Consider the following 55,483-nt stretch of genomic DNA (forward strand, 5'->3'; position numbering starts at 1 on the left):
GCCTGCCGAATGGCAGGCGCAGGACGTCGGAGCAACGCGACGACGGGCCCGAAGGGCCGAGCGCCGAGAGGCGCGAGCAAAGTAGGTCATCGTCATGACCTGCTCCCCTCTGGCTTAACCGCTCCACGCTTAGTAATGTTCATTACAGAAGAGGACGATGAACATGAAAAAGCGATTCTCGGAAGAGCAGATTATCGGGATTCTCAAAGAAGCTGAAGCCGGGCTGACGGTCAAAGAACTGTGCCGCAAGCACAACATCTCTGATGCGACCTTCTATACCTGGCGTAAGAAGTACGGCGGACTGGAGGTGTCCGAGGCACGTCGGCTGAAGGCCATGGAGGACGAGAATGCCCGTTTGAAGAAATTGTTGGCCGAGTCAGCGCTGGATAACGAAGCCCTCAAGGCCGCGCTCAATCGAAAGTACTGACCGTCGAGAACAAGCGCGAGGCCGTGCGCGCGATGCAGCAGCGAACGTCGATTTCGCAACGCAGGGCCTGTTTCCTCGTCGGGTTATCCCGCGCCTCGTTTCACTATCGCTCCACGGTATCGCAGAGCGACGTGACGCTCTGCGAGCGTATCAGCGCACTGGCTTACGAACGGCGTCGATTCGGTTACCGCCGGGTCCATCAACTGCTTCGCCGGGAGGGCATTCACGTGAACCACAAAAAGGTTTATCGGCTGTACCGCGATGCAGGCCTGGCTGTACCCAAACGCAAGCGCCGCAAAGGCGTTGCGGTGGAGCGACAGCCTTTGGTTCTTCCCGAAGCGGCCAATCAAACCTGGTCGATGGATTTTGTCATGGATGCGCTGGCGAGTGGCCGGCGTATCAAATGCCTGACCATCGTTGATGACTTCACCAAGGAATGTCTCGACATTCCAGTGGCCAGCGGTATTTGCGGCGACCAGGTCGTTCGTACTCTGGAGGCCATTGCCGCGTTCAGGGGTTACCCTCAAGCGGTCAGAACCGATCAGGGACCGGAGTTTACAGGCAAGGCTCTGGATCGGTGGGCTTACGACAACGATGTTGAACTGAAGCTGATTCAGCCCGGTAAGCCCACTCAGAATGGCTACGTCGAAAGCTTTAACGGGAAATTCCGGGATGAGTGCCTGAACGAACACTGGTTCCGGGATCTGGCTCATGCCCGTCAGATCATTAGCCAGTGGCGGCGTGACTACAATGAACAGCGACCTCACTCGGCCTTGAACTACCAGACACCACTGGAGTTCGCTGCTGACTATCGCTGTGGGACGGATGGAACAACGCTAACCGACATTACTAAGCGGTGACTGGTTAAACAATTGGGGGCAGGTCAGCGGCGCCGTTGGGGGTTTTTTATTGGCTGCACGAAAGGGATGATCTACGGGGGTGTGAGCCCCGATGCCCGCCAGGGCAGCCAAAGCACCGCGTTGGCAGGGGCGAACGCCCGGGGCCTCTGCGCCCCGGGCCGGGTCATCGTCGTCGTGCGCAGCACGACCGGCCTGAACCGCCCGTCAGCCTCTGAATAACTGACCTAAGGCGACACATCGTTGCCGTGCAAGACACTGCCCCGATAACGGCCCATTAGTGGCCGCCAACGCGAACCTCCCCCTTCGGCCTCCACCGCCCCGATCCTGTATACTTTCATCAAATCCCAGAAAACGGCATGCGATGATCCGGACGGAAGCACAACGTCAGTTCTATTTAACGGCCATGGGTGTTCGCCCTTGGTATGTCCGGTCGTCTTTGCCTGGGGCAGCGACTTCCCGCGCGCTGGATTTCACCGAACCTGAAGCGGTTACCCCGGCCTCAGCGCCACCCAGTGGCACGGCCCCGTCGGCTCCTTCAACCAGCGACCGGCGTCGAGTCAATCGATTACGGGATATCCGTCAGACCATGAGTGCAGAGGCTGAGACGGTGGAAGAGCCTCGCGCGTCGGAGGCGACGGTCGAGCCGCCGGCGTCACCAGAGCCTGCGACCCGGTCGGATCATCCACAGCTGGAGGACATCACCTGCCGCCTTGGGTTCTGGTGGACGCCGACTTGGTGTCTGGTGAGCCTCCTGTCGGACGAAATCTCGGATGACCTGCAGTCCGGCCTTGCAAGGCGTATTCTCGCTGCTGTTGAGGACGATGCCCCGGAGGAACGGCTTCTGAGCTGGCCGCCATTCTCCAAACGCTCTGTGGTGCGCAGTGAGGGCGCCGAATTCCGGGCGTTGTTGGTATCCCTGTCCGATGCGGCCTGCCAAGGGCGCCGCCTGTTAGTGCTTGGGCTGGAGGAAGAACAAACCGCTCACGCCAACGCGATACGGGAGGTGTTAGTCCCAGAAGAAGCCGTGTCCGTGTCAGGGCCTGCGTTGTCAGAAATGGCCGCCAACCCGGAAGGAAAGCGGGCCCTCTGGCGGCGTTTGCGTGAGGTCTGCAGGGTGTCGGCATGAGTTCGGGAACGTCGGTCTATCAGGCAGTCGCGTCTGCCGGTGACCAGGTCCGGTCGCTATCGGATCAGGATTTGCCTGCCATGGTCGCGATCGAACGGGCCAGTTACCGCCGTCCCTGGGCCGAGTCCATTTTCCGGGATTGTTTTCGCCCGGACTACCAGTTGTGGGGTGTCGAGAGCGACGGGAGGCTGCGTGGATACGCTGTTGTGGCGTGTCTGTTCGACGAAGCCCATCTGCTCAACCTGTGTCTGCATCCGGACGACCGGCGCCGGGGAATCGGTCGCTGCCTGCTTCGCCATGCTATTAAGGCGGCATTTGATGCCGGTATGGCCCGGATGATTCTGGAAGTCCGTCGGTCGAATATTGGTGCCCAGCATCTCTACGAGTCGGAGGGGTTTCTCCGGATCGGTGAGCGCCCCGGGTACTACCCGGACGTTCCTGAGCGTGAAGACGCTGTGGTGCTCTCACTGGAGGCGCCCGGGAGTCGCGACCGGCGTTAGTGGGCGTCCGGTCCGGTGCGGATTGTTACCGGCGGGTCAATCGGTGAAAATGGGCGCCTTTTCGCATTCAACCGGCCGCCGGAGTCCGGTCGGCCGACGCCGAGACGGGAGTGTCATGTCCAACGAGCAGAATCGCGCGGAAGTGGATAAGCGCCGTACCTTTGCCATTATCTCGCACCCGGATGCGGGTAAGACGACGATTACCGAGAAAGTCCTGCTATATGGCGAGGCGATCCAGAAAGCCGGCACGATCAAGGGTAAGAAGTCCGGCCAGCATGCCAAGTCGGACTGGATGGAGATGGAAAAGCAACGCGGTATCTCCGTGACGACGTCGGTGATGCAGTTCCCGTATGGTGACAGCCTGGTGAATCTGCTGGATACGCCTGGTCACGCGGACTTCTCCGAAGACACCTACCGGACTCTGACGGCGGTGGACTCGTGCCTGATGGTGATCGACGCGGCGAAAGGCGTGGAGGAGCGAACCATCAAGCTGATGGATGTGACGCGACTGCGGGACACCCCGATCCTCACGTTCATGAACAAGCTGGATCGCGATGTCCGCGACCCGGTGGAGTTGATGGACGAGGTTGAAGAGGTGCTCAAAATCGCCTGTGCCCCGATCACCTGGCCCATCGGTATGGGGAAACAGTTCCAGGGGGTCTACCACCTCCTGCGTGACGAGGTCATTCTGTACCAGAGCGGGCAGGGGCATACGATTCAAGACACCCGCACCATTAAGGGACTGGATAATCCGGAGCTGGATGAGGCCATCGGCCACTACGCGCAGGACTTGCGTGAGGAGATTGAACTGGTTCAGGGGGCCTCCCACGAATTCGACCTCGACGCCTTCCTGAAAGGGGAGCTGACCCCCGTCTACTTTGGCACGGCGCTGGGCAACTTCGGTGTCGACCACATGCTGGATGGCCTGGTGGAGTGGGCGCCGACGCCGCAGCCGCGGGAAACCGACAAACGCCTTGTGGAGCCCACGGATGAGGGCTTCTCCGGATTTGTCTTCAAGATCCAGGCGAACATGGACCCCCAGCACCGCGACCGGGTGGCGTTTCTGCGTATCGTCTCCGGACGCTACCGTCAGGGCATGAAGGCTCGCCATGTGCGGATCGGCAAAGACGTTCGGTTCTCCGACGCCCTGACCTTTATGGCCGGGGACCGGGATCACGCCGAGGATGCCTGGCCGGGTGACATCATCGGCCTGCACAACCACGGCACCATTCAGCTTGGCGACACGTTTACCGCCGGCGAAGACATGAAGTTCACCGGCATTCCCAACTTCGCACCGGAGCTGTTCCGGCGTATTCAGCTCAAGGACCCGCTCAAGGCCAAGCAGCTGCATAAGGGCCTGATTCAGCTCTCCGAAGAGGGCGCGGTGCAGGTCTTCCGGCCTCTCAATAACAACGACTTGATCGTCGGCGCCGTCGGGGTTCTGCAGTTCGATGTGGTCGTCAGCCGTCTGAAAACCGAATACAAGGTGGATGCCGCTTACGAGCCAATCAATGTCGCGACGGCCCGCTGGATCCACTGCGACGATCCCAAGACGCTGGAGCAGTTCCAGAACAAGGCACAGGAGAACCTCGCCTGGGATGGCAGTGACCACCTGACCTACATTGCGCCGACCATGGTGAATCTTCAACTGGCCCAGGAGCGCCACCCGGACGTGACGTTCCGAAAAACACGGGAACACTAGGAGTCTGGGCACACCGTTACCGCGGAGGGGCCATGCTCACTGATGCCCATTGTCATTTCGACATGCCGGCTTTCGACGGTCGGCGCGAAGAGATTCTGGCCGAGTGCGAACGAGTGGGGGTTGGCCATCTGGTGATCCCCGGCGTGCGTGCCCCGGACTGGGGGCGGATCCGCCATCTGACGGTGACGGATGGGCGTCTTTCGCCGTGCTATGGCATTCACCCCTGGTTTGTCCGCGAGCATGGTCATGACGATCTGGATCGTCTCCGGGAGTGGCTGATCCGTGAGCGTCCGCTGGCTTTGGGGGAGTGTGGGCTGGATCGTCTCCACGGGGATCTCGACGAGCAGATGCCCTGGTTCGAGTCTCAGGTCTGCCTGGCTCAGGAATTGGACCTGCCGCTGGTCATACACTCGGTGCGGACTCATGATGAGGTTGGCGTCGTGCTTCGACGTCATCGTCCGGACATTCCCGTACTCGTTCATGGGTTTTCCGGCAGTCCCGAGCAGGCGCAATCCCTTGTGCAGTCCGGCGTCTGGCTGGGTATTGGCGGTGTCGTGACCTATGAGCGTGCCCGGAAAACCCGGCGGGCGGTGGCGACGGCCCCGCTTGAGGCGCTGGTGCTGGAGACGGATGCGCCCGACATGCCGCCCGCTGGCGTGGCGAAGGGCGGTAACCGACCAGACTATCTGCCTCGGGTGCTTGCGGCGTTGACAGAGTTGCGACCGGAGCCGGCGGATGTCATCTGCGAGCAGCTGGTCCATAACGTCGCTCGTCTCTATGGCTGGGAGTAACCGACGAGGGGCAGGACGGGGTTGGCATTGCAGGCCGCTTTCAGTATACTTCGCGCCCTGGCTTTTCAAGGCATCCCGCTGTCTCAGCCCCGAACAGCGTGAGGCCACCAAATCGGGAAAAGATCATCGCCACCGGTTAAACGGTATGGCGGCGGTCTTTAACGTTCGTTTATAGCGTTACAGGGCGGAATCCATGAAAACTCTGAGTGCGAAACCAGAAACCGTCACGCGTGACTGGTATGTTGTCGACGCAGCCGGCAAGACGCTGGGCCGTCTGTCAACTGAAATCGCCCGTCGTCTGCGGGGCAAGCACAAGCCGGAATTCACGCCGCATGTGGACACCGGTGATTACATCGTCGTTATCAATGCCGGTCAGGTTCGGGTTACGGGCAACAAGTCGACGGACAAGAACTACTACCACCACACCGGTTTTCCCGGCGGTATCCGCTCGATCAACTTTGAGGAGCTGATCGAGAAGGCTCCGGAGCGGGTAATTGAACATTCGGTGAAGGGCATGCTGCCGAAAGGCCGTCTGGGCCGTGCCATGCTCAAGAAGCTGAAAGTATACGGTGGCGCTGAGCATCCTCACGCGGCGCAGCAGCCCAAAGAACTGGACATCTGACGGAAGGCGATTATGTCTGTAGCACAAAATTACGGTACGGGCCGCCGCAAGAACTCCACGGCTCGGGTATTCATCAAGCCGGGTAGCGGCGAGATCACGATCAATGATCGGCCCATCGAAGATTTCTTCGGTCGCGACACGCTGCGGATGATTGTCCGTCAGCCGCTCGAGGTCACGGACTCGATGGACCGGTTTGATATTCGCATCACCGTCGAGGGTGGTGGCAGCAGCGGCCAGGCCGGCGCGATTCGTCACGGTCTGAGTCGCGCACTGATCGACTATGATGAAACGCTGCGTCCGCCGCTGCGTCAGGCAGGGTACGTCACGCGTGACGCTCGTGCCGTCGAGCGGAAAAAGATCGGTCTGCGCAAGGCGCGGAAGCGTCCGCAGTACTCCAAGCGTTAATCCGGATCTCAGGAACGCTGAAAGCCCGGCTACGGCCGGGTTTTTTTGTGTCTGTTGAAACGCCCGCGGGGCGCGCCCGATCGCGTCGGAGGTGCTCAGTGACGCCGGTTGCCGACTTGTAAGGTGCAGGCAATTTCATTACCATTTTCGCGTCTTTCTGTGGGTTGTGAAGTCCTTATTGATGTGTGGCGGCCCGCGTGCGTTGCCCCGCATTGCCTGATGGGAGAAAACCATAATGAATAATGGCGACGTGAACCGGAGCCGACGCCGTTTCCTGATCGGAGCGACCTCCGTGGTGGGCGGTGTGGGCGTTGTTGGCGCCGCTGTGCCGTTTGTGGCGTCCTGGAACCCCAGCGCCAAAGCGGAAGCAGCGGGGGCGCCGGTGTCGGTCAATATCAGTAAGCTTGAGCCGGGCCAGCAGATCACCGTCAGTTGGCGGGGGAAACCGGTCTGGGTCGTCAAGCGCACGGATGAAATGCTGGGCCACATCAAGGAGCTCAGCGATACCGTCAAGGACCCGGAATCGGTTGAGGGCGGAATGCAACCCGCCTATATTGAAGGACCGTTCCGTGCCGTGCGTCCGGAGATCGCCGTTCTGGTCGGCATTTGCACGCACCTTGGCTGTGTACCAAGCTATCGTCCGGAGATTGCCCCGGATGATCTGGGCGAGGACTGGATTGGCGGTTTCTTCTGCCCCTGTCACGGCTCACGCTATGATTTGGCGGGGCGGGTCTATCCCAGTCAGCCGGCGCCTTTGAATCTGGAGGTGCCTCCCCATCGTTTTGATGATGATGTGACTCTCACAGTCGGTCTGGATCCGGAGGCGGCATAATGCAAAAACTGATTCAGTGGATTGACGACCGACTGCCGATCGTCGAGGCGTACAACAAACACCTTGGCCAGTACTACGCGCCGAAGAACTTCAACATCTGGTATTTCTTCGGATCGTTGGCGATGCTGGTGCTTGTGAACCAGCTGGTGACCGGCATCTGGCTCACGATGAGCTACACGCCAACCGATGCGGGCGCCTTTGCGTCGGTCGAGTACATCATGCGTGATGTGGAGTGGGGCTGGCTGCTTCGCTACCTGCACTCCACCGGCGCGTCCGCCTTCTTCGTGGTGGTTTACCTCCACATGTTCCGTGGCCTGATGTATGGCTCCTACCAGAAGCCACGCGAGCTGATCTGGCTCTTCGGTATGCTGATCTACCTGATCCTCATGGCGGAAGCCTTTATGGGTTACCTGTTGCCGTGGGGGCAGATGTCCTACTGGGGGGCCCAGGTGATCGTCAACCTGTTCGGTGCGATCCCGGTCATCGGTGAAGAGCTCTCGCTGTGGATTCGTGGTGATTACCTCATCTCCGGTATCACGCTGAACCGCTTCTTTGCGCTTCATGTGATTGCGCTCCCGCTGGTGCTGATCGGTCTGGTGGTGCTGCATATCCTGGCGCTGCACGAAGTGGGTTCCAATAACCCCGACGGGATCGACATCAAGAAGAACAAGGATGAAAACGGTGTTCCGAAAGACGGTATCCCGTTCCATCCGTACTATACAGTCCACGACCTGATGGGCGTGGGGGTTTTCCTGTTTGTGTTCTCGATCGTGGTGTTCTTCTTCCCGGAAATGGGTGGTCTGTTCATTGAGAAGCCGAACTTTGAACCGTCCGACCCGCTGAAGACTCCGGAACACATTGCGCCCGTCTGGTACTTCACGCCGTTCTACGCCATGTTGCGTGCCGTGACGGTCGACTTCCTCGGACTGCCGGCGAAGTTCTGGGGGGTTGTTGTCATGGGCGGCGCCATTGCCATTCTCTTCGTTCTGCCATGGCTGGACCGGAGCCCGGTTCGCTCCATGCGTTACAAGGGCTGGCTGAGCAAGATTGCGCTGGCTGTACTGGCGATCAGCTTCATTATTCTCGGCTATCTCGGGATCAAGCCGGCGACGCCGACGCGTACCGCTGTGGCCCAGGTGTTGACCGTACTGTACTTCCTGTACTTCCTGCTGATGCCGTTCTATACGCGCCTGGAGAAAACAAAACCGGTTCCGGAAAGGGTGACAGGCTGATGAGAAAACTGATTGCTGGTCTTTTCATGATGTGCCTGCCGGCCCTCGGGCTGGCGGCTGGCGGCGGTGTGGCTCTGGATACAATGGAGCCAGATCACACCAATAAGGCATCGCTCCAGCGTGGGGCGGCCCTGTTCACAAACTACTGCATGGGCTGTCATTCCATGGAGTATGCCCGGTACAAGCGGGTGGCGGAGGATCTGGAGATCCCGCAGGAAATCTATGAAGAGAACCTGATCTTTACGGGCGCCAAGATTGGCGAACTGATGAAGATCGGCATGGATTCCGAGCAGGCGGCCAACTGGTTTGGTGCGGCGCCGCCGGACCTGACGCTGGAGACCCGCCTGCGTGGCGAGAGCTGGGTCTACTCCTACCTGCGGGGGTTCTATAAAGATGACAGTCGCCCGATGGGCGTCAACAACGTGGTGTTCCCGAACGTCGGGATGCCTCACGTACTGGTTGACCTTCAGGGGCTGTGTGCAGTCAAGCCCCACATTGGCAGTGAGTCCAGTGTGGATCCGCTCAGCGGTAATGAAGTGAACGGCTCGGTCTGCCCGGAGTGGGCCTCCGAAGGCACGATGACGCCGGCGGAGTTCGACAGCGCCATGTACGACCTGACCAACTTCATGTCCTACATGGGCGATCCGGTCAAGGTCGAGCGTGAGCGGCTGGGTGTCTACGTGCTGATCTTTATCGCGATCTTCTTCGTGTTCGCCTTCCTGCTCAATCGCGAGTACTGGAAAGACGTACACTGACAATTCAGGTATAATCCCCGCCGGGCATCAGTCCAGCAGACGGTCATCCGCCGTCTGCTGGACTTTTGCGTTTCGCCATTCCAAAAAAACGATTCGTATCCAAGTGTGGGGTAGCTCTATGGGCGTTGTGACCAGACGGTCCTCAATGACGTTTTTCTCGGACCCAGCCAGTCACTACAGTCACCGTGTCCGGATTGTACTGGCCGAGAAAGGGGTTACGGTCGATGTCATTGATGTGGACCCGGACCATCCCCCAGAGGAGTTGGCGGACCTCAATCCGTACAACGCTCTGCCCACGCTTGTTGACCGGGACCTGGTCCTCTACGAGCCGAATATCATGATGGAGTACCTGGATGAACGCTTTCCGCATCCACCGCTCCTTCCGGTTTACCCGGTGGCTCGCGCCAACAGCCGTCTGATGATGCACCGTATTCAGAAAGACTGGTGTGGCCTGGTTGACCAGATCCTGGCAAAGCCGAATGTCAAAGCCTCCGAAGCGGCTCGCAAGGAATTGCGTGAGAGTCTGCTGGCGACAGCGCCATTGTTCGGTCAAATGCCTTTCTTCCTGTCAGAAGAGTTCAGCATCGTGGACTGCTGCATGGCGCCGATCCTTTGGCGATTGCCGGCGTTGGGCATTGAGTTGCCTGAAAAGCAGGCCAAGCCGCTGTTGCAGTACATGGAGCGAATGTTCCAGCGTGAGGGATTCAAGGCCAGCCTATCGGAGACGGAACAGGATATCCGGGGCTGAGACGGTGACGACCGGTGCTGACGAGACAGAACATCGTCGCGCCTGATCGACGGAGTAATCATGTCCGAAGACGAGACGTCCAAGATGACATCGAGCCGGCCCTATCTGGTCCGGGCGTTCAACGAGTGGATTCTGGATAATGGCTGTACGCCCTACATCCTCGTGGATGCGGGGATTCAGGGGGTCCAGGTGCCGTCAGAGCATATTGCCAACGGCCAGATCGTTCTGAACATCAGCCCCTCGGCCGTAAAGGGTCTGATGATCGCTAACGAGGCCCTCGAATTCAGTGCCCGTTTCGGAGGCGTACCGATGCAGGTCTACGTACCGCTGATGGCAGTGCTAGCCATCTACGCCCGGGAGAACGGGCAGGGTATGGTGTTTGGCAACGAACCGGGGTCGCTGGATCACAACCCCGACGGTGGTCCGGACGGCGATGGCCCCGGTGGCGGCAAGCCGGAACGTCCCTCGGGGAAGCCCAGCCTGAAGGTCGTGAAGTAATTCGTGTCGGGGCGCTGGTTCAGCCCCCGAATAGCTTGTCGTCAACCAGGGCGCTGAGCGCATTGACGATCAGCAGGAAGAGAGTGGAGGCCTGCACTGGCGTGACGTCGGGCAGGGCGAGCGCGTGGTCTTCCTGTTGGAGAAGCGAGTGCGCGTCGGTCTTCTGCTGGGCGCTCAGGATCAGAACCCGCATGTCCCGGTCGTGGGCCGCCTGAATCGCCTGAATCAGGTTGGCCTTATGTCCGTCGTCCACAATGACCACCAGCAAATCCCCCTCCTTGCCCAGTGCGCGAACCTGCCTCGAAAAGGTTTCATTGAACCGATTGTCCCGGCAGATGGCCGAGTAGGTCGTGCCGTCTGCGCCCAGGTTCATCGCGGGAAGCGCCGGGCGGTCCTGATCGAACCGGTTCAGAAGGTTGGTGCTGAAGTACTGCGCGAGCGTGTTGGCGTTGCCATTGGCACACATCATGACCTTGCCGTCATTCAGTAGTGTTTCCACGATGCCATCGGCCGCTGTACTCATCTGCTCCGGCAACTCGCCCGCGACCTGCGCGGCGTTTTCCATATGCTCGGCAAAGAAGCTGCTGAGAAGGGGGGAATCTGCCATAGTCTGTGTTGTGTCCCGTCTGGCGAATTCGTTAATCGGTAACCTGAAAGGCGTTCTGTATCCATTGTGCCCGATAGCGGCGAATGCGGCCGGGCGTCATGGCCAGTACATCGAATCGACAGGGCGTGTCCCAAAGCCTGTGCCGCTGGAGAAACCAGGAAGCGGCCCGTATCAACCGCTGTTGCTTGCGCACCGTCACCGATTCCAGAGCGCCCTCCAGGCTCCCCTGTCCGCGGTAGCGGACTTCGACGAAAACGAGCTGTTTCTCATCGTAGCCGATAATGTCTACTTCGCCGCCACGGCAATGAAAATTCCGCGATACAATCCGCAGGCCGCGTCGTCTGAGATACCTCTCCGCCGCCTCCTCGGCGGCCTGTCCGGTTTGCCGACGCCCCTCCCTGGGCTGCTGAGTCATGGTGCTACTCCGTCTCCGACTCGGGTTCCGGCAGAGTCCGGGGGCGCCCGTCCTCGAAGATCGCCCATTGTTGGCGGCGCTGCACTCGTCCGTCCCGGTTCATCGTCAATGTGCCGGTCAGACCGCCGACCTGAGCCTCCGGCAGGTTGCGCAGCAGGTGCGCCTCCATGGCGAGGCGCCAGGCATCCGCGCCGAGTGCGAACAGGCGTCCCTGGCGACGAACGACCGACCGCAGGGCATCCGTTGCCTGGCTCTGGAATGCCGGAGGTGGATCGAGTACCCAGGGAATGTCGGTGAACAGGACCCCGTTGAGGTCGCTGTCGCGGTTGGCGTCCGGCTGACCGGCATAGACGGTGGAGGGCGCGTAGACCGGCAGGTCACCACCATAGTAGAAGGCGAAGGTCGGTTTGAGCTGACGGGCGGTGTCTGGCGAGGCCACCATCACGATCGCGTCAATGTCCTGGCGTCGCCTTGGTTCGAATTCAACGTTCATTCCGATGGTGCGCTCCACGGTAATCGCGCGATCCCGACTGACATCCACGCGGAATGCCTTCGCCACCACATCCTTCAGGCTCTCCCGGGGATCAAAGCGAACGATGTCCAGCAGCGTACCGTCGAGCGTCTGGATCCGATCGGACAGGGCGCGGGCGACCCGGTCTCCCCAGTCTCCCCAGGGGGTGAGTGCCACGGCCTGAGGGCGACCGTCCATAACCAGTCGTTCGGCAAGCTGCTGGGCTTCATCTTCGGCTGACAGGCCGAACTGATACAGGTTGGCCGGTCCCTTGGTCTTGCTTTCGCTGTAGTTCAGCGCCAGCACCGGCACCGGTAAATTCTCCTGTTGCGCCAGGGTGGTCACGGCGGGTTTGGAGAGGGGGCCAACGATCAGGTCGGCGTCGTTCTGGACCATTTCCTGATACAGGGCATCGAATTCCCGGTCTGCCGAGTCGTAGATGCGGATCGTTACGGACGCTTTTTCTTCGTCCGGGGTGGTATAAAAACGGGCCAGAAAGCCGTCCCGGACGGCCTGACCGGCTTCGGACAGGCGGCCCGATTGCGGGAGTGCCAGAGCAATGGACTCAGGACGCTCAGCCGAGAGAGTGACGATCAGTGACAACTCGCCCGGAAGTGTGTCTCGTGCGGGGTGGTCCGGCCAGTTGGTCTGCCAGTCCCGGACTGCCTGAGCCTGACCATCCAGACCCGTACCGGCATTCCGAAGGCGCAGGGCCAGCTCCAGCCACCCCTGTTGCAGGTTGCTGAGCGCGGTGGCGGATGCATCAGACAGCGATTCCGTCCGGCTGCGCTTGAGCAACTGCCAGATGGCATTATGCGACTGCTCGCCGCTCATCCGGGCGAGTGTCGCCGACGCAGCGATTCGTGTCTGGGCGGCCGCGACGTATAGACCGGCAAGCGATGCGGTGTCGGACTGGAGTCGGGCTGCTGCGGCCTGGCGGTCTGCTGGATAGCGAGTGAAATGGTCCGGTGCTAACGGCGCGGTGAGCGCGCGGGCCCATTGGCTGTCTTCCAGCGCTCTTGCGCTGCGCAAGGCCAGCAGGGTGCGCTGGTTCTGCACCGCCTCATTCGCGCGGTCAAACACGGTGCTGGTCAGGATGCGGCGGGCTTCTGAATGGCGGTTTGCGGACTGCAGCCGCGACACCTGTTCCAGCAGTGTCCGGAGAGCTTCTGGGGTGGCGCCGGCGTCTCTGGCGGACTCGAGCGCGCTGGCGGCTGTCAGCCTCTCCAGGCTGCGATCCTGGACCGACGCGCATCCCGAGAGGAGCATCAGAAGGCAAAGCAGGCCGGTCAGGGTCGTTGTGCGAAAGGTACGAACTGTCATGCGAGCACCGGTTGTATTGCGGATCTTCAGGAACCTGTGTTGGGCTCCCGGGCCGTCACGCCCCTGTCTTGTGCCGCTTGTAACCTGAAGCGACGCTGGGCATGATGCCAACGGACCGCCAGTCTACCAGTTTGCCGACGGCATCTCACCGGCGGGGTAGCGGCGCAAACCGGCGAATGAGGGCTTTGTAATGAGTCGTTTTGACGAGAAGGTTGACGGTGTGCTGTACATTGTCGCCACTCCGATCGGTAATCTGGAGGATCTTTCCCGCCGGGCTGTGGCCGTACTCTCTGGTGCGGATGTGATAGCGGCAGAGGACACGCGCCACACCCGTCGGCTGCTTGATGCTCTGGGTATTGATGTGCCGATGCTGTCGTTTCATGAGCACAATGAGCGGGAACGGCATGAAGCGATTCTGGATCGGGTGGCGGCGGGCGCGTCGGTAGCCCTTGTCTCTGATGCTGGAACGCCCCTTATTTCCGATCCCGGCTATGTTCTGGTTCGCGCGGCCAGGGCGCGTGGTGTGCGGGTCTGTCCGATTCCCGGCGCCTGTGCTGTCGTGGCGGCCCTGTCTGCGGCCGGTCTGCCGACCGATCGGTTTGCCTACGAGGGGTTCCTTCCGGGACGGCGCAAGGCGCGGGATGAGCGCCTGGCCGCCCTGCGTGACGAGCCCCGGACGCTGGTCTTTTATGAATCCCCTCATCGCATCGCGGGAACGCTGGATGCCATTGTTGAGCATGTCGGTCCGGAGCGGGAGCTGGTTGTGGCCCGGGAGCTGACGAAAGCTTTCGAGACCTTTTACCAGGGCACCGCGCAGGTTGTTCGCGACCAGATGTTGGCCGATGATCATGGCCACCGTGGAGAGTTTGTTCTGATGCTGGCGGGCCAGGTGCCATCGGAAGTGCCGGCGGGCCCGGGGCCAGACGCGGATCAGATGCTACGGGTACTGCTTCGGGATCTGCCGGTCAAAAAGGCGGCGCGGATCGCCTCCGAGCTCAGTGGCGTGCCCAAAAACCAGCTTTACCAGAGGGCGCTCGCCCTGAAATAACCCGATTCGGCGATGGCGCCCTCTCAAGAAACCGCTAATTTTGCTTGGTTCCTTGCGTCGCGCCGATGGACGTCGTATTGTCGCGCCTGAGCTCGCTGGGCAATCGCCGCTTTGCTGGCCCTCCGGGGTGGCCAAGGGGAGGAAAGTCCGGGCTCCATAGGGCAAGGTGCCAGGTAACGCCTGGGCGGCGCGAGCCGACGGAAAGTGCAGCAGAAAGGATACCGCCCGGTCACTGCGGTGATTGGGTAAGGGTGAAATGGTGCGGTAAGAGCGCACCGCGTGGCTGGCAACAGTCCACGGCGATGGCAAACCCCACCTGGAGCAAGACCAAATAGGAGTCCGACGGTGCGGCCCGCACTGGACTCGGGTAGGTCGCTTGAGGCCTGTGGTAACGCAGGTCCTAGATGAATGGTTGCCCCCGACAGAACCCGGCTTACAGGCGAGCTCATTCTTCCTTTCTTTTCTGTGACGCCCTCCTGATAGATCAAAAAAATCTGATGCTTGAGAGTATTTCTCGATAACCCTCGCACTTTATTGATTTGCGTCGGTTTATCGCCTTCCTGTTTGTGCGTTTTCTCGCCACCTTTCGTTAACTGCTTGTCATAAAAGGAAGTTTTGCCAGTGCGTCGCCATTGATTGCGCTTGCATTGGGGATAGTGCATTCCTATAGTGTGCAAAAGTGGTAAAAAGTGGTCAGAAGTGGTTTTTTGTGGTTTTTGAGGGCTGGAAGTGGGAGAATCTCCCGTTTTCGTCCCGTCATGATCAGGAGCGCTGCCCCGCAGCGGCATAACGAGTGCGGCTATGAGCAACTTTCTTGGCAGTCACGCCATCAACATGGATGCGAAGGGGCGCCTGGCGATCCCCACGCGCGTCCGTGAGGAGATGGATCGTGTCTGCGGGGGTCGCATCGTCCTGACGGCGAATGCCGATGAAGAGCGCTGCCTTCTGGTCTACCCGGAGCCGCAGTGGGAAGAGATCCGTCCTCAGATCGAGGCGCTGCCCAACATGAACCGCAAAGCCAAGCGCCTGCAGCGCAAAATGCTCGGTCATGCCACGCCACTGGAGCTGGATGGTGCCGGGCGGATTCTGGTGCCCGGGACACTGCGCAGCTACGCCGGGTTGGAAAAGAAGCTCATGCTTGTCGGGCAGGGCAAGAAGCTGGAGCTCTGGAGCGAGGAACGCTGGTTCGCCTGGCTGGATGATGAAGACGACGGTGATGAGATGCCGCCCGAAATGGAGTCACTGTCGCTATGACCGGGCATGGCCACGCATCGGTCCTGCTCGACCAGGCCGTGGCCGATCTGGTGACCCGGTCGGATGGCCTCTATGTCGATGGCACGTTCGGTCGCGGAGGGCACAGTCGGTTGATTCTGGAACGACTGTCACCGGAAGGGCGCCTCATCGGGATTGATAAGGACCCGGAAGCGATTCGGGTTGGCACGGCGCTGGCCTCGGAGGATCGCCGTTTCCGGATCTGCCACGGCAGCTTTGCCGAACTGGCGGCCCTGTTGGGAGATAGTGACGAGAGCGGCGTGGACGGCGTCCTCCTCGATCTCGGGGTGTCGTCACCGCAACTGGACGACCCCAATAGGGGGTTCAGTTTCATGCACGACGGTCCGCTCGACATGCGCATGAATCCGCAGCGGTCGCCCAGCGCGGCTGAGTGGCTGAACAGCGCGGGTGAGAAGGAGATCGCGGACGTGCTCTGGCAGCTGGGTGAGGAGCGATTCTCCCGTCGGATCGCGAGGGCCGTTGTTGCGCAGCGCCAGGAAGCACCGCTGGCCACCACCCGGGAGCTGGCGGAACTGGTGGCCAAAGCCGTTCCCAAAAAGGAAAAACACAAGCATCCGGCCACGCGGACGTTCCAGGCGGTGCGGGTCTTTATCAATCGCGAGCTGGACGATCTGGATGCCGGGCTGGAGGCGGCCGCTGAGGTCCTGCGCCCGGGCGGGCGCCTGGTTGTGATCAGTTTCCACTCGCTGGAAGACCGGCGGGTGAAACGTTTTATGCGGGACCGTGTGCGCGGTCCCCAGCTGCCGCGCGGGTTGCCCGTGACGGCTGACCAGACAGAAACGCCCTTCCGGCTGGTCGGCAAGGCCGCCCGGCCGGGGGAAGCCGAAGTGGCCGATAATGCACGGGCTCGAAGTGCGGTCATGCGCGTCATGGAACGCAAGCCGAGTCACTGGGGGGATGCCGAGTCATGAGTGCTGTCACGATTGAGAAAACCGCCCAGGGCCGGACGCGGCCGGCGGATCAGGTCCGCGTTGGAGTCAGTCGCGCTCTTCGGCTGTCTAAGCAGGTGTTCCGTTCACTGGCACAGCGCCAGGTTCTGATTACCGCGGGCCTGGCGATCTGTCTGCTCGTCTCAGCGACCGCTGTGGTATTCAGCTCTCACCAGAACCGGGTGCTGTTCAGCGAGCTGGCGAGTCTCCAGGAGCAGCGGGATGCCTACCAGAGAGAGTGGAGTCAGCTCCTGCTGGAACAGAGTGCCCTGAGTTCGCACAGCCGGGTTGAGCGGCGTGCGGTGGACACACTGAATATGACGGTGCCGGACCGCGACGATGTGGTTCTCGTGCCGTCCCATTGATGGCGCTGCTCCCGTGAGCTGGCGCCCATCCGGAGAGGTTGTGACGTGGTGGAGTCGACCCGGAAATGGACATTGATGACGATGATGCGGCGCCTGGTTTCTGCCTGGCGCTTTGTCTTCGTTGTGAGTGTGTTTCTGGCCGCTGGTGTCACCCTGGGGTGGCGCCTGGTGGATCTTCACGTTGTTGATCAGGCCTTTCTGAATCAGCAGGGCGAGGTGCGCAGCACGCGAATCGATCCCGTCGAAGCCCATCGCGGTATGCTGACCGATCGCAAAGGACAGCCCCTTGCCGTCAGTACACCGGTGGAAACCATCTGGGCCAATCCCCGTGACATCGATGCGGACGACCCTCGCATCGCCCGCGTTGCCCGTGTTCTGGACATCAGCGAAGCCGATCTGCGCCGTCGTTTGCGCACGCACCAGAACCGCCAGTTCATCTATGTGCGCCGCAAGGTTCAGCCGGAACTGGCGGATGCCGTCATGGCCCAGGACGTGCCGGGATTCCACACCCGCCGGGACTACCGGCGCTATTACCCGACCGGTGAGGTGTCGGCCCACCTGACTGGTTTCACCAACATCGACGAGCAGGGGCAGGAAGGCATCGAGCTGACCTACAACGATTGGCTGAGTGGTCAGGCTGGCGCCAAGCGCGTGGTTCAGGACAACCGTGGCCGTGTGATCAAGGATCTCAGTCTGGTTCGTGAGGCAAAGCCGGGCAAGGACCTGGCTCTGAGCATCGATCTGAGACTCCAGTACCTGGCCTACCGGGAGCTGAAAGCCGTCGTCCAGGCGCACGATGCCCGTAGCGGAACACTCGTCATGCTCGATGTGGATACCGGGGAAGTGTTGGCCATGGTGAACCAGCCTTCCTTCAATCCGAATGACCGGAGTCAGCTTGACCCCAGGCGATTACGGAACCGGGCCATCACCGACCTGTTCGAGCCCGGGTCGACCATGAAGCCCTTCAGTGCAACGGCCGCGCTGGAGACAGGGGCATTCACGCCCCGGACCCGGGTGGAGACCTCCCCGGGTTATCTGCGTTTCGGGCAGTACACCATCCGGGACACGCGAAACCACGGCGAGCTCAGCCTCAGCGAAGTGATCTCCGAATCCTCGAACGTCGGCATGAGCAAAGTGGCCGGGGAAATTGGCGGTAACACGATTCGTAACCTCTACTACCGGGTTGGCTTCGGGCAGGCCACGGGCGTGGGCTTCCCCGGCGAGGCGGTGGGGGTTCTCCCGGCGCCTCCTGAATGGCGACCGGTGGAAGTGGCAACCCTCTCCTACGGCTATGGCATGAGCGTCAATGCCCTGCAACTGGCGCAGGCTTATATGGTGCTGGCGAACGGCGGAGTGCGGTACCCCATCAGCCTCCTGAAGCAGGATGAGGCCCCGGAAGGCGAGCGAGTGATCCCCGAAGCGGTGTCCCGCCAGGTCCGGGGAATGCTCCGGAAAGTGGTGGAAGAGGGTACGGGCCGGCGCGGCGCGCCTGCGATCTACGACGCGGGCGGGAAAACCGGCACGGTGCATCTGGTCGGCGCCGGTGGGTACCAGAAGAGTCAGTACAAGGCGATCTTCGCCGGCGTTGCACCGGCGGATAATCCGCGGGTGGCCTGTGTGGTGGCGGTCGACGCGCCCAGTAACGGGGAATACTACGGCGGCGAAGTGGCGGCCCCGGTTTTCGCCCGGGTGGTCAACGACGCGCTGCGGCTGATGAACGCCCGTCCGGACATCGACGGTACGAGCGTGGCGCAGTCCCCGGTCGATGATGGGGAAAGGGGGTAACCATGTACCTGGCATCCCTTAGTGAGCTGCTTCATCCGGTTGTCGACGTTCCGTCGGTTTTTGACGTCACCGTGCACGGACTGACGTCCGACAGCCGTGACGTGCAGCCGGGCGATGCGTTCGTCGCTCTGCCGGGCGCTCGCACGTCGGCGGATCAGTACATGGACGATGCCATTCACCGGGGCGCCGTGGCGGTCCTGCTCGCCGGGGGAAACGCCGGTCGATGTCGCGAGCATCACGGTGCCCTGGTGGTGGACATACCCGACCTGCGCCGGCATCTCGGCTGGATCGCTGACCGTTTCTTTCAGTCACCATCCAGGGCACTGGATGTGATTGGCGTGACCGGCACGAATGGCAAGACCTCTGTCACGCACTACATCAGCCAGCTGCTGAGTCATGCCGGTCATGACTGCGGCGTGGTGGGCACTCTCGGCTACGGTATGCCCGGCCACCTGAAGCCGGCGACGCACACGACGCCAGATGTGATCCGGATCAATGAGGCTCTGGACGGCATTCGTGAGCGCGGTGGCAAGGCCGCTGCGATGGAAGTGTCCTCACACGCGCTGGATCAGGGTCGGGTGAATAACCTCACGATCCGGGGGGCGGTATTAACGAACCTGAGCCGGGATCATCTTGATTATCACGGCAGCATGGAAGCCTATGGCGAAGCCAAGGCTCTGTTGTTCCATCGCGAAAGTGTGGACTTCGCGGTTCTGAATTTCGACGACCCCTTTGGTCGTCAGCTCTACAGCCAGCTCGACGGCCAGTGTGACCGGGTTCGATACACCCTGCACGAGCCTCAGACCGAACTCTGGCTGACACGTTATGCGGCTCATATTGATGGCTTTGAGGCGCAGCTGGATGGCGATTGGGGCGCGTTCGAGCTCACGGTGCCACTAATGGGACGCTTTAACGTCAGCAATGCTCTGGCCGCGGTCGCGACAGCGCTGAGTCTGGGGCTTTCCGTGGACGCCGTGCGCACCGCAGCAGCCCGGCTCGTGGCGCCGCCAGGTCGGCTCGAGTCATTTGCCGGTGCCTCCGGTGTGCGGGTCGTTGTGGATTACGCCCACACGGCGGACGCCCTGCGCAACGCGCTCGAGGCCTTGCGGGATCACGTCGAGGGAACGCTCTGGTGCGTGTTTGGCTGTGGCGGCGACCGGGATGCTGGCAAGCGCCCGGACATGGCCCGTGAGGCCGAAGCCGTGGCGGACCGCGTGCTGGTCACCGATGACAATCCGCGAAATGAAGATCCGGAGGCGATCACCAACGACATTCTGGCCGGGTTCGGGAATCCGGCCGCAGTCACCGTGATTCACGACCGCGAGGCGGCGATCCGTGACGCCGTCATGAATGCACAACCCGGTGATGTGGTGCTGGTGGCCGGGAAAGGCCATGAAACCACCCAGGAAGTGGCGGGTGAACACCGGTATTTCAGCGATGCCAGCGTGGTGCGGCAGGTCCTGGTCGACCGGGAGGGTGCGGCATGATTCGACCATTTTCACTGAGCGAGGCCGCAACGATGATTGGTGCCCAGCCCCCGGAGCAGTCTGGGACGTTCAGCGAGGTGTCAATCGATACTCGGACGCTCAGCCCGGGCGCTCTATTCATCGCCCTGCGGGGGGAGCGCTTTGACGGGCATGATTTTCTGAGTGAGGCAGCCCGTCTTGGGGCGGTGGCTGCGGTCGTCGACACGGAGCAGCCTGGGGCAGAGCTCCCACAGTTGGTTGTGGAAGATACTGTGACCGCGTTAGGCCAGCTCGGACGGGGGAATCGGTCACTGTGCGAGGCCGGTGTGGCTGCAATTACCGGCAGCAGCGGAAAGACAACCGTCAAGGAAATGCTGGCGGGTATGTGTCTACGGTCTGGTCCGACCCTTGCCACGGAAGGCAATCGAAATAATCACATTGGGGTCCCCCTGACTCTGTTTCGGCTCTGTGAGGAGCACCAGTACGCCGTGATCGAGCTGGGTGCGAGTGGGGTTGGCGAAATCAGCGACACAGTCAATCTGGTTCAACCGACTGTCGCGCTGATTACCATCGCAGGCGACGCCCATCTGGAAGGGTTCGGCTCGTACGAAAACATTGTCCTTGGCAAGGGCGAGATCATCGACGGCGTACCAGAAAACGGCACCGTCGTGCTCAACGCGGATGACCCTGCCTGCGAGCAGTGGCGGGATCGCGCCGGACATCGCCGTGTATGGACGGTCAGTGTCGACGCGGGGCGATCGGCCGATTTCCGGCTTGTGTCTGTGGCAGCCCTCGCTGATGGGGAATCATTGACGGTCTGCGATCCGGAGGGTCGTGCGGTCTCTCTTACGCTTCGGCTGCCGGGAGCCCACAACCGGACCAATGCCATGCTGGCGCTCGCGGCGGCACGGGCGCTGGGGGTGGACGACGATGCGATTGACGATGGGCTGGCCTCGGTCGGACCGGTCGAGGGGCGTTTGCAGGTTCACCCATTGGGTGCTGGTCGCGAGCTGATTGATGACAGCTACAACGCCAACCCCGGTTCGTTATCCGCGGCGCTGACGTTGCTCTCGGACAAACCGGGCCGGCGGGTTGCCGTGCTTGGCACCATGGCCGAGCTGGGCCCCGACGCCGCGAGACTCCATGAGCAGGCGGGCCAGGAAGCCCGTCTGGCCGGTGTCGATCGTCTGCTGGCGCTGGGCCCGAATGCCGAGGACTACTGCCGGGGGTTTGGCGAGGGAAGCCGTGTCTGCTCCGGCCACGACGAGGCCATCCGTGAGGTGCTGCCGGAGCTGGCGGCTGCCGTCACGGTATTGGTCAAGGGTTCACGCAGTTCTGCCATGGAAACCGTGGCCAGAGCGATAAAAACGAAGGTGCAGGACGAATGCTGCTCTGGCTGACGGAAGTACTGACGCCATATTTCACCGACCTGGCCGTGTTCCAGTATCTGACGCTGCGCGGCATTCTCGGGGTGCTGACGGCACTGTTGCTGTCACTGCTGATTGGCCCCTGGATGATCCGCAAGCTGGGCCAATACCAGATCGGTCAGGCGGTTCGTGACGATGGCCCTGACACGCACCTGAGCAAGGCCGGTACGCCGACAATGGGTGGGGCACTGATACTGGTGTCGATTGCCATCAGTACGTTGCTCTGGGCGGATCTGGGGAATCGCTACGTCTGGGTCACCATTCTGGTCACGGTGGGTTTCGGCGCGATTGGCTGGATTGATGACTATCGCAAGGTCGTTGAGCGCAACCCGCGGGGTCTGCCCGCCAAATGGAAGTATTTCTGGCAGTCCGTCATTGGGGCTGTGGCCGCGGTGGCGTTGTTCTACTCATCGTCGTTGCCGCAGGAAACCTCCCTGTTCGTGCCGTTCTTCAAGAGCGTGAGTCTGGATATGGGACCGGTGGTATTCATCCTGCTGACCTACTTCGTGATCGTGGGCAGCAGCAACGCGGTGAATCTCACGGACGGTCTGGACGGACTGGCCATTATGCCCACCGTCATGGTCGGGGCGGCGCTGGGGATATTCGCGTACGTATCCGGGCACGCCCAGTTTGCCGAATACCTGTTGATTCCCCAGCTGCCGGGTAGCGGCGAGTTGATCATCTTCTGCGGCTCGCTGGTGGGGGCCGGCCTTGGGTTTCTGTGGTTTAACACCTATCCGGCCCAGGTGTTTATGGGCGATGTGGGGGCGCTTGCGTTGGGCGCGGCGCTGGGCGTGGTCGCCGTCATCGTCCGGCAGGAGATTGTGCTGTTCATCATGGGTGGCGTGTTCGTGATGGAAACCGTGTCGGTCATGTTGCAGGTCATGTCCTATCGACTCACAGGCCGGCGGATTTTCCGCATGGCGCCGCTGCATCATCACTTTGAACTCAAGGGGTGGCCGGAGCCGCGCGTGATTGTGCGCTTCTGGGTCATCACCGTGGTGCTGGTCCTGATCGGACTGGCGTCACTGAAGATTCGCTAGGTGGAACGGACGCGATGAGTGTCATTGTTTCGGATCGTCGAACACTGGTGGTCGGACTGGGCAAGACCGGTCTGTCCTGCCTGCGCTACCTGGTGGACCAGGGGCGGTCTGTGGCGGTGGCCGATTCCCGTTCCGCGCCACCCGGACTGGAGACCGTCCAGCGCGATTATCCGGATGTCCCGGTCCAGTGTGGCGCTTTCGATGCCGACTGGTTCGCCGGCTTCAACGAGCTGGTGGTCAGCCCTGGCGTGAGCATCCAGACGCCGGCAATCCGGCACGCCCGCGAGCATGGCGCCGTGATCCGCGGAGACATTGATCTGTTCAGCGAGGCCGCCGAGGCACCGATCCTCGCCATTACCGGTTCCAACGGCAAAACAACCGTCACGACACTGGTGGGGGAAATGGCGCGGGCCGCGGGCAAGCGGGTCGCGGTTGGCGGCAACATCGGCACGCCGGCGCTGGAGCTGTTGTCACCGGAGGTGGACGTCTATGTGCTGGAGGTGTCGAGCTTCCAGTTGGAAACCACCGACAAACTGGGGGCCGATGTCGCCACCGTCCTGAACGTCAGCGATGACCACATGGATCGGTACCCGTCGAAGATGGCGTATTTCGAGGCCAAGCAGCGGATCTACAACGGCTGCCGTCAGCCGGTGGTGAATCTGGATGACGCCCTCAGCATCCCCCTGGCCCGGGACGATCTGCGCTTCCTGTGCTTTGGCTTTCACCGGATCAATCCGGAAACGTTCAGCACGCGGGATGACGAGGGCCATCTCTGGATTACCTACGGCTTTGACAACCTGATCCGTTCCGATGAGCTGAAACTGCTCGGGACACACAATCTGTCGAACGTGATGGCGGCGCTGGCCATCGGTTTCGCGGCGGGTTTTCCGATGGACACCATGCTGCAGGTGGCCCGAGACTTCCCGGGGCTGCCCCATCGCTGTCAGCGCGTTGCTGATATTCGCGGTGTGACCTGGGTCAACGATTCCAAGGGGACCAACGTCGGTGCAACGGTGGCGGCGCTGTCCAGTCTGCAACCGGCGGACGGGCGGATCGTGCTGATTGCCGGCGGTGATGGCAAAGGGGCGGATTTCTCGCCGCTGGTCAGGCCGGTCCGGGAGTCGTGCCGGCACCTGATCCTGATGGGGTGTGATGCACAACGGCTGGGCGATGCTCTGTCCGACATTGTGACCGTGTCGTATGTCGACACCATGGATGAGGCGGTATCAGAGGCGGCGCGGATCGCCTGTGCGGGGGATCGGGTGCTGTTATCGCCGGCCTGCGCCAGCCTGGACATGTACGAGGATTATCAGGTTCGGGGCGATGCCTTTGTCCGGGCCGTGGAGGCGTTGTCATGATGGCGCAGACGCTCTCACCGGGGACGTTGCTGATGCCACGGCTGCGGCCACTGCCTGTGCTGGTTCTGACCGCGGCGACGCTGTTGCTGCTGGGCGTCGTGATGACCGGCTCGGCGTCACTGGAAATCGCCTCGGACGCGACCGGCAACCCCTTCTATTTCCTGGCGCGCCAGGGCATCTATGCCGTGTTGGGCGCGGCGGTCGCCATTATTGTTGCGAGCGTCCCCATTGCCTGGTGGGAAGGCAGCGGCTGGCTGCTGCTCGGGGTTGGTCTGGCGACACTGGCGCTGGTTCTGACGCCTCTGGGAACGACGGTGAACGGCTCGACGCGGTGGATATCTCTCGGGCTGTTCAACGTCCAGGTTTCCGAGATCGCCAAGATCTGCCTGATTGCCTATCTCGCTGGCTACGTGGTGCGTCGTCGGGAGGAGTTGGTGAACACCTGGATGGGCTTCCTCAAGCCGGTTTTGGTCCTGACGCTGGCGTCCGTATTGCTGATGGCCGAACCCGATTTCGGCGCGACCGCCGTTCTGATGGCGGCGGCGATGGGGATGATTTTCCTGAGCGGTGTTCGCCTGACCCGTTTCCTGCCTTTGATTGGCATCTGCGTGGCGGTCGGTGCGGCACTGGTGATGACGCAGCCCTACCGTCTCAAGCGGGTGGTGTCGTACCTCGACCCCTGGAAGGATCAGTTTGATACCGGCTACCAGCTCACGCAGTCGCTGATTGCCTTCGGGCGCGGGGAGTGGATCGGCGTCGGGCTCGGCAACTCGATCCAGAAGCTGTTCTACCTGCCGGAGGCGCACACGGATTTTGTGTTCGCGATCATCGCCGAGGAGTTCGGTTTGCTTGGCTCGTCCGTTGTGCTGGTGCTCTTTGGCCTGCTGGTCTGGAGCGCACTGATTATTGCCCGGCGGGCCGAGGTGTCCGGCATGCCGTTCGCGGCGTGTTTCGGGTATGGGCTGACGCTGCTGATTGGTCTTCAGGCGCTGATCAACATGGGAGTCAGCACCGGCCTGTTGCCCACCAAAGGGCTCACCCTGCCGCTGGTGAGTTACGGCGGCAGCAGTCTGCTGGCGACCTGTGTGTGTGTTGGGGTGCTGGCCCGGATTGAGCTGGAACGACAGGATCGGGAACGGTCCGACAATACCGGCAACGCGCCGGGAGGAGGCGCCCGGTATGACGACTAGGCGCTTCCTGATCATGGCCGGCGGAACCGGCGGTCATGTCTTCCCGGCACTGGCCACCGCCCGGGAGCTGCAGCGCCAGGGGCACGACGTCCAGTGGCTGGGCTCGCGTGGCGGTATGGAAGAGTGGTTGATCGGCCAGACCGATATTCCGTTGTCTCTGATCTCGGTGTCCGGCCTCCGTGGAAAGGGGCGGATTGCCCTGCTGATGGCACCGTTCCGGCTGATTCGTGCGCTGTGGCAGGCGCGGACGGTCATGCGCGCCGTTCGCCCCGATTGTGTGATCGGGATGGGCGGGTTCGCCTCAGGCCCGGGGGGCGTCGCGGCCTGGCTGAACGGTGTGCCGTTGGTGGTGCACGAGCAGAACGCGATTGCCGGGATGACCAACCGCTGGCTTGCCCGCTTTGCCAAAACGGTCATGGAGGCATTCCCCGGCAGCTTCGGGAACGAGGTGGTCACCCGCTGTACGGGCAACCCTGTGCGGGCCGACCTGGCCAGCCTTCCGGAACCGTCGCAGCGCTTCGCCGACCGGCACGGGGCCCTCCGGCTGCTGGTGTTGGGCGGTAGCCTTGGGGCAAAGGCCATCAACGAGACACTGCCGAAAGCATTGGCCCGTATGCCCGCGCCGGACCGGCCGGAGGTGCGACATCAGTGCGGCACCCGCAATCAGGCCGAGGCGGAGCAGGCCTGGAAGACGGCGGGCATTGAGGTCCGCCTGGAGCCATTCATTGACAACATGGCGGAAGCCTACGGCTGGGCGGACCTGGTGCTCTGTCGCGCCGGTGCCCTGACTGTGGCGGAACTCTGCGCGGTCGGTCTGGGGGCCATCCTGGTGCCGTTCCCGCACGCGGTGGATGACCACCAAGCGCACAACAGTGCCCAGATGGTGAAGGCCGGGGCGGCCGTGATGATCCGACAACACGAGCTGAGCCCTGAAGGGCTGGCCGAAACACTGACCGGGCTGGCCAGCGACCGGGCGCGCGTGACGAATATGGCGGACGCGGCGCGTGGCCTGGCCCGGCGGGACGCGGCGGAACGAGTAGTGAATTATTGTCTGGAGGCAGCTCATGCCTGAAGAAACCAATCCGCCCCTGGTCTACCAGGTGCCGGAAATGCGCCGGATCCGCCGTATCCATTTTGTGGGTATCGGCGGTGCCGGTATGTGCGGCATTGCCGAGGTGCTGTTCAACCAGGGGTATGACGTGTCCGGTTCGGACCTCAAGTCCGGAGCGGTCACCAACCGCCTTTCGGATCTTGGGCTGGACATCATGATTGGTCACCGGTCCGAAAACAGTGATCAGGCTGATGTGGTTGTGGTGTCCAGTGCGGTCACCGATGAGAACCCGGAAGTGGCCGCGGCCCGCGCGCGTCGTGTGCCGGTGGTGCCGCGCGCTGAAATGCTGGCGGAAATCATGCGCTATCGCCACGGCATCGCTGTGGCCGGAACGCATGGCAAGACCACAACCACCAGTCTGCTGGCCTCGGTGCTCGGTGAAGCGGGGCTCGACCCTACCTTCGTGATCGGAGGGCGGCTGAACAGTGCTGGCGCCAACGCCCGTCTGGGTGGTTCCCGCTATCTGGTGGCGGAGGCGGACGAGAGCGATGCCTCGTTTCTGCACCTGACGCCGGTCATCTCAGTGGTCACCAATGTTGAAGCGGACCACATGGAAACCTATGGCGGTGACGTCGAGAAGCTCAAACAGACGTTTGTCGAGTTCCTGCACAACCTGCCGTTTTATGGTCTGGCGGTCATGTGCAGTGATGACGCCTACGTTCGTGAGATTCTTCCTCGGATTTCGCGGGCCATCATCACCTATGGCATCGACAATCCGGAAGCCGATTATCGAGCCTGCAACATCCACAGTGACGGGCTGCGCACAACGTTTACCGTCCAACGGCCGGGTGAGCTGCCGGATCTGGCAGTCAGTCTTCGTATGCCGGGCCGGCACAACGTACTCAACGCGCTGGCCGCCATTGCAGTGGCCAGCGACGAGGGCGTCGATGATGACTCGATTGTGCAGGGACTGGACGCGTTTGGCGGCGTTGGCCGCCGGTTCCAGGTCTACGGCGATTACCCGGTCAGCGGTGGCCACGCGACTCTTATTGACGACTATGGCCACCACCCGACCGAGGTGGCGGCAGTCATCAGAGCGGCCCGTGAGGCCTGGCCGGACCGTCGTCTGGTGATGCTCTATCAGCCTCACCGCTTCAGCCGCACGCGGGATCTTTATGAGGACTTTGTCCGTGTGCTGTCCGACGTGGACGAGCTGTTGATGCTGGATGTCTATCCGGCCGGCGAGCCGCCGATCCCCGGGGCGGATGCCCGGAGTTTGTGCCGCAGCATCCGACAGCGGGGGCAGGTAGAGCCCGTGTTTGTGGAAAACCAGGACGAAATTCCGACCCTGCTCGGCCGCATTCTCAAGGACGGTGACCTGCTCTTCACCCAGGGCGCGGGCGACATCGGCGGCGTTTCCGCGCGGCTGGCGAAAAACGGGTTGATCGACGGAGGTGGCTCATGAGTCGGGCGCCGTATCGTATCGAGCCGGAGATGGCGCGGGCTCTGGGGCGGGTCGCGGTACTGATGGGCGGCGATTCCGCCGAGCGTGAGGTCTCCCTCAAGAGCGGCGCTGCGGTGACATCCGCGCTGGTCAGCGCCGGTGTGGATGCCTTCAGTCGCGATGTTCAGGGCACTCTGCTGAACGTCGCCAGGGACCCGGACTTCGACCGGGCATTCATCGCGCTGCATGGTCGTGGCGGAGAGGATGGCACCGTCCAGGCCATTCTGTCAGAAGCCGGTCTGCCCTATACCGGCAGTGGCGTGCTGGCCTCGGCATTGGCGATGGACAAGCTGCGGACCAAGTACGTGTTTGAGGGGTGTGGTCTGCCGACGCCCCGATTCCGGGCCATGGCGTCGGAAGACGAAGCGGACGACATTCTCGCGTCCCTGCGTTGTCCGCTCAGTGTGAAGCCGTCACGGGAAGGCTCCAGCATCGGTATCCGCAAAGTCGCGACGAAGGACGAACTGCTGGATGCCTTCGGCGAGGCCGTGACCCACGATACGCATGTGCTGGTCGAGGAATGGATCGAGGGGGCGGAGTTCACGGTGAGCCTGCTACAGGGCCATGCGCTGCCGGCGATCGGTCTGAGTACGGACAACACATTCTACGACTATGAGGCCAAGTACCTCAGCGACGATACCAGTTACCGGATTCCCTGCGGCCTGTCGACGGACGACGAGCTGCGGCTGCAGCAACTGTCACTCGAAGCCTTTCGGGTGTTGGGCTGTCGGACCTGGGGGCGCGTGGACATCATGCAGGACGCTGACGGTCAGTTCTGGCTGCTGGAAGTCAATACCGTGCCTGGCATGACCGATCACAGTCTGGTGCCCATGGCGGCCGATGCCGCCGGATACGGCTTCAGCGAGCTGGTTGTGAGAATTCTGCGGGACACTCTGGAGGAGGCCCCCGATGTTTGAACGGATTCTGATGCCAACGCGCAATGAGCCTCCTCGTCGCGGGGCCAGCCCCATGGATTCGGGCGGTGGCGACGGCCTGTTCCGTGTTCTCTCCGGCTGGCTCGCTATGATGCCCTGGGCTCAGCTGGGTCTGGCGATGACCGTGCTGCTGTTTGCCGCGGCCATGCCCTGGGCCACAGGTCAGGTTCTGGATGCGCTGGACCGTCAGATCGCGCGGGTCGACGTGGAGGGCGAGTTTCAGCGCCTCGAGCCCGGCCGGTTGAAGAACGATCTGAACGCTCTGGTGGGGCGGAGCTATTTCGCGACCGATCTGGAGGACGTCAAGCGCACGCTCGAACAGGAGCCGTGGGTGGCTTCGGCCGCCATTCGCCGGGTCTGGCCGGATCAGCTCACCGTGGATATCCGGGAGAAGCAACCACTGGCCTACTGGAACCAACAGTCACTGATCAGTCGCCGTGGCCAGATCTTCCAGCCATCGAATCCTCAGGCGGCCGGTCCATTGCCGCGCCTGAGCGGCCCCACCGGGCGTGAAGACGATGTGCTGGGCCGCGCCCGCGCCATGTCCGACCGCCTCCAGGCGGAGGGGCTGACGCTGGCGGGGCTGGCGCTGGCGCCCCGCGGTGCCTGGACGCTGACACTCGATAACGGCGTCATCGTCGCACTGGGTCGGACCCAGGTGGGCACGCGTCTGGACCGCTTCCTGACGGTATACAGCGAACGTCTGGCGTCCCGGATTCGTGACATCCGGCGGGTGGATGCGCGCTACACCAACGGCGTGGCCGTCCAGTGGAAACAATCACGGCCGGATAACGGCAAAAATTCATGAACCGGAACTGTGGTGAACCAGATGTCATCGGTTGAAGCGGAGAACATGATCGTCGGTCTCGACATTGGCACCTCCAAAGTGGTTGCCATTGTCGGTAAGCGTAAGCCCGACGGCACCATCGAGATCGTGGGAATCGGCTCCCATCCGTCACGGGGGCTCAAGCGCGGTGTGGTGGTCAACATCGAGACAACGGTCAACGCCATCCAACGGGCTGTCGAGGAGGCCGAGCTGATGGCGGGCTGCCGGATTCATTCGGTCTATGCCGGTATCGCGGGCAGCCACATCCGCAGCCTCAACTCGCACGGCATCGTCGCTATCCGCGACCGGGAAGTGACGCAGGCGGACATTGACCGGGTCATTGATGCGGCCCAGGCCGTGGCGATTCCGGCGGATCAGAAAGTGCTGCACATCCTGCCGCAGGAATACGTGATCGATAACCAGGAAGGCATCAAAGAGCCCATGGGGATGTCCGGTGTCCGGCTCGAGGCCAAGGTGCACCTGGTGACCTGCGCGGTGAACGCCGCCCAGAACATCGAGAAGTGTGTGCGCCGGTGCGGTCTGGAGGTGGACGACATCATCCTCGAGCAGCTCGCCTCCAGCCATTCGGTGCTGACGGACGATGAGAAGGAGTTGGGTGTCTGCGTCGTGGACGTGGGCGGGGGCACCACCGACATTGCCGTGTTTACGGCCGGTGCCATTCGCCATACCGCGGTGATTCCCATTGCGGGGGATCAGGTCACCAATGACATCGCCATGGCGCTGCGCACGCCGACGCAGAATGCCGAGGAGATCAAAATCAAATACGCCTGCGCGCTGACGCAGCTGGCGGGCGCGGACGAGACCATCAAGGTCCCGAGCGTGGGCGAACGGGCCCCAAGGGATCTCTCTCGACAGGCGCTCGCCGAAGTCGTGGAGCCCCGCTATGAGGAGCTCTTCACGTTGGTGCAATCCGAACTCCGACGGTCCGGGTTTGAGGACCTGATCCCGGCCGGGATCGTCATCACCGGCGGCTCCTCCACCATGGAAGGTGTGGTGGAGCTGGCCGAGGAAATTTTCCATATGCCCGTGAGGCTGGCCTCGCCGCAGGCGGTCTCCGGCATGACGGATGTGATCAACAACCCGGTGTATGCCACCGGCGTGGGGTTGCTGATCCATGGGTTCCGCCAGATGGACCTTGGTAAGGGACCCGCTCTGCGTGGCGAGGATGCCCCTTCGCTGCTTGAGCGCATGAAGAACTGGTTCACCGGGCAGTTCTGAGTGAACCGGGACAGCGGTGGTACGGCCGGAGGGCCGTTGGAAACGTCAGGTAGTCATCTCGCATAAAGCGCTGACGCGGATGCGTCGGACACGAAACGAAGGAGTAGGGGAAATGTTCGAACTGGTAGATAACGTACAACAGAATGCCGTGATCAAAGTGATCGGCGTTGGCGGTGGCGGTGGCAATGCCGTGCGCCACATGCTCAGCTCCGACATCGAGGGTGTCGATTTCGTCTGCGCGAACACCGATGCCCAGGCGCTGTCGGACCTTGGCGCGCGCCAGGTGATCCAGCTTGGTGGCAACATCACCAAAGGCCTCGGCGCCGGTGCAAATCCGGAAGTCGGGCGCCAGGCGGCGCTGGAAGACCGGGATCGCATCGCTGAAGCCCTGCAGGGGGCCGATATGGTCTTCATCACGGCCGGCATGGGCGGTGGTACGGGCACAGGCGCTGCGCCGATCGTCGCGGAAGTGGCCCGTGAAATGGGCATTCTGACGGTCGCGGTGGTGACCAAGCCCTTCACGTTCGAGGGTGGCAAGCGGATGACGGTCGCCGAATCCGGGCTCAAGGACCTGGAAGACAACGTCGACTCACTGATCACCATTCCCAACGAGAAACTGCTGGCGGTGATGGGCAAGAAGACCAGCCTGCTGGACGCGTTTGCGTCCGCGAACGACGTTCTGCTGGGCGCGGTGCAGGGCATTGCGGATCTGATTACCCGCAGCGGTATGATCAACGTCGACTTCGCCGACGTAAAAACCGTGATGTCCGAAATGGGCATGGCGATGATGGGCACGGCCCGGGCTACCGGCGAGAACCGCTCTCGCGAAGCGGCCGAAGCCGCTGTCCGCAGCCCGCTGCTTGAGGACATTAACCTGCAGGGCGCCAAGGGCATCCTGGTCAATATCACGGCCGGCATGGACCTGAACCTGGGTGAGTTCTCCGAAGTGGGCGATATCGTCCGCGAATTCGCTTCTGACTCGGCCACGGTGGTCGTGGGCACCGTGATTGATCCGGAAATGACGGACGAACTGAAAGTGACCGTGGTGGCAACCGGCCTGGGGGGCGATTCCGAACAGCCGACCAAGGTGGTGGACAACACCCGGACGCTGGATGGCAAGACAGACTATAACCAGCTTGACCGCCCTGCCGTACTGCGTCGGCGAGCCGTGGCCAATGGCAACGCGGCCGTGGATCAGGAAAATGAAGGTAAGGAGCAGAGTGTGGATTATCTCGATATTCCCGCATTCCTGCGGCGCCAGGCAGACTGATAGTCTGTTTGGCCCCTTCAAAGCGGGCGCGCAGTGTGTCGGATAGTTTATGACAATCCATTCATTCGTAATTGGTTAAATGGTAGTCAATTAAACTTTCTGGTAAGCTGGCGCGAGGACTTCGCTTGGAAGTTTATCGACCATTTATGACGGATTTGTGAACCGATGATCAGACAACGGACGCTCAAAAACACCATCCGTGCGACTGGCGTAGGCCTGCACTCGGGTGAGAAGGTGTATCTGACGCTGAAGCCAGCGCCGGTCGACACGGGGATAGTGTTCCGGCGGACGGATCTGGATCCGGTTGGCGAAATCAAGGCGAGAGCCGAAGCCGTCGGCGAGACCATGCTGTCCACAACGCTGGTGGAGAATGGCGTACGGGTCATGACCATCGAGCATCTGATGTCGGCGATGGCCGGGCTGGGAATCGACAACTGTATTGTCGAGCTCAGTGCGGTGGAAGTGCCGATCATGGACGGCAGCGCCGGTCCCTTTGTGTTCCTTCTGCAATCGGCGGGCATTGCCGAGCAGGAAGCGGCCAAGCGCTTCATCCGCATCAAGCGGGAAGTGACGGTCGAGGAAGAAGGCAAGAAGGCGACGTTCCTGCCGTTTGACGGCTTCAAGGTCAGCTTCGGCATCGAGTTCGACCACCCCGTGTTCAAGGGGCGTGCGACACACGCGACCGTGGACTTCTCCAGTACATCCTTCGTCAAGGAAGTCAGCCGGGCCCGGACGTTCGGGTTCATGCGTGACATCGAAAAGCTGCGCTCCATGAACCTGGCACTGGGTGGCAGCGTGGACAACGCGATCGTTGTGGATGACTACCGCATCCTCAACGAAGATGGCCTGCGCTACGACGACGAATTCGTCAAACACAAAGTGCTGGACGCCATTGGCGACCTGTATCTGCTGGGTAACAGCCTGATTGGTGAGTTCCGTGGGGAGAAATCCGGCCACGACCTCAACAACAAACTGTTGCGTCGGCTGCTGCAGGAAGAGGACGCGTGGGAAGTGGTGACGTTTGATGACGAGGCCACGGCCCCGATTTCCTATCTCAAGCCTGTGCTCGCCGCCCAGGAAGCCTGAGCCGGACGCTCAGTCCCTGGCATGACGAGCCAGTCTTTCGAGAACCTGACGTAAATCCTCGTCCTTCGTATGCCCGGCCTCCTCCATGAGGAGCCGGGCATTTTCCGTACTGATAGGGGGTGCGGGGGACAGCCCGGCGGGCGGTTTGCCCTGTGGAACCACACGGACCTTGAGTCGCCAGAGATGTCGGAAATCCGGGTCCTGGCGCAGTTCGTTCACCACGTCCCGCTGCCGGAGCCGGAGTTGGCTGGCATGAACGCTGTTGGGTGCTGACAGAGTCAGGTCGCCATCGCGGTAGGCCACGAAACGGCAGCCAGAGGCCAGTTCGGCAGGGATGGCCGTCAGCACCCGTTGCTCCAGTGCCTGGTGGTGTTCCGCCGCCTCCAGCAGCCGTTCGAGCGTTGCGCCTGGGGCCTCCTGGGCATTGAGTCGGAGTCGCGAGGGGTGTGGTTTCAATGTGTCCGTCCCGGTGTGGCGCGGTGTTCAGGATACCGTTGGTTACGAATTAACCAGTTTTGTGGCTGGCGTAATCGGCCAACTGTGATTAAGATTACCGGTTGCTGGATGGGCGGGTCCAGCCCGGCGGAGGACAATCGCCCGCCGGTTTCCTCAAGCGAGCGCATAACGTGTATGAATCTCATCGTTGTCACTAAAAAGCACGGCCGATCGCATTCACTGAATCTTAATCTCTGGATGCTGGGCGGCCTTGTGCTGGCAGGAATGACCCTGTTGTTGGCGGTGGGTTATGGCGGCTACCGCTTTGCGCAGAGCCAGGCCGCCGAGGGCGTTCAGGGCGCGAGTCCGGCACTGGTCAAGCAGTGGCATGAGCGCCTGTCGGAGCAGAAAGAGCGTCTGCAGTCGGTCCAGGCACAGGCCAATCGGCAGATCGATGCCCTGACTCTGCGGCTCGGTGAGATGCAGGGGCGTCTGCTGCGTCTGGATGCGCTGGGTCAGCGGCTGGTGGAAAGCAGTGGCCTGGCCAACGGTGAATTCAATTTTGACCAGGCACCGGCCGTTGGCGGGCCGGAGTCGCCCACGTTGGGGCCCTCCCTTTCTCCGCCGGGACTCAGCGCGATGATTGACCGGCTGGAATCGCAAATCAGCAGTCGGGAAAGTCAGCTGCGCCTGCTCAACGAGCTGCTGTCCCGGGAGCGATTGGAGGATGAGCGCTTTGTGGCCGGTCGTCCCATTACGTGGGGGTGGTTGTCGTCTCATTACGGGTACCGGACAGATCCGTTTTCCGGCAAACGCGCCTGGCACAGCGGTGTGGACCTGGCTGGCAAAGAGGGGAGCGACATTATTGCCGTGGCTGCGGGTGTCGTGACCTACGCCGATGATCGCTATGGTTACGGCAATCTGGTCGAGATTGATCATGGTGACGGCCTGGTGACCCGCTACGCGCACTGTAAGTCGATTGAAGTGTCTGTGGGGGATGTGGTCGAGAAAGGGCAGGTGGTGGCCCTGATGGGCAGTACCGGGCGCTCCACCGGTCCGCATGTTCATTTCGAAGTGCTTCGCGATGGCAAGACCCTGGACCCCGAGAAGTACATCCGCCGCGCGAGCCGCTAAGGCCGTCCATCTCCAGCGGCCACCCCCGACGGTGGCCGATTCCGATCCGGTGCACTCCCGTTGCACGCTGTCCCTTCCTGATCCGTCGGTGCCCGCAGCGCCCGCCTTTCTCAACTTCTTAAAATAAGGTTAGAATGCCGCTTTGGCAGTCTGCCCCCCGTGGCCTCTGCCCCGGTGCCGCATGCGGATGCCCCTTCCTCAACCGGTCGCGGTACGCAGACGGTGTCCGTCTGTCCAGGCAGTCCAGGATTGGCCCAGTGACCGGGCCGGGCGCTTTTCGATAACCAACGAAGCAGTGGTCTATGTTCTCTAAGCTTGCAACGAAGATTTTCGGCAATAAGAACGCTCGTGAAATCAAGCGCATGCGCAAAGTAGTCACGCGCATCAACGAGCTGGAGGAAACCTACACCGCCCTCTCGGATTCCGAGCTTCAGGGTAAGACCGCCGAATTCCGCCGCCGGCTGGATGAAAAGGAAACGCTGGATCAGCTGCTTCCGGAAGCATTCGCCACTGTTCGTGAGGCGAGTCGCCGGGTGCTCGGTATGCGCCACTTCGATGTGCAGCTGATCGGCGCCATCACGCTCCACGAAGGCCACATCGCGGAAATGAAGACCGGTGAGGGCAAGACCCTGGTCGCGACGGCCTCGGTCTACCTCAATGCGCTGCCTGGCGAAGGTGTACACCTGGTGACGGTCAACGATTACCTGGCCGAGCGGGATGCTGAGTGGATGGGAGCGGTCTACCGATTCCTGGGCCTGCAGGTCGGTGTGATCTATTCCGGTCAGGACCATCAGTCCAAGAAGGAAGCGTACGCCGCTGACATCACCTACGGCACCAATAACGAGTTTGGTTTTGACTACCTGCGCGACAACATGGCGTTCAGTACCGACGACAAGGTCCAGCGTGGGCTGAACTTCGCCATCGTGGATGAGGTCGACTCCATCCTGATTGACGAAGCGCGGACGCCACTGGTCATTTCCGGGGCCGCGGAAGACAGCTCCCGCCTGTATCGGGAGATCAACAAACTGGTGCCGGGTCTGGAAGCGGGGGAGGTTCCTGAGGAGGGCGAGCCCACCGGTGACTTTACGCTGGATGAGAAAACCAAACAGGTAGAGCTGACCGAGCAGGGTCATGAAAAGGTGGAGCGGCTGCTGGTGGAGCAGGGTCTTCTGGAAGAGGGCGACAGCCTCTATTCCGCCTCCAATCTGAGTCTGCTGCATCATGTCCATTCGGCCCTGCGGGCCCATCACCTGTTCCAGAAAGACATCGATTACATCGTTCAGGGTGGGCAGGTGGTCATCGTCGACGAACACACCGGCCGGACCATGCCGGGCCGCCGCTGGAGCGAGGGGCTGCATCAGTCGATCGAAGCGAAAGAGGGCGTGGACATCCAGGCGGAGAGTCAGACGCTGGCGTCCACGACGTTCCAGAATTTCTTCCGTATGTACGACAAGCTGTCCGGCATGACCGGCACGGCCGATACCGAGGCGTTTGAGTTCCGTCAGATCTATGGCCTCGACGTGGTGGTGATCCCGCCGAACAAGCCCATCCAGCGGATCGACTACAATGATCTGATCTACCTCACTCAGGAAGAGAAGTTCCAGGCCATCATCGATGAGATCAAGGACGTGGTCGGGGAGGGCCGCCCCGTCCTCGTGGGAACCGGTTCCATCGAGGCTTCGGAATTGCTCTCGATGCTGCTGCGCAAGGCGAAGATCGATCACGAGGTCCTGAACGCCAAGCAGCATGGGCGCGAAGCCCGGGTCATTGCACAGGCCGGCCGTCCTGGCGCCGTGACCATCGCCACCAACATGGCCGGCCGAGGCACGGACATCGTTCTGGGCGGCAACTGGGAGTTCGAGGTGGCGGATCAGGACGACCCATCCGAGGAAGACATCGCCCGCATCAAGGCCGAGTGGAATGATCGTCACAATCAGGTTCTGGAAGCCGGGGGGCTGCACATCATCGGGACTGAACGCCATGAATCCCGCCGGATCGACAACCAGCTCCGTGGCCGCGCCGGGCGTCAGGGCGACCCGGGCTCGTCACGGTTCTTCCTGTCTCTCGAGGACAACCTGATGCGGATTTTCGCCCCGGACCGGGTGAAGAACATCATGCAGGCGATGGGCATGAAGAAGGGCGAGGCCATCGAGCACCGGATGGTGACCAACGCCATCGAGAAATCGCAGCGCAAGGTCGAGGGCCGCAACTTCGACATGCGGAAGACGCTGTTGGAGTATGACGATGTGGCGAACGACCAGCGTAGTGTCATATACGAGCAACGCAACCACATCATGGGCTCCGAGGATATTTCGGATCTGGTCGAGACGGTTCGGTCCGATGTGGTCGATGATGTCATCAGTACTGGCATTCCCCCACAGAGCATGCCTGAGCAATGGGACATCCCGCTTCTGGAGAAGACCATCCAGGCCGAGCTGGCACTGGACCTGCCCATTCAGGAATGGCTCGACAACGACGACAAGCTCTACGAGGAAAAACTGCGCGAACGCATTCTGAATGAGGTCGTTGAGGCCTACCGGGCGAAAGAGGAGCTGGTGGGCAGTGCGGCCATGCGCAAGTTCGAAAAGCAGGTCTTCCTGCAGGTGCTCGATACGCTCTGGAAGGAACACCTGTCCAACATGGACCACCTGCGTCGTGGCATCCATCTGAGAGGGTATGCGCAGAAGAACCCGAAGCAGGAATACAAGCGTGAAGCGTTTAACCTCTTTGAAAGCATGCTTGAGGCGATGAAGAGCGATGTGGTCCGCGCGCTCAGCCACGTTCGTGTTCAGGGGCAGGACGAGGTGGAAGAAGTCGAGCGGCGCCGTCGAGAAGAACTGGAGCGCCAGTTGGCGAGTGCCAACCTGCGCCATGATCAGACCAGCGCCGCAGCGGAGGCCAGCACGACAGCCGGAGACGGTCAGGACGGGCAGGGTGAGCGCCAGCAGGAGGCGTCCGGAACCCCGGAAACCTTTGTCCGGCAGGAACGCAAGGTCGGCCGGAACGAGCCCTGTCCCTGTGGCTCGGGCAAGAAGTACAAGCAGTGTCACGGCCGTGTGAGCTGATTCGGGGGGCGCGACCATGAGTGTGGGACTTGGGCCTTTGCCCGACTTTCATCCCGTGGCGGGGGTCCGCCTTGGCACAGCGGCCGCCGGCATCAAGAAGCCTGGTCGCCCGGATCTGGTGGTGATGGCTCTGGATTCGGGCAGCCGGGTCGCCGGAACGTTCACCCGGAACCAGTTCTGCGCGGCTCCGGTGCTCGTCACCCGTGACCATCTGGCGGTCGAGCCACCGCGCTACCTGCTGATCAACACCGGCAACGCCAATGCCGGGAATGGCGAGGATGGCGTGGCCGATGCGCAGACCTGCTGCGATGCGCTCGCCCAGGAAACCGGCGGTGTTGCCGAACAGGTGTTGCCCTTTTCCACTGGCGTGATCGGGGAACGCCTGCCGGTGGATCGCCTGGTGGCCGGGCTTCCTGATGCGCTGGATGTGCTGTCGCCGACGGGGTGGGCGGATGCCGCCTCTGGCATCATGACCACGGACACCCAGCCCAAGGGCGCGACGCGCCGGATCACCCTGGGTGGTCAGACCGTCACGATCTCCGGTATCAGTAAGGGAGCCGGGATGATCTGCCCCAACATGGCGACCATGCTGGCCTTCATCGCCACCGATGCCGCGATCGATCCCGACCTGCTTCAGCAGTTGGTGTCCGAGCTGGGGGACCGGTCGTTCAACCGAATTACCATCGACGGCGACACCTCCACCAATGACGCCTGCATGCTGATCGCAACCGGCCAGAGCAATGCGCCGGAGATCACGAGTGCCAGTGACCAGTTGCCGGTGCTTCGCGAGGCGCTCCTGTCCGTGTTTCTGGAACTGTCCCATGCCATCGTCCGTGATGGGGAAGGGGCGACCAAGTTCATCACCATTGCCGTGGAGCAGGCCGCATCAGTGGACGAGGCGCTCAATGTGGCCTACACGCTGGCGCACTCGCCGCTGGTCAAGACCGCTTTCTACGCCAGCGATCCCAACTGGGGGCGCTTACTGGCGGCGGTCGGTCGGGCCGGGGTGGTTGGACTCGATCTGGAGCGGGTCGCCATTGATCTTGGGGACGTGGCGCTGGTCCGCGATGGCGGTCGGGCCGAGTCGTACACCGAAGAGCAGGGGCAGGCCGTGATGGATCAGCCCGAGATCACTGTCCGTGTTGACCTGGGTCGCGGGACGGTTCGTGAAACCGTATGGACCTGCGATCTGTCCCATGACTATGTGACCATCAACGCCGAATACCGGACCTGAGTCATGACGAAACCGATTCATGTGGCTGTGGGCGTGGTTCGCCGGGGTGATGAGGTACTGGTGGCACGTCGCCCGGACCATGTCCATCAGGGCGGTCGACTGGAGTTCCCGGGGGGCAAGGTCGAACCAGGAGAGCCTGCGCCGGAGGCGCTGAAGCGCGAACTGGCCGAGGAGCTTGGCATCGGGGCGACCACCGACGACATCATCCCGCTGATTCGTGTGGCTCATGACTACGACGACAAGTGTGTCTTGCTGGACGTGTTCGAGGTGACCGGTTTCACGGGCGAGCCCCACGGGGTCGAAGGTCAGCCGGTTGAGTGGCGGCCAGCGGCCAGTCTGGATCCCGAAGCTTTCCCGGCGGCGAATGGCCCGATCATCTATGCCGTCCAGTTGTCCGACACGATCCACATTACCGGCGAGGCCTGGTCTGGCGAAAACGTGCTCGCGACTCTCCGGGAGAAGCTTGAGGAGCAGCGCCCCCAAACCGTGCTGCTTCGCGCGCCCTGGCTCTCACGGGAGCACTATGCCGAGCGGGCCCGGGCGCTGGTTCCCATCTGCCGGGACATTGGCGCTCGATTGGTACTCCACGGAGAGCCCTCCGCACTGATCGATTGCCCGGATGCCGATGGTATTCACCTGCCGTGGCGAGTGGCCGAAGTGCTGGAGGATACCCGCCCGGTCAGCCGGCAATACTGGTTGGGTGTTTCCTGCCATAATGAGGAAGAACTCGCACAGGCATCGGTTCTGGAGGCGGACTACGCGTTTCTTGGCCCCGTGCAGGCGACAGCGAGCCACCCAACCACCAGCCCAATGGGGTGGGAGGTCGCTTCCGGCCTGATCGCCCGCGCCAACCGTCCGGTGTACGCGCTGGGCGGGCTGAGCACGGCGGATGTAAACACGGCACGCCACTATGGCGCACGGGGCATCGCCACGATCAGCGGGTGGTGGCGGTCCCCGTCGCCGGAGACGGACGAGGAGCCCTCCTGATGGCACACCTGACCCACCTGGATGAGCATGGCGACGCCCGCATGGTGGACGTCACGGAGAAGACCGTGACGGATCGGGAGGCCCGCGCCACGGCTTTTATTGCCATGCGTCCGGAAACCCTGGCGATGATCCGGAACCATGAGCACCCCAAGGGCGACGTGCTGGCGACCGCCCGTATCGCGGGGATCATGGCCGCCAAGAAAACCCACGACCTGATTCCCCTTTGCCATGCCCTGAACCTGACGTCTGTGAAGGTGCACCTGAGCATTGAGAATGCGGAGACGCCGGGGGTGCGGATCGAGTCCTGCTGTCGTCTCGCGGCGCGCACTGGCGTTGAGATGGAGGCCCTGACCGCCGTCAATATTGCAGCGCTGACTCTCTATGACATGTGCAAGGCGGTCGACCGGGGGATGGTCATCAGCGACGTCCGGTTGGTGGAGAAATCCGGTGGTCGCTCCGGCCACTGGGCCGGTTGATTCGCCTGTCTTCTGCGCCGCGCTGACGGCGGGGTACGCCCACAGAGCCCATTCTGCTAGAATGCGCGCCCTGTCGATTGAACCCGAGGTAACGCTGTGGCTGTTCGCTATGTCCAGAGCTGCCGGCTACCCACGCCGTTTGGCGTTTTTGACATGCACGGTTTCGAGGAAACCGACACCGGCAAAGAGCACCTGGCACTGACCCTGGGCGCGTTGGACAGCGATGCGCCAATGCTGGCCCGGACCCACTCCGAGTGCCTGACCGGCGATGCGCTGTACAGCATGCGGTGCGACTGTGGCTATCAGCTTGAAGAAGCGTTGCGCAGCATCGCCCGGGAAGGGCGAGGCATTCTGATGTACCTGCGCCAGGAAGGCCGGGGGATCGGGCTGCTGAACAAGATCCGCGCCTACCGCCTTCAGGATGAGGGGGCCGACACCGTGGAAGCCAACGAACAGCTTGGGTTTGCGGCCGATCTGCGCGATTACTCCATGTGCCGGGATATGCTCGGCCACCTGGGCATTCGCAGCCTGCGCCTGATGACCAACAACCCCCGTAAAGTGCAGGCGCTGGAGGAGTTGGGCATTACCATCGCCGAGCGCGTTCCGCTACACGCCGGTCGTAACCCGCACAATGAGAGCTATCTCGCCACCAAGCAGAGCAAGCTGGGGCACTGGCTTGAGACCCATCAGGACGATGACCCCGACGCCTCCCTCTGAGAACCGCCTGTCGTGCCCTGTCGCGTTCTGCTGAGTCTCTGACGCAGGCGCGCGCAATCGGCCCGTTGAACGCGTCCGGATTATTCGAGAATAAAAGCGCCGGATTCGGCGCGTCGGATATCGAACAATCCCATGTGAGGAAACAGGCCGCGCTTGAGCATCAGGGCGAGCAGGCACCATCCCAGGGCCAGCGGAATGCCGACGATGCCGATGATGGGGGTGTGGAAGGCGGCCACCGCCAGGTGCGCCAGACATCCCATCGTAAAGCCCACCGATGAGGTGTAGGCCTTGCAGAGAAAGGCGCTGAAGGCGGCGATGTAGACCAGCGACGCGATGCCCAGAACGGACAGGGCAACGGGCAGATAGGGATGAACGCCGTCAGGCAGCAGCAATGCCACACTGATGGACAACCAGGTTGCCATGCCGGCTACGACCCCGATCAGTAACCAGTTGGGGAGCTGGCAGTCCCGTCGCTGCTGGCGTCCACACAGACTGGCAATCTCGCGGGCCAGGTCCATGTCACTCAATCCCTGGCCCTGATAGGCCATGAAAATGTCCTCGCGCGATTTGCCGAGGTTGAGATCCACCTGCATGTCCTGCCGCAATCTGAGCCGCTGTCGGATCACTCCCAGACCTCCTTATCATCGCTTGCTGCCCGGCGCGTCCGCCATCCGGCGACGCCAATCATACGGATAACGGGTGCCATTGCCATTAACGGGTTCAAACTTCGGGGGCGAGAACCGCGCGTCGTCGGTCCCCGTTATGTGACGGCTTTGAGTCGCTCGTTACGACTGAGCATATCCATATAGTCGTCGATGCTGGCACGGATCCCCGGCGCATCGAGGCCGCATTCGGCCAGTTGCTCGCCGTGCTGTCCGTGGTCGACGAACCGGTCGGGGAGCCCGATGTGCCCGGTGGGCCTGAGGATGCCCAGACGATTGAGGTGCTCACTGACGCCGCTTCCAGCGCCGCCGGCGGTCACGTTCTCTTCCAGGGTGATCAACACATCGTGCTGCTCGGCCAGTTGTTCGACCAGTGCGGTGTCGAGCGGCTTGACGAAGCGCATGTCCGCGAGCGTGGCATTGAGTTGCTCGGCGACCTCCTGCGCCGGCGTCAGGAGGGTACCGAAGTTGAGGATCGCGATGCGCTGTCCTTCTCGTACCAAACGCCCCTGACCAATGGGCACGGTATCCAGCCCGTCATGGATGGTCGCGCCGGGTCCGGTGCCGCGGGGGTAGCGGACCGCGGCCGGCCCGGTATGCATCAGCCCGGTCTGTAACAGCAGCCGCGTTTCGTTCTCGTCCGACGGCGCCATGACGGTCAGGTTGGGGATGCAGCGCAGGTAGCTCAGATCGAATGCCCCGCCGTGCGTTGGCCCGTCCTGGCCCACCAGCCCGGCCCGGTCGATGGCGAACAGCACGTCGAGATCCTGAATGGCGATGTCATGGATCAACTGATCGTAGCCGCGCTGCAGAAAGGTGGAGTAGATGGCCAGCACCGGTTTGGCGCCGTCACAGGCCAACCCGCCGGCCAGCGTGACCGAATGCTGCTCGGCGATCGCAACGTCGTGGTACCGTTCCGGGAACCGTTGACTGAAGGCCACCAGATCCGACCCCTCGCACATGGCCGGGGTGATGCCGACGACCCGTTCATCCGCCTCGGCCGTATCACACAGCCACTGTCCGAAGACATTGGCGTATTTGGGTTTTTTTGGCGCGGCCGGCGCGTCGGCCGGCTTGACGGCGGGTTTCGGCTCGATCTTGTTGATGGCGTGATAGCCGATTGGATCCAGCTCTGCCGGACCGAATCCCTTGCCCTTGCGCGTGACGATGTGAAGGAACTGCGGGCCGTCCAGCTCCCGGATTTTTTCGAGTGTTTCCAGCAGCAATGGCAAGTCGTGTCCGTCGATCGGCCCGATGTAGTTGAAGCCCAGCTCCTCGAACAGGGTGCCGCCGGAAATCAGCCCCTTGAAGTGTTCTTCGGTCTTGCGGGCTAGGGCCATCATTTTGGGTGCACCCTGAAGCACCTTCTTGCTGCCATCACGGACCTGATTGTAGGCGCGGCTGGCCAGCAATTTGGCGAAATAGTTGGACAGGCCGCCGACATTCTGCGAAATCGACATGTCGTTGTCGTTCAGGATGACGAGCATGTTGGCGTGCAGGTGACCGGCGTGGTTCAGGGCTTCGAAGGCCATGCCAGCGGTCATGGCGCCATCGCCGATCACGGCAATGCTCTTGCGCGGGCTGTTCTGCTGGCGCGCCGCCAGGGCCATCCCAAGAGCGGCACTGATCGACGTGCTGGAGTGCCCGACACCGAACGTGTCGTAGGGGCTTTCGGCGCGTTTGGGAAAGCCGGCCAGGCCATCCTTTTTGCGGATGGTGCCCATCCGATGGCGACGCCCGGTCAGAATCTTGTGGGGGTAGGCCTGGTGGCCGACATCCCACACCAGCCGGTCCTCCGGCGTATTGAACACATAGTGCAGCGCCACGGTGAGTTCCAGAACGCCCAGTCCGGCACCGAAATGCCCGCCGGACTGACCCACGCTCCACAGCAGGAACGCCCGCAGCTCGTACGCCAGTTGCGGAAGCTCTTCCTCGCTCAGCTCCCGAAGCTGATCCGGTGTGTCGATCCGGTCCAGCAGCGGCGTCTCGGGCTGGCGTGTGGGGATCTCCTGAAAAATCGTCGTGTCCTGCATCCGCGCTGATCGTCCGGTTCGGATAAAAGCCCATTATAAGCGATCGGAAGGACCGGAATAAGTCCCCTATCGCCAACTCTGTGTCTGCCTCGCTCGGTGAGCGAGGCAGACCAGCCGTTTACGGGAACCAGTGTCACATTCTGCAAGCGGTCCGGGTCAAGCGGTGGAGGCCCTGTGGCGGCCGGTCAGTGCCGTCGGTAAACGATTCGGGCGATGAGGTCTCTCAGAGTATCCGCCTCCGGTCCCAGGCCATCCAGTGACTGGCGGGCTTCCCGCTCCAGAGCCTGGAGATGCTCGCGGGCGCCATCGATCCCGAGAATGGCGGGGTAGGTGGGCTTGTTGCGGGCCTCGTCTGAGCCCTGGGGCTTGCCAATGTGATCGGTATCCCCTTCAATATCCAGCAAGTCGTCCCGGACCTGGAAGGCGAGCCCAAGGGCGCGACCGTATTGTTGCAGGCGGTTTCCGAGGTCGCCGTCGACGTCCCGCCCCGACGCCAGTACTCCCAGGAGGATGCTGGTTTCAATCAGGGCACCGGTCTTGTGGCGGTGCATGGTCTCCAGCATGGCCAGATCGGGCGTCTCACCGACCAGCGACAGGTCGATGGCCTGGCCGCCGGCCATGCCAGACCGCCCACTGGCGCGGGCGAGGTGTTGCACCATGGCGAGCGCGGTGGCGGTAGGCACCCGGGCGTTCGCGGCCAGCTGCTCAAACGCAAGTGTCTGCAGGGCGTCACCAACCAGCACGGCCGTTGCCTCGTCGAACGCGATGTGGACGGTGGGCTTGCCCCGCCGCAGGGCGTCGTCGTCCATGGCCGGAAGGTCATCGTGAACCAGAGAGTAGGCGTGAATGAGTTCCACGGCGCACCCCGGCACCAGACCCTCATCCGGGCCGCCACCGGAGGCTTGCGCGGCAGCCATGGACAGAATGGGGCGGATGCGTTTCCCCCCTCCGAGGGCGGCATAGCGCATGGCCTCCTCCAGCGTTGAGGCCGGGCCCGGTGATGGCGTCAGCCATTGCGTCAGGCAGGTTTCAATGTGTTCTCGCCACTGTTCCAGCGTGGACGTGGGTACGGCTGCCGTCATTCGCTGTCGTCTTCCGTCTTGAAGGGGCGGGTGCCGAGGTTGCCCTCATCGTCCTGGACCAGTTCCTCCACTCGCTGTTCCGCCTGGCGCAGCGCCTGCTGACAGTGTCGGGTCAGCCGCACCCCGCGTTCGAATGCGGTCAGCGACTTCTCCAGAGGAAGATCGCCCTGCTCGAGCTCACGGACGAGACTTTCCAGCTCATTCAGCGAGGTCTCGAAATCCGCAATGGTGACGCCGCTCTCTTCGCTCATGATGACGACTCCGGAGATGTGGGAATTGGTCGCGGCAGTATACCAGAGTGGCCGACGCTGTCAGACGCACCATTCGAACCGGGCCTGGTCCCCGCGAACGCCACCGCGTTGCCATTGTTGCTCGCTGACCGAGATCGTGCCGTCACGTCGGACGCAGACCACGGTGGTGGCTCTCGTGCCGTAGGTATCGCTGCGGATGAACGGTGATGAGAGAAAACGCTCGGTTGCCTGGCCAACACCGGTATCGGGCAGCGACGCGTCCGGAGCCGGCTGATCGTCCAGCATAATGTCGGTCAGAGCGTCGTGCAGCGAGTTCGCGGGGCCCCGAAGGCAATCGGCGAACCGCTGCCGGGTCCGGACCAGCTTGGGCCAGGGCGTTTGCAGTAGGTGGTTGCTGAGACCGTGGATGCCCCGGGGTATGAGTCGGCCGGGATGAGCATCCCGGTTGCTGAAGTACCAGCCCCGGTGGGTGTTGAGGCGGATCAGGTTATAGCCGGCGTACTGATCCCGGCTGCTTCCCAGGGCGCCGGCCAGTGTGTCCGGTGTCTGTTGGGCCGCCAGTAAAGGGAGTTCGCCGCGGGAGTACCGAGCGTCTTCGGCAAGCCCGTCCCGGAAATTGGTGACGGCCGTGACCACACCCTCCGGCGTGACGGTCAGCCAGGTGCCGCCGGAGCGACGGTCACGCCCGGCCAGCACGACGGGCTGGTTCCACCAGTGCATGGGGGCGGTGGGGCGGTCGTAGAACTCATCCCGGTTGGCGGCCACCACGAGTGGCATATCGGGATGCTGATCGATTGCAAACAGGATAAGGCACATACATTCCAGGCGCTGAATCGGTGGATTTTCCTGTGTATCATACGGCAGGTTTTCTGTGCCCACACACCGGAGCCGCCATGTCCCTGACTGTTCTGTTCGCGATCTACCTTTGCCTGGGCGCGCTGGCGGGCACGCTGGCGGGACTGTTCGGGATCGGGGGTGGGCTGATTATTGTCCCGGTGTTGATTGTCAGTTTCGGTCTTCTCGGGGTGGCGCCGGAGATTGCACCGCATCTGGCGGTGGGAACCTCGTTGGCCACCATCGTGTTTACCTCAATCAGCTCGATCCGGTCCCACCACGTACGCCAGGGTGTGCGATGGGAACTGTTTCGGCCGATGTCGGTCGGCATTGTTCTGGGTGCCGCGCTCGGGGCGTGGACGGCGTCCATGCTCAGCGGCGCCGATCTGGAGCTGATCATCGGTGTGTTTGTCATCCTGGCCGCGCTGAAGATGCTGTTCGATCTCAAGCCCGCGCCGGGTCGGGATGTTCCGGGCCACAGCGGTCTGGCGATGGCGGGCGGCGGTATTGGCTGGGCCTCGGCGATCTTTGGCATCGGGGGTGGCACGCTGACGGTGCCGTTCCTGAGCTGGTGCAACGTGCGCATGCAGCAGGCGGTGGGCACGTCCGCTGCCTGTGGCCTTCCGATCGCCGTCGCTGGTGCGCTGGCCAATGTGGCGACCGGGTGGTCGGTGGCGGACCGGCCGGAATGGAGCCTTGGCTTTGTTTATCTGCCGGCGCTGGTGGGCATCGTGTTGACCAGTGTCGTGTTCGCCCGGTTCGGGGCGGCGCTGGCGCACCGGCTGGATCCGGTATTGCTGAAACGAATTTTTGCGTTGGTCCTGATCGTTGTGGGCCTGCGTTTTCTGATTTAAGGGACCCGTTATGCTGCGTTACCCCCAGATCGACCCGGTGGCCATCTCGATCGGCCCCCTGAAAATCCACTGGTACGGGCTGACCTACCTCGTCGGTTTCCTCTCCGCCTGGTTTCTGGGGCGCCTGCGGGCCCGCAAACCCGGCTCCCCGCTGAACGAGGAGCAGATGGGGGACCTGATCTTCTACGCCGCGCTGGGTGTGATTCTGGGCGGGCGCTTTGGCTATGTGGTTTTCTATAACTTCGAGCTGTTCCTGGCAGACCCGCTCTGGCTGTTCCGCATCTGGGAAGGCGGTATGGCATTCCATGGAGGACTGCTGGGTGTGCTGATCGCTATGGCCTGGTTTGCTCGCAGGATTGGGCGGAGCTTCTTCCAGGTCACCGATTTCGTGGCACCTCTGGTACCGATTGGCCTGGGCGCGGGCCGGATCGGCAACTTCATCAATGGCGAGCTGTGGGGCAAACCCACCGACGTCGCCTGGGGCATGGTGTTCCCCAAGGCGCCGGATGCCCTGGTGCGCCATCCCTCCCAGCTTTACCAGTTCGCGATGGAAGGCGTCCTGCTGTTCGCGGTTCTCTGGTGGTTCTCGGCACGCCCCCGGCCGCGCATGGCGGTCTCGGGGCTGTTTCTGGCACTCTATGGCGTTTTCCGCATCGTCGCCGAGTTCTTCCGGCAGCCGGATGCACAGCTCGGTTATCTGGCCTTCGACTGGGTCACGATGGGGCAGGTGTTGTCGCTGCCGATGGTGCTGGCCGGCGCGGCGATGATGGTGTGGGCCTACCGGAGGAGCGCGGCATGAAGGCGTATCTCGACCTGATGCAGGATGTGCTGGACAACGGCATTGATCGGGGTGACCGGACCGGCGTTGGTACCCGCTCGGTGTTCGGCCGCCAGCTGAGATTCGACCTTTCGCAGGGCTTTCCGCTGGTGACGACCAAGAAGGTCCACCTGCGCAGCATCATTCATGAGTTGCTGTGGTTCCTCACCGGTTCCACCAACAATCAGTACCTTCAGGAGCGCAAGGTGCGCATCTGGAACGAGTGGGCGCTGGAGGACGGCGATCTGGGGCCCATATACGGCAAGCAGTGGCGTAGCTGGCAGTGCCCGGATGGCTCGACGGTGGATCAGATCAGTCAGGTGGTCGAGCAGATCCGGACCAAACCGAACTCCCGGCGGCTGATCGTTTCTGCCTGGAACCCGGCCGAACTGCCAGACGAAACCATCGGTCCGCAGGACAATGTCCGTGAGGGCCTTATGGCGTTGGCGCCCTGCCACTGCCTGTTCCAGTTCTACGTCGCGGACGGGAAGCTCTCCTGCCAGCTTTACCAGCGCAGCGCTGATCTGTTTCTGGGCGTGCCGTTCAACATCGCCTCCTATGCCCTGCTGACCCATATGATCGCCCAGCAGTGTGATCTGGGGGTGGGGGAGTTTGTGCACACCTTCGGCGACTGTCACCTGTACCAGAACCACCTCACGGACGACATCGTCCATGAACAGCTCCGCCGGGAACCCCGGTCACGACCAGAGCTGGTGATTCGCCGGAGGCCGGACTCGCTGTTTGGCTATGACATCGACGATTTCGAATTCCGGGGCTACGACCCGCATCCGCCCATCCGCGCCCCCATCGCGGTCTGACGCATCGACAGGAGAAACCATGCGAAACGCACTTATCGTCGCGATGTCGCGCAACCACGTGATCGGCCGGAACAACGCGTTGCCCTGGTATCTGCCGGGGGATCTGAAATATTTCAAACAGGCCACCATGGGCAAACCCATCCTCATGGGGCGTAAGACGTTTGACTCCATTGGCCGGCCGTTGCCGGGGCGCCTGAATCTGGTGATCACCCGCGACGATCAGTGGGAAGCGCCCACGGGTGCCGTCGCCGAGCCGTCCCTGGAGTCGGCGATCCATCGTGCCAGCGCCCAAGCCGAGCTGGATGGGGCCGGTGAGATCATGGTGATCGGTGGCGGGCAGATCTATGACCTGGCGCTGCCGCTGATCGACCGCATGTACGTGACACTGGTTCACGACGAGGTGGACGGCGATGCGTTCTTCCCGTCCGTGGACTGGTCGGAGTGGGAGGAGGTTGGCCGCGAGGACTTTCAGGCCTCGGGCAACAATCCCTACGACTACAGCTTCGTGGTGTTTGACCGAAAGGACAGGGCGAAATGACAACCTTCGACGAGATTCTGAAACGGGCGGATGACGATACCCTGACGCTGTCTCCTGACTGGGGGCAGGGCCGGGCGCTATTTGGCGGACTGGTGGGCGCACTGGCCTTTCAGCGGATGCAGGATGAGGTGGCTGAAGAGCGTCCGTTGCGGGCACTGCAGATTGCCTTCGTCGGGCCCGTGGCGGCGGAGCAGCCGCTCGGCTTTGAAACCCGGCTGTTGCGCGAAGGCAAGACGGCGAGTCAGGTCCAGACGCACCTGGTTCAGGAAGACAGTATCCGACTGGCCGCGCTCGGCAGTTTTGGTGGTGATCGGGAATCGACCGTTGCACTGGAGCCGGAGCCCGCCCCGTCGGTGCCTGCTCCCGGTGACTGTCAGGCACTGCCATTTCAGCCAGGCGTGACGCCTGAATTTACGCGCCATATCGAGATGCGCCGGGGGTTCGGAGCGCTGCCGTTCACGGGGCAGCGCCACCGCGAAATGGGCGGTTGGATGCGATTCCGGGAGGCGCCGGAGCATCTCACCGACGCGCACATCATCGCCCTGGTGGACGCCTGGCCGCCCGCCGTTCTGCAGCACCTCAAAGGCCCGGCGCCGGCCAGTTCCATGAGCTGGTCCCTGGAAATGGTCCATCCCCGGCCTGAGCTGGACCCGGCTGAGCCGCTTCTGTACCGCGCCGTGATTGATCAGGCCGGAGCCGGTTATGGGCATACCCATGCGACGATCTGGAGTCGCCGTGGAGAGCTGGTGGCGATGAGCCGTCAGGCTGTGACCGTTTTCGGCTGACGGCCGAATACGGTCCATTCGGTGGGGAAGGGGTGGCAGGTGAGTGTCTGGTGGCCTCAGACGACCGCTTGTTGCTGACGCTGGTCCAGCTCTTTCATGGCGTTGTCGCAGCAGTTGACCGCACCGCAATCATCGGCGAAGCAAAGACCCACGGTGTCGCAGTCCACATCCTGATACCGGTCACCCTCGTTGCTGAAAATGCGCGCTTTCGGAATGACCGATTCACAATGACCGCACAACAGCGTCGGCACGACGTTACCACGGGCCAGTCTGGCCTCGTAATGCTGTTCGTCTTTCATTGTTGACTCCTTTTTCTCACTGGTGTCCGGCTGTCGGCAACCGGTCCGTCGGACCATTGCCGGTCTCTGTGCCGGCGCTTTAATAACCCTTTGTTTTGACACTACGCATGGAATACCGAAAAGATCAACCATCACCATGGTTGTATGAATCGATTGCACGCGAGCCGGGTGTCAGTGTGATGACAGCGACGTTCGAAAGTTCCCGGGGATGGGGTAGAGCCTTTCCTCGCCGTCAGGAATCGTCGGCGACGGGCGGACGGCGGTTGGAACGCGGGTCGTCCCAGTCCAGCAAGCGTGGGTCATACCAGCCAATGGCCTCCAGTACCTGATTGCGGGTGTTGTGGGAGAGTGTCGCCCAGAGTCCTTCAAAGGCATCAAGACCTGCTTCCCGACGTTGTGCACGTGGACTCTGGAGCCGGTTGATGATCTCCGGCAGGCGCAATGCCTCGCCGAGCTGGCCGGGCACGACCACTTCCTGGCCCATGACCTTGCGTCGATGGGTCCGGCGGGCGAGGATGTCGCTCAGGGCGCGCGCCGCCTCAATGGCGTTGGTCTCTGAAAATTCCACTGAATCCAAAATACGGCTACTCTGTCGACTCGGATCGGACAACCACAGGCATTATGTACGACAAGCTTGAACAACGGTCTTTTCTTGCGACGCTCGTGCTCGTCACGCTCGCGTTTGCGCTACTGATGAAGCCCTTCTTCGGTCCCATTTTCTGGGCTGTGGCCATCGCCGTGATTTTCAACCCCGTCCAGCAGTGGCTGGGTCGGCGGATCGCCGGGCGCCCGAACCTGGTGTCGCTGATCACGCTCGTGCTGTGCCTGGTCATCGTCATCCTGCCGGCGCTGGGGCTGATTTCGTCATTGGTCGCGGAGGGCGTCACGCTGTATCAGCGCATCCAGTCCGGGGACGTGAATCCCGGTCAGTGGCTGGATCGCATCCGGGAGTCGTTCCCGGTGGTCGAAACCTTTCTGGACCGGTTCGACATTGATTTTAACAAACTTCGCGAGAGTGCGATTTCGGCCGTGGTGGGCGGCAGCCAGTTTCTGGCCAGTCGGGCGTTTGGCATCGGCCAGAATACCTTCCAGTTCATGCTGTCTTTTGCGCTCATGGTGTACCTGGCGTTCTTCCTGCTCCGGGATGGACACCGCCTCGTTGAGCTGCTGATCGTTGCGCTGCCACTCGGGGATGATCGCGAGCGGTTGCTGATGAGTAAGTTCGCGGAGGTCACGCGCGCCACCGTCAAAGGCAACCTGCTGGTGGCGGTGGCCCAGGGTGCCCTTGGCGGGTTGATTTTCTGGGTGCTTGGCATTTCAGGGGCGTTGCTGTGGGGCGTGGTGATGGCCATCGCCTCATTGATTCCCGCCGTCGGGGCGGCTCTGGTCTGGTTGCCGGCGGCCCTGTATCTGGTTGCCGTGGGCGATGTGGTGTCGGCGGTGGTTCTGGTGCTCTTTGGCGTGCTGGTGATCGGACTGGCGGACAATCTGCTGCGACCGATACTGGTCGGTCGCGATACCAAAATGCCGGACTATCTGGTGCTGCTGTCGACACTGGGAGGCATCGTTCTTTTCGGAATCAATGGGTTCGTGATGGGACCGCTGGTGGCAGCCCTGTTCATCGCCTTCTGGGGGATCTTCATCCGCGAGTTCAACGACTCCGCTGGTGATCCGTTCGAGCATTCCGGGGAGGCTGACCCCTGAATGGCGAATGCGGTAGTATGACGGGATGACCGTTTGAGCGGTTTATAACAACAAAACGCGTTTCGACGCAGGAGACCAACACGATGATCAAGATATCGAATGCCCCCTCGCTGGCCGCCGGGTTACTGGCCGGGTTACTGACGTTTGGACTTGCCGGTCCGGCCGCTGCGGCGGACGAGATTTTCGCGGCGCAGAATGCCCTGTACGGTGCCGGCTACGATATTGATTCGGCAGACGGGCAGATGGGGCCGTCCACACGCTCAGCGCTGGAGCAGTTCCAGCAGGACCATCCGGATCTGCAGGTCACCGGCGAGTTGAATGACGACACCCGTGAAGCACTGGGGCTGGTGACAACGGAGGTGGTTTCCGCATCGTCCTCGTCAGCAGGGGCCGCGCAGGAGGCTTCGACGTCATCGTCTTCGGCGAACGCTTCCGGGAGTGATACCGACGCCCCCGAAGCCGTCGACAGTGCTGGCAGCGACAGCGGTGCTGAGAGTTCCGAGGGGGACATCGAGGAAGAGGATGACGGCAGCTGGTCCTTCTTCTGACGCCTATGCTCTTGTTACCCGGCGTTCACCAACTGAAGGGAGCGCCGGTCACAGTCGAGGAGATCGCCCATGACGGCCAGGGAGTCGGCGCCCGTGCAGCCGCGCCAGTTGAGAGTGTATCAGCCGCTGGACCGGCTGACTGATGACCAACTGATTCTGCTGTCCTCACGTGCCGAGTTTCGCCAGTACCGACCGGGGCAGAGCATTGCCGAACAGGGCACCCGGGACGGTCTGGATCTGTTTCTTCTTGAAGGCGAGGTGGCGCTCAGTGCCCGTGACGGGCGCACATCCACCATCGCCGCCGATAGTGAGGCGGCGCACAACCCCATCGCCCGCCTCCAGCCCCGGATGTACAGCGTCACGGCGACGAAGCCGGTGCGCCTGATGGCGGTGGCCCAGGAGCTTGTCAATCACCTGCTCCGGACGGCGCCGGCTGAGGAGCTGACCGAGGCGGCCGAGGTGGCGCCGGATAGTGACCAGGATGACACGCCGGCGCACGATCTGCTGATGGAATTCTACGCCGACCTAAAGGCCAACCGGTTGCGTCTTCCCAGTGTGCCGGACGTGGCGTTCAAGGTGCGTCGGGCCACGGAGCGGGAGAACGCTACCGCCGATGACATGGCGCAGGTGGTCAGCGCCGATCCATCCATTGCCGCCAAGCTGATCCGGGCCTGCAACAGCGCACTCTATCGGGGTGTCAGTGAGACCCGGACGGTCCGCGAGGCTGTGGTTCGGCTTGGAACCCGAACCACTCGGCAACTGGTTACCATGTTCGCCATGCGCGAGGTTTTCCGGGCCGAACACAAGCAGCTCCAGGAGCAGATGGACGAGCTCTGGCACCATTCCCGGGAAGTGGCGGCCCTTTGCTGGGTACTGGCGGATGCGGCGACCCGGCTGGACCCCGAGGAAGCCATGCTGGCTGGCCTGCTACACGATATTGGGATGATTCCAGTCTACGTGTTTGCCGATCAGCAGGCGCACCTGGCCGGTGACCTCACCGAAGTCGCCCATGTGGTCGATGCCCTTCGGGCCGACGTTGGCGCCGCTGTACTGGAAAACTGGAGCTTCCCGGAGGCTTTCGTCCGGGCGGCCCGTCACGCGGAGAACTGGGAGTATGAGGCGGCCGAGGAAGAGCCACAGCTGGCGGATGTGGTGATCGTGGCCCAGCTTCACGCCATGATTCACGGCCAGCGTAATGAGGGGCTGCCCCATTTTTCTGAGGTGCCCGCGTATCGCCGCCTCGGGGAGTTGACCCTCAGTGCATCACGCAGCCTGGAGCTGCTCCACCAGGCGGAGGACCGGGTCAGCGAGCTTCAGTCGCTGTTACGGGGCTGAACGCCTGAGCGGCCTCCGTGAAGTCAGTGGCGACATAAGCCAGAGCCACGCCGGCCATCAGCGCCAGTGTGGCCAACGTGAAGGAGCCCGGGCGCATGGGGGACTGATCGTGACGGCTGTAGGAAAAACGCGTTACACCCGAAACCATCAGGCCGAGCATCAGCCCCCCGACCACATCGGAAAACCAGTGAACGCCCAGATAGACCCGGCTCAGTGAGACCGCGAGCATGGGCAGGCTGAAGCCTGCGTAGATCATCCAGCGATGGCGTCCGTGGTATTCCCGGGCCAGGAAACTGGCACTCAGCCCGAGAACCAGAGCAATACCGGCGGCGTGACCACTGGGGTAGGCGCCGGATTCGGGGGGGACCAGAACGAGTTCCGGCCTGGGCACCCCCAGCGAGACTTTCAGTAGGCTGACCAGGGCAGCGGTCGCGGTGCCGGCTATAACGATATGCACGGCCGCCATGCTGCGGCGGCGGAACGCCAGTGCCGCTGCGGCGATCATGAACAAGATGGTCAGCAGCCGGACGTCGGCGAGTCGTGTCAGGCCAACCATGACCGGGTCAATCAGTGGGTGTCGCAGTGTCTGGAAGAATGACGCTGTCGCCTGGTCGAAATCGCCCAGCATCCGGGTTTCAACGACGATGAGCGTCCAAAGGATAAAACCGGTCAGGGTGACGACCGACAGTACCAGCGACGGTAGCGGGAATTCGCTGTCGGACTGGCGCCGGCTTGAGAAATGGCGCCAGATGACACGCCCGGCTGGTGAACGGTTTACGCGGCGTGCCAGCCACTCATAGAGGCGTCCACGATTGAGCAGATCGTAATGGAGCCGGAAAAACAGCGCGTAAATCAGCGCGAGAATACCCAGAGCAATGCCCATTATGGGGTAGAAGTGAGGCGGCAGATCAATGGACTGGGCCATCGCGCTGCCCACGAGGAAGCCGGGCAGAATGTAGACCGGTGCCCAGCCGACCGCGGACGTCAGGTTGAAGACCAGAAACAGACGGGCTGGCATGGCGAAGGCTCCGGCGACTAACGGCAGAACTGGTCGGATCGGGCCCACGAACCGCCCGATCACAATGCTCTTGCCGCCGTGGCGGCGGAAAAACCGTTCTCCGTTTTCGATGACGGATGGATATCGGCGAAAGGGCCAGACCTCGTGAAGCCGACCGCTGAACAGGCGCCCGAGCCAGAAGCTGACGCCGTCGCCGACAACCGCGCCGGACCACGCGAACGCCAGCGTTGGAAGCAGGCCCAGCCCGGTTTCCCCCGCCAATACGGCGACGGCGAACAGCAGGGCCACACCGGGCACAACGACGCCGGCAATGGCCAGGGATTCGATCAGGGCAATGGTAAAGATGGCGGTTCCCAGCCAGCCTGGGTGAGCAGAGAGCCATTCCAGGAGTGGCTCAACGGCCTCCATCACGACTCAGGCTCCGGTTCCGCCTGGAACCAGGCGCGATCCGTGCCTTCCTGGCAGGCCCGGTCCAGAGCGCTCTCCGCGCGGGCCATCACCGTGTCAGCCTGGGTATCTGTGTCCTGGCGGATGGTACACCCCAGCGAGACTGTTACCCGACCGACCGGCGGCCAGGCACCATCGCGGATCGTGCGACGGATACGCTCGACGATGACCCGGACGCCCTCTTCCGGAGTGAACGGCAGAACGAGGAAAAAGTCATCGTCATCCAGCGCGTACAGTGTGT

Annotated in this window: 56 protein-coding genes and 1 other RNA gene (1 of these 57 cut by a window edge); 44 read left to right on the forward strand and 13 right to left on the reverse strand. The window is 62.3% G+C overall.

From position 1 onward, the window contains the following. Window positions 1-163 precede the first annotated feature (163 nt). The 12 genes from C8D92_RS00005 to C8D92_RS00060 all read left to right on the forward strand — a co-directional run bounded on the left by C8D92_RS00005 (window position 164) and on the right by C8D92_RS00060 (window position 10,498). Window positions 164-1,287 (forward strand): IS3 family transposase gene (locus C8D92_RS00005; protein ID WP_116918334.1). Its coding sequence is split into 2 segments (ribosomal slippage): window positions 164-422 and window positions 422-1,287, totalling 1,125 coding nucleotides; the frame shifts between segments, so codons are not numbered across the junction. Between the two features lie 586 nt (window positions 1,288-1,873). After that, the gene (locus tag C8D92_RS00010) at window positions 1,874-2,413 is read left to right on the forward strand and encodes a hypothetical protein (RefSeq protein WP_116918096.1); all 540 of its coding nucleotides are present in this window, start codon (window positions 1,874-1,876) and stop codon (window positions 2,411-2,413) included. Further along, window positions 2,410-2,913, forward strand: a complete 504-nt coding sequence (rimI, locus tag C8D92_RS00015; RefSeq protein ID WP_116918097.1) for a ribosomal protein S18-alanine N-acetyltransferase — start codon at window positions 2,410-2,412, stop codon at window positions 2,911-2,913. Before C8D92_RS00010 ends, rimI begins: the two co-directional genes overlap by 4 nt. 115 nt (window positions 2,914-3,028) lie before the next feature. After that, on the forward strand, window positions 3,029-4,615 hold the full coding sequence (prfC, locus tag C8D92_RS00020; RefSeq protein ID WP_095610952.1) for a peptide chain release factor 3: 1,587 nt from the start codon (window positions 3,029-3,031) through the stop codon (window positions 4,613-4,615). Window positions 4,616-4,647: 32 nt separating this feature from the next. Continuing rightward, window positions 4,648-5,406, forward strand: coding sequence for a TatD family hydrolase (locus tag C8D92_RS00025; protein WP_095610951.1), 759 nt, complete (start codon window positions 4,648-4,650; stop codon window positions 5,404-5,406). Between the two features lie 193 nt (window positions 5,407-5,599). Further along, window positions 5,600-6,028: a 50S ribosomal protein L13 gene (gene rplM, locus C8D92_RS00030; RefSeq protein WP_095610950.1), complete on the forward strand. Its 429-nt coding sequence runs from the start codon at window positions 5,600-5,602 to the stop codon at window positions 6,026-6,028. Window positions 6,029-6,040: 12 nt separating this feature from the next. Next, window positions 6,041-6,433, forward strand: a complete 393-nt coding sequence (gene rpsI, locus C8D92_RS00035; RefSeq protein ID WP_095610949.1) for a 30S ribosomal protein S9 — start codon at window positions 6,041-6,043, stop codon at window positions 6,431-6,433. Window positions 6,434-6,668: 235 nt separating this feature from the next. Continuing rightward, window positions 6,669-7,265 carry a ubiquinol-cytochrome c reductase iron-sulfur subunit gene (gene petA, locus C8D92_RS00040; RefSeq protein WP_095610948.1) on the forward strand — a complete coding sequence of 199 codons (597 nt, stop codon included), beginning with the start codon at window positions 6,669-6,671 and terminating at the stop codon, window positions 7,263-7,265. Further along, window positions 7,265-8,497: a cytochrome b gene (locus C8D92_RS00045; protein WP_095610947.1), complete on the forward strand. Its 1,233-nt coding sequence runs from the start codon at window positions 7,265-7,267 to the stop codon at window positions 8,495-8,497. The genes petA and C8D92_RS00045 overlap by 1 nt, the downstream gene beginning before the upstream one ends. Then, complete coding sequence (locus C8D92_RS00050) at window positions 8,497-9,252, forward strand: cytochrome c1 (RefSeq protein ID WP_116918098.1); 756 nt, start codon at window positions 8,497-8,499, stop codon at window positions 9,250-9,252. The genes C8D92_RS00045 and C8D92_RS00050 overlap by 1 nt, the downstream gene beginning before the upstream one ends. 118 nt (window positions 9,253-9,370) lie before the next feature. Continuing rightward, the gene (locus tag C8D92_RS00055; RefSeq protein WP_116918099.1) at window positions 9,371-10,000 is read left to right on the forward strand and encodes a glutathione S-transferase N-terminal domain-containing protein; all 630 of its coding nucleotides are present in this window, start codon (window positions 9,371-9,373) and stop codon (window positions 9,998-10,000) included. Window positions 10,001-10,084: 84 nt separating this feature from the next. Beyond that, window positions 10,085-10,498, forward strand: a complete 414-nt coding sequence (locus C8D92_RS00060) for a ClpXP protease specificity-enhancing factor (RefSeq protein WP_095610958.1) — start codon at window positions 10,085-10,087, stop codon at window positions 10,496-10,498. A gap of 19 nt (window positions 10,499-10,517) precedes the next feature. On the opposite strand, the gene C8D92_RS00065 is transcribed toward C8D92_RS00060, so the two are convergent. The 3 genes from C8D92_RS00065 to C8D92_RS00075 are packed head-to-tail and all read right to left on the reverse strand — an operon-like array spanning window position 10,518 to window position 13,354. Next, window positions 10,518-11,105, reverse strand: coding sequence for a D-sedoheptulose-7-phosphate isomerase (locus tag C8D92_RS00065; RefSeq protein WP_116918100.1), 588 nt, complete (start codon window positions 11,103-11,105; stop codon window positions 10,518-10,520). Window positions 11,106-11,136: 31 nt separating this feature from the next. After that, window positions 11,137-11,520 carry a YraN family protein gene (locus tag C8D92_RS00070; RefSeq protein WP_095610943.1) on the reverse strand — a complete coding sequence of 128 codons (384 nt, stop codon included), beginning with the start codon at window positions 11,518-11,520 and terminating at the stop codon, window positions 11,137-11,139. Between the two features lie 4 nt (window positions 11,521-11,524). Next, window positions 11,525-13,354 (reverse strand): penicillin-binding protein activator, encoded by a 1,830-nt coding sequence (locus C8D92_RS00075; RefSeq protein ID WP_116918101.1) that lies wholly within the window; start codon window positions 13,352-13,354, stop codon window positions 11,525-11,527. Window positions 13,355-13,544: 190 nt separating this feature from the next. Here C8D92_RS00075 and rsmI point away from each other — a divergent pair, with 190 nt between their 5' ends. The 18 genes from rsmI to lpxC all read left to right on the forward strand — a co-directional run bounded on the left by rsmI (window position 13,545) and on the right by lpxC (window position 33,169). Then, window positions 13,545-14,402 (forward strand): 16S rRNA (cytidine(1402)-2'-O)-methyltransferase, encoded by an 858-nt coding sequence (gene rsmI / locus C8D92_RS00080; protein WP_116918102.1) that lies wholly within the window; start codon window positions 13,545-13,547, stop codon window positions 14,400-14,402. An 87-nt stretch (window positions 14,403-14,489) separates the two neighbouring features. Beyond that, an RNA gene (gene rnpB / locus C8D92_RS00085) (RNase P RNA component class A) lies at window positions 14,490-14,854 on the forward strand. A gap of 349 nt (window positions 14,855-15,203) precedes the next feature. After that, window positions 15,204-15,656, forward strand: coding sequence for a division/cell wall cluster transcriptional repressor MraZ (gene mraZ / locus C8D92_RS00090; RefSeq protein ID WP_095610940.1), 453 nt, complete (start codon window positions 15,204-15,206; stop codon window positions 15,654-15,656). Beyond that, on the forward strand, window positions 15,653-16,606 hold the full coding sequence (gene rsmH / locus C8D92_RS00095) for a 16S rRNA (cytosine(1402)-N(4))-methyltransferase RsmH (protein WP_116918103.1): 954 nt from the start codon (window positions 15,653-15,655) through the stop codon (window positions 16,604-16,606). The genes mraZ and rsmH overlap by 4 nt, the downstream gene beginning before the upstream one ends. Next, window positions 16,603-16,989, forward strand: a complete 387-nt coding sequence (gene ftsL, locus C8D92_RS00100) for a cell division protein FtsL (RefSeq protein ID WP_095610938.1) — start codon at window positions 16,603-16,605, stop codon at window positions 16,987-16,989. The genes rsmH and ftsL overlap by 4 nt, the downstream gene beginning before the upstream one ends. A 75-nt stretch (window positions 16,990-17,064) precedes the next feature. Then, a complete protein-coding gene (locus C8D92_RS00105) occupies window positions 17,065-18,774 on the forward strand; it encodes a peptidoglycan D,D-transpeptidase FtsI family protein (protein WP_116918104.1) in 1,710 nt (569 codons plus the stop codon). Window positions 18,775-18,776: 2 nt separating this feature from the next. Further along, the gene (locus tag C8D92_RS00110; RefSeq protein ID WP_095610936.1) at window positions 18,777-20,261 is read left to right on the forward strand and encodes a UDP-N-acetylmuramoyl-L-alanyl-D-glutamate--2,6-diaminopimelate ligase; all 1,485 of its coding nucleotides are present in this window, start codon (window positions 18,777-18,779) and stop codon (window positions 20,259-20,261) included. Then, window positions 20,258-21,640 (forward strand): UDP-N-acetylmuramoyl-tripeptide--D-alanyl-D-alanine ligase, encoded by a 1,383-nt coding sequence (locus tag C8D92_RS00115; protein ID WP_116918105.1) that lies wholly within the window; start codon window positions 20,258-20,260, stop codon window positions 21,638-21,640. The genes C8D92_RS00110 and C8D92_RS00115 overlap by 4 nt, the downstream gene beginning before the upstream one ends. After that, entirely contained in the window at window positions 21,625-22,710 is a 1,086-nt protein-coding gene (mraY, locus tag C8D92_RS00120) for a phospho-N-acetylmuramoyl-pentapeptide-transferase (RefSeq protein ID WP_095610934.1), read from the forward strand. Before C8D92_RS00115 ends, mraY begins: the two co-directional genes overlap by 16 nt. Before the next feature lie 14 nt (window positions 22,711-22,724). Then, complete coding sequence (murD, locus tag C8D92_RS00125) at window positions 22,725-24,068, forward strand: UDP-N-acetylmuramoyl-L-alanine--D-glutamate ligase (protein WP_116918106.1); 1,344 nt, start codon at window positions 22,725-22,727, stop codon at window positions 24,066-24,068. Next, window positions 24,065-25,258 carry a putative lipid II flippase FtsW gene (gene ftsW / locus C8D92_RS00130; RefSeq protein WP_116918107.1) on the forward strand — a complete coding sequence of 398 codons (1,194 nt, stop codon included), beginning with the start codon at window positions 24,065-24,067 and terminating at the stop codon, window positions 25,256-25,258. Before murD ends, ftsW begins: the two co-directional genes overlap by 4 nt. Beyond that, on the forward strand, window positions 25,248-26,330 hold the full coding sequence (gene murG / locus C8D92_RS00135) for an undecaprenyldiphospho-muramoylpentapeptide beta-N-acetylglucosaminyltransferase (RefSeq protein WP_116918108.1): 1,083 nt from the start codon (window positions 25,248-25,250) through the stop codon (window positions 26,328-26,330). Before ftsW ends, murG begins: the two co-directional genes overlap by 11 nt. Beyond that, entirely contained in the window at window positions 26,323-27,774 is a 1,452-nt protein-coding gene (gene murC / locus C8D92_RS00140; RefSeq protein ID WP_116918109.1) for a UDP-N-acetylmuramate--L-alanine ligase, read from the forward strand. Before murG ends, murC begins: the two co-directional genes overlap by 8 nt. After that, complete coding sequence (locus C8D92_RS00145) at window positions 27,771-28,730, forward strand: D-alanine--D-alanine ligase (RefSeq protein WP_116918110.1); 960 nt, start codon at window positions 27,771-27,773, stop codon at window positions 28,728-28,730. Before murC ends, C8D92_RS00145 begins: the two co-directional genes overlap by 4 nt. Then, entirely contained in the window at window positions 28,723-29,556 is an 834-nt protein-coding gene (locus C8D92_RS00150; RefSeq protein WP_116918111.1) for a cell division protein FtsQ/DivIB, read from the forward strand. Before C8D92_RS00145 ends, C8D92_RS00150 begins: the two co-directional genes overlap by 8 nt. 21 nt (window positions 29,557-29,577) lie before the next feature. Continuing rightward, complete coding sequence (gene ftsA, locus C8D92_RS00155; protein ID WP_095610957.1) at window positions 29,578-30,813, forward strand: cell division protein FtsA; 1,236 nt, start codon at window positions 29,578-29,580, stop codon at window positions 30,811-30,813. A gap of 112 nt (window positions 30,814-30,925) precedes the next feature. After that, window positions 30,926-32,083 carry a cell division protein FtsZ gene (ftsZ, locus tag C8D92_RS00160; RefSeq protein ID WP_095610927.1) on the forward strand — a complete coding sequence of 386 codons (1,158 nt, stop codon included), beginning with the start codon at window positions 30,926-30,928 and terminating at the stop codon, window positions 32,081-32,083. Window positions 32,084-32,248: 165 nt separating this feature from the next. Continuing rightward, window positions 32,249-33,169 (forward strand): UDP-3-O-acyl-N-acetylglucosamine deacetylase, encoded by a 921-nt coding sequence (gene lpxC, locus C8D92_RS00165; protein WP_095610926.1) that lies wholly within the window; start codon window positions 32,249-32,251, stop codon window positions 33,167-33,169. 9 nt (window positions 33,170-33,178) lie between these two features. On the opposite strand, the gene C8D92_RS00170 is transcribed toward lpxC, so the two are convergent. Beyond that, on the reverse strand, window positions 33,179-33,625 hold the full coding sequence (locus tag C8D92_RS00170; protein ID WP_116918112.1) for a DciA family protein: 447 nt from the start codon (window positions 33,623-33,625) through the stop codon (window positions 33,179-33,181). A 174-nt stretch (window positions 33,626-33,799) separates the two neighbouring features. Here C8D92_RS00170 and C8D92_RS00175 point away from each other — a divergent pair, with 174 nt between their 5' ends. The 6 genes from C8D92_RS00175 (at window position 33,800) to ribA (ending at window position 41,217) form a co-directional block, all read left to right on the forward strand. Then, window positions 33,800-34,738 (forward strand): M23 family metallopeptidase, encoded by a 939-nt coding sequence (locus C8D92_RS00175; RefSeq protein ID WP_095610924.1) that lies wholly within the window; start codon window positions 33,800-33,802, stop codon window positions 34,736-34,738. A 302-nt stretch (window positions 34,739-35,040) separates the two neighbouring features. Beyond that, a complete protein-coding gene (secA, locus tag C8D92_RS00180; RefSeq protein WP_116918113.1) occupies window positions 35,041-37,803 on the forward strand; it encodes a preprotein translocase subunit SecA in 2,763 nt (920 codons plus the stop codon). A 16-nt stretch (window positions 37,804-37,819) separates the two neighbouring features. After that, entirely contained in the window at window positions 37,820-39,037 is a 1,218-nt protein-coding gene (gene argJ, locus C8D92_RS00185) for a bifunctional glutamate N-acetyltransferase/amino-acid acetyltransferase ArgJ (RefSeq protein ID WP_116918114.1), read from the forward strand. 3 nt (window positions 39,038-39,040) lie between these two features. Further along, window positions 39,041-40,024: a Nudix family hydrolase gene (locus tag C8D92_RS00190; RefSeq protein ID WP_116918115.1), complete on the forward strand. Its 984-nt coding sequence runs from the start codon at window positions 39,041-39,043 to the stop codon at window positions 40,022-40,024. Beyond that, entirely contained in the window at window positions 40,024-40,500 is a 477-nt protein-coding gene (moaC, locus tag C8D92_RS00195) for a cyclic pyranopterin monophosphate synthase MoaC (protein ID WP_116918116.1), read from the forward strand. The genes C8D92_RS00190 and moaC overlap by 1 nt, the downstream gene beginning before the upstream one ends. A gap of 96 nt (window positions 40,501-40,596) precedes the next feature. After that, window positions 40,597-41,217, forward strand: a complete 621-nt coding sequence (gene ribA / locus C8D92_RS00200; protein ID WP_095610920.1) for a GTP cyclohydrolase II — start codon at window positions 40,597-40,599, stop codon at window positions 41,215-41,217. Window positions 41,218-41,297: 80 nt separating this feature from the next. Here ribA and C8D92_RS00205 read toward each other — a convergent pair whose 3' ends face one another. From C8D92_RS00205 to C8D92_RS00225, 5 genes are all read right to left on the reverse strand, one after another. Continuing rightward, on the reverse strand, window positions 41,298-41,843 hold the full coding sequence (locus C8D92_RS00205) for a hypothetical protein (protein WP_095610919.1): 546 nt from the start codon (window positions 41,841-41,843) through the stop codon (window positions 41,298-41,300). Between the two features lie 134 nt (window positions 41,844-41,977). After that, on the reverse strand, window positions 41,978-43,912 hold the full coding sequence (gene dxs / locus C8D92_RS00210) for a 1-deoxy-D-xylulose-5-phosphate synthase (RefSeq protein ID WP_116918117.1): 1,935 nt from the start codon (window positions 43,910-43,912) through the stop codon (window positions 41,978-41,980). Between the two features lie 185 nt (window positions 43,913-44,097). Continuing rightward, the gene (locus tag C8D92_RS00215; protein ID WP_116918118.1) at window positions 44,098-44,994 is read right to left on the reverse strand and encodes a polyprenyl synthetase family protein; all 897 of its coding nucleotides are present in this window, start codon (window positions 44,992-44,994) and stop codon (window positions 44,098-44,100) included. Beyond that, window positions 44,991-45,245, reverse strand: coding sequence for an exodeoxyribonuclease VII small subunit (locus C8D92_RS00220; protein ID WP_095610916.1), 255 nt, complete (start codon window positions 45,243-45,245; stop codon window positions 44,991-44,993). The genes C8D92_RS00215 and C8D92_RS00220 overlap by 4 nt, the downstream gene beginning before the upstream one ends. Window positions 45,246-45,305: 60 nt before the next feature. Next, window positions 45,306-46,061 carry an NRDE family protein gene (locus tag C8D92_RS00225; protein ID WP_095610915.1) on the reverse strand — a complete coding sequence of 252 codons (756 nt, stop codon included), beginning with the start codon at window positions 46,059-46,061 and terminating at the stop codon, window positions 45,306-45,308. Window positions 46,062-46,138: 77 nt separating this feature from the next. Here C8D92_RS00225 and C8D92_RS00230 point away from each other — a divergent pair, with 77 nt between their 5' ends. The 5 genes from C8D92_RS00230 to C8D92_RS00250 are packed head-to-tail and all read left to right on the forward strand — an operon-like array spanning window position 46,139 to window position 49,891. Next, window positions 46,139-46,933: a sulfite exporter TauE/SafE family protein gene (locus tag C8D92_RS00230; protein ID WP_095610914.1), complete on the forward strand. Its 795-nt coding sequence runs from the start codon at window positions 46,139-46,141 to the stop codon at window positions 46,931-46,933. A gap of 10 nt (window positions 46,934-46,943) precedes the next feature. Then, window positions 46,944-47,732 carry a prolipoprotein diacylglyceryl transferase gene (gene lgt / locus C8D92_RS00235; protein WP_116918119.1) on the forward strand — a complete coding sequence of 263 codons (789 nt, stop codon included), beginning with the start codon at window positions 46,944-46,946 and terminating at the stop codon, window positions 47,730-47,732. Continuing rightward, window positions 47,729-48,568, forward strand: coding sequence for a thymidylate synthase (locus C8D92_RS00240; RefSeq protein ID WP_116918120.1), 840 nt, complete (start codon window positions 47,729-47,731; stop codon window positions 48,566-48,568). The genes lgt and C8D92_RS00240 overlap by 4 nt, the downstream gene beginning before the upstream one ends. 19 nt (window positions 48,569-48,587) lie before the next feature. Next, on the forward strand, window positions 48,588-49,106 hold the full coding sequence (locus tag C8D92_RS00245) for a dihydrofolate reductase (protein ID WP_095610911.1): 519 nt from the start codon (window positions 48,588-48,590) through the stop codon (window positions 49,104-49,106). Next, entirely contained in the window at window positions 49,103-49,891 is a 789-nt protein-coding gene (locus tag C8D92_RS00250; RefSeq protein WP_116918121.1) for an acyl-CoA thioesterase, read from the forward strand. Before C8D92_RS00245 ends, C8D92_RS00250 begins: the two co-directional genes overlap by 4 nt. Window positions 49,892-49,947: 56 nt before the next feature. Here the strand turns inward: C8D92_RS00250 and C8D92_RS00255 are convergent, their stop codons facing one another. Further along, window positions 49,948-50,190, reverse strand: a complete 243-nt coding sequence (locus C8D92_RS00255) for a hypothetical protein (protein WP_095610909.1) — start codon at window positions 50,188-50,190, stop codon at window positions 49,948-49,950. Window positions 50,191-50,422: 232 nt separating this feature from the next. Continuing rightward, window positions 50,423-50,767, reverse strand: coding sequence for a hypothetical protein (locus C8D92_RS00260; RefSeq protein WP_116918122.1), 345 nt, complete (start codon window positions 50,765-50,767; stop codon window positions 50,423-50,425). A gap of 44 nt (window positions 50,768-50,811) precedes the next feature. On the opposite strand from C8D92_RS00260, the gene C8D92_RS00265 reads away from it, so the two are divergent. The 3 genes from C8D92_RS00265 (at window position 50,812) to C8D92_RS00275 (ending at window position 53,777) form a co-directional block, all read left to right on the forward strand. Then, on the forward strand, window positions 50,812-51,894 hold the full coding sequence (locus C8D92_RS00265) for an AI-2E family transporter (RefSeq protein WP_095610907.1): 1,083 nt from the start codon (window positions 50,812-50,814) through the stop codon (window positions 51,892-51,894). Between the two features lie 83 nt (window positions 51,895-51,977). Then, window positions 51,978-52,442, forward strand: a complete 465-nt coding sequence (locus tag C8D92_RS00270; protein WP_116918123.1) for a peptidoglycan-binding domain-containing protein — start codon at window positions 51,978-51,980, stop codon at window positions 52,440-52,442. Between the two features lie 69 nt (window positions 52,443-52,511). Beyond that, window positions 52,512-53,777, forward strand: coding sequence for an HDOD domain-containing protein (locus C8D92_RS00275; protein ID WP_116918124.1), 1,266 nt, complete (start codon window positions 52,512-52,514; stop codon window positions 53,775-53,777). On the opposite strand, the gene C8D92_RS00280 is transcribed toward C8D92_RS00275, so the two are convergent. Next, window positions 53,746-55,203: a bifunctional DedA family/phosphatase PAP2 family protein gene (locus C8D92_RS00280; RefSeq protein WP_116918125.1), complete on the reverse strand. Its 1,458-nt coding sequence runs from the start codon at window positions 55,201-55,203 to the stop codon at window positions 53,746-53,748. The two genes, C8D92_RS00275 and C8D92_RS00280, sit on opposite strands and share 32 nt — an antisense overlap. Then, on the reverse strand, window positions 55,203-55,483 hold the 3' end of the coding sequence (locus C8D92_RS00285) for a GGDEF domain-containing protein (protein ID WP_095610903.1). It continues 718 nt past the right edge of the window; 281 of the gene's 999 nt are visible here — the last part of the coding sequence; its start codon lies off the right edge, out of view — the gene reads right to left on this strand; the stop codon is at window positions 55,203-55,205. Before C8D92_RS00285 ends, C8D92_RS00280 begins: the two co-directional genes overlap by 1 nt.

The sequence above is a fragment of the Tamilnaduibacter salinus genome (assembly GCF_003096655.1).
GTDB lineage: Bacteria > Pseudomonadota > Gammaproteobacteria > Pseudomonadales > Oleiphilaceae > Tamilnaduibacter > Tamilnaduibacter salinus.

Excerpts from the sequence above, each read along its gene's own strand:
- C8D92_RS00010 (WP_116918096.1), top strand. The coding sequence starts at position 1,874 with ATGAGTGCAGAGGCTGAGACGGTGGAAGAGCCTCGCGCGTCGGAGGCG.
- rimI (WP_116918097.1), top strand. The coding sequence starts at position 2,410 with ATGAGTTCGGGAACGTCGGTCTATCAGGCAGTCGCGTCTGCCGGTGAC.
- prfC (WP_095610952.1), top strand. The coding sequence starts at position 3,029 with ATGTCCAACGAGCAGAATCGCGCGGAAGTGGATAAGCGCCGTACCTTT.
- C8D92_RS00025 (WP_095610951.1), top strand. The coding sequence starts at position 4,648 with ATGCTCACTGATGCCCATTGTCATTTCGACATGCCGGCTTTCGACGGT.
- rplM (WP_095610950.1), top strand. The coding sequence starts at position 5,600 with ATGAAAACTCTGAGTGCGAAACCAGAAACCGTCACGCGTGACTGGTAT.
- rpsI (WP_095610949.1), top strand. The coding sequence starts at position 6,041 with ATGTCTGTAGCACAAAATTACGGTACGGGCCGCCGCAAGAACTCCACG.
- petA (WP_095610948.1), top strand. The coding sequence starts at position 6,669 with ATGAATAATGGCGACGTGAACCGGAGCCGACGCCGTTTCCTGATCGGA.
- C8D92_RS00045 (WP_095610947.1), top strand. The coding sequence starts at position 7,265 with ATGCAAAAACTGATTCAGTGGATTGACGACCGACTGCCGATCGTCGAG.
- C8D92_RS00050 (WP_116918098.1), top strand. The coding sequence starts at position 8,497 with ATGAGAAAACTGATTGCTGGTCTTTTCATGATGTGCCTGCCGGCCCTC.
- C8D92_RS00055 (WP_116918099.1), top strand. The coding sequence starts at position 9,371 with ATGGGCGTTGTGACCAGACGGTCCTCAATGACGTTTTTCTCGGACCCA.
- C8D92_RS00060 (WP_095610958.1), top strand. The coding sequence starts at position 10,085 with ATGACATCGAGCCGGCCCTATCTGGTCCGGGCGTTCAACGAGTGGATT.
- C8D92_RS00065 (WP_116918100.1), bottom strand. The coding sequence starts at position 11,105 with ATGGCAGATTCCCCCCTTCTCAGCAGCTTCTTTGCCGAGCATATGGAA.
- C8D92_RS00070 (WP_095610943.1), bottom strand. The coding sequence starts at position 11,520 with ATGACTCAGCAGCCCAGGGAGGGGCGTCGGCAAACCGGACAGGCCGCC.
- C8D92_RS00075 (WP_116918101.1), bottom strand. The coding sequence starts at position 13,354 with ATGACAGTTCGTACCTTTCGCACAACGACCCTGACCGGCCTGCTTTGC.
- rsmI (WP_116918102.1), top strand. The coding sequence starts at position 13,545 with ATGAGTCGTTTTGACGAGAAGGTTGACGGTGTGCTGTACATTGTCGCC.
- mraZ (WP_095610940.1), top strand. The coding sequence starts at position 15,204 with ATGAGCAACTTTCTTGGCAGTCACGCCATCAACATGGATGCGAAGGGG.
- rsmH (WP_116918103.1), top strand. The coding sequence starts at position 15,653 with ATGACCGGGCATGGCCACGCATCGGTCCTGCTCGACCAGGCCGTGGCC.
- ftsL (WP_095610938.1), top strand. The coding sequence starts at position 16,603 with ATGAGTGCTGTCACGATTGAGAAAACCGCCCAGGGCCGGACGCGGCCG.
- C8D92_RS00105 (WP_116918104.1), top strand. The coding sequence starts at position 17,065 with ATGACGATGATGCGGCGCCTGGTTTCTGCCTGGCGCTTTGTCTTCGTT.
- C8D92_RS00110 (WP_095610936.1), top strand. The coding sequence starts at position 18,777 with ATGTACCTGGCATCCCTTAGTGAGCTGCTTCATCCGGTTGTCGACGTT.
- C8D92_RS00115 (WP_116918105.1), top strand. The coding sequence starts at position 20,258 with ATGATTCGACCATTTTCACTGAGCGAGGCCGCAACGATGATTGGTGCC.
- mraY (WP_095610934.1), top strand. The coding sequence starts at position 21,625 with ATGCTGCTCTGGCTGACGGAAGTACTGACGCCATATTTCACCGACCTG.
- murD (WP_116918106.1), top strand. The coding sequence starts at position 22,725 with ATGAGTGTCATTGTTTCGGATCGTCGAACACTGGTGGTCGGACTGGGC.
- ftsW (WP_116918107.1), top strand. The coding sequence starts at position 24,065 with ATGATGGCGCAGACGCTCTCACCGGGGACGTTGCTGATGCCACGGCTG.
- murG (WP_116918108.1), top strand. The coding sequence starts at position 25,248 with ATGACGACTAGGCGCTTCCTGATCATGGCCGGCGGAACCGGCGGTCAT.
- murC (WP_116918109.1), top strand. The coding sequence starts at position 26,323 with ATGCCTGAAGAAACCAATCCGCCCCTGGTCTACCAGGTGCCGGAAATG.
- C8D92_RS00145 (WP_116918110.1), top strand. The coding sequence starts at position 27,771 with ATGAGTCGGGCGCCGTATCGTATCGAGCCGGAGATGGCGCGGGCTCTG.
- C8D92_RS00150 (WP_116918111.1), top strand. The coding sequence starts at position 28,723 with ATGTTTGAACGGATTCTGATGCCAACGCGCAATGAGCCTCCTCGTCGC.
- ftsA (WP_095610957.1), top strand. The coding sequence starts at position 29,578 with ATGTCATCGGTTGAAGCGGAGAACATGATCGTCGGTCTCGACATTGGC.
- ftsZ (WP_095610927.1), top strand. The coding sequence starts at position 30,926 with ATGTTCGAACTGGTAGATAACGTACAACAGAATGCCGTGATCAAAGTG.
- lpxC (WP_095610926.1), top strand. The coding sequence starts at position 32,249 with ATGATCAGACAACGGACGCTCAAAAACACCATCCGTGCGACTGGCGTA.
- C8D92_RS00175 (WP_095610924.1), top strand. The coding sequence starts at position 33,800 with ATGAATCTCATCGTTGTCACTAAAAAGCACGGCCGATCGCATTCACTG.
- secA (WP_116918113.1), top strand. The coding sequence starts at position 35,041 with ATGTTCTCTAAGCTTGCAACGAAGATTTTCGGCAATAAGAACGCTCGT.
- argJ (WP_116918114.1), top strand. The coding sequence starts at position 37,820 with ATGAGTGTGGGACTTGGGCCTTTGCCCGACTTTCATCCCGTGGCGGGG.
- C8D92_RS00190 (WP_116918115.1), top strand. The coding sequence starts at position 39,041 with ATGACGAAACCGATTCATGTGGCTGTGGGCGTGGTTCGCCGGGGTGAT.
- moaC (WP_116918116.1), top strand. The coding sequence starts at position 40,024 with ATGGCACACCTGACCCACCTGGATGAGCATGGCGACGCCCGCATGGTG.
- dxs (WP_116918117.1), bottom strand. The coding sequence starts at position 43,912 with ATGCAGGACACGACGATTTTTCAGGAGATCCCCACACGCCAGCCCGAG.
- C8D92_RS00215 (WP_116918118.1), bottom strand. The coding sequence starts at position 44,994 with ATGACGGCAGCCGTACCCACGTCCACGCTGGAACAGTGGCGAGAACAC.
- C8D92_RS00220 (WP_095610916.1), bottom strand. The coding sequence starts at position 45,245 with ATGAGCGAAGAGAGCGGCGTCACCATTGCGGATTTCGAGACCTCGCTG.
- C8D92_RS00225 (WP_095610915.1), bottom strand. The coding sequence starts at position 46,061 with ATGTGCCTTATCCTGTTTGCAATCGATCAGCATCCCGATATGCCACTC.
- C8D92_RS00230 (WP_095610914.1), top strand. The coding sequence starts at position 46,139 with ATGTCCCTGACTGTTCTGTTCGCGATCTACCTTTGCCTGGGCGCGCTG.
- lgt (WP_116918119.1), top strand. The coding sequence starts at position 46,944 with ATGCTGCGTTACCCCCAGATCGACCCGGTGGCCATCTCGATCGGCCCC.
- C8D92_RS00240 (WP_116918120.1), top strand. The coding sequence starts at position 47,729 with ATGAAGGCGTATCTCGACCTGATGCAGGATGTGCTGGACAACGGCATT.
- C8D92_RS00245 (WP_095610911.1), top strand. The coding sequence starts at position 48,588 with ATGCGAAACGCACTTATCGTCGCGATGTCGCGCAACCACGTGATCGGC.
- C8D92_RS00250 (WP_116918121.1), top strand. The coding sequence starts at position 49,103 with ATGACAACCTTCGACGAGATTCTGAAACGGGCGGATGACGATACCCTG.
- C8D92_RS00255 (WP_095610909.1), bottom strand. The coding sequence starts at position 50,190 with ATGAAAGACGAACAGCATTACGAGGCCAGACTGGCCCGTGGTAACGTC.
- C8D92_RS00265 (WP_095610907.1), top strand. The coding sequence starts at position 50,812 with ATGTACGACAAGCTTGAACAACGGTCTTTTCTTGCGACGCTCGTGCTC.
- C8D92_RS00270 (WP_116918123.1), top strand. The coding sequence starts at position 51,978 with ATGATCAAGATATCGAATGCCCCCTCGCTGGCCGCCGGGTTACTGGCC.
- C8D92_RS00275 (WP_116918124.1), top strand. The coding sequence starts at position 52,512 with ATGACGGCCAGGGAGTCGGCGCCCGTGCAGCCGCGCCAGTTGAGAGTG.
- C8D92_RS00280 (WP_116918125.1), bottom strand. The coding sequence starts at position 55,203 with ATGGAGGCCGTTGAGCCACTCCTGGAATGGCTCTCTGCTCACCCAGGC.